The sequence below is a fragment of the Pseudomonas sp. p50(2008) genome (genome assembly GCF_015351605.1).
Lineage (GTDB): Bacteria > Pseudomonadota > Gammaproteobacteria > Pseudomonadales > Pseudomonadaceae > Aquipseudomonas.
In genome coordinates this window covers 1-57,671 of record NZ_JACMYF010000001.1, presented here as the reverse complement: position 1 = coordinate 57,671, position 57,671 = coordinate 1, and the positions used below count along the sequence as shown (strand labels likewise).

General features: G+C 61.1%; 50 protein-coding genes (1 of these 50 running past the window's edge). 41 read left to right on the top strand and 9 right to left on the bottom strand.

Features of this window, described 5'->3' with window-relative positions; translation table 11 throughout:
* The 5 genes from H7698_RS00250 to H7698_RS00230 form a co-directional block, all read left to right on the top strand.
* Positions 1 to 508 carry the final stretch of an acyl-CoA dehydrogenase family protein gene (locus H7698_RS00250; RefSeq protein ID WP_194690301.1) on the top strand. It extends 662 nt beyond the left edge of the window, so the window shows 508 of its 1,170 coding nt (coding positions 663-1,170); the start codon falls outside the window, past its left edge; it ends in the stop codon at positions 506 to 508.
* Positions 509 to 575: 67 nt separating this feature from the next.
* Positions 576 to 1,763 (top strand): acyl-CoA dehydrogenase family protein, encoded by a 1,188-nt coding sequence (locus tag H7698_RS00245; RefSeq protein ID WP_194690300.1) that lies wholly within the window; start codon positions 576 to 578, stop codon positions 1,761 to 1,763.
* A gap of 13 nt (positions 1,764 to 1,776) precedes the next feature.
* Positions 1,777 to 2,931, top strand: coding sequence for an acyl-CoA dehydrogenase family protein (locus H7698_RS00240; protein WP_194690299.1), 1,155 nt, complete (start codon positions 1,777 to 1,779; stop codon positions 2,929 to 2,931).
* Positions 2,932 to 2,934: 3 nt separating this feature from the next.
* Entirely contained in the window at positions 2,935 to 4,623 is a 1,689-nt protein-coding gene (locus H7698_RS00235; RefSeq protein ID WP_194690298.1) for a class I adenylate-forming enzyme family protein, read from the top strand.
* A gap of 88 nt (positions 4,624 to 4,711) precedes the next feature.
* Complete coding sequence (locus H7698_RS00230) at positions 4,712 to 6,094, top strand: DUF1329 domain-containing protein (protein ID WP_235992664.1); 1,383 nt, start codon at positions 4,712 to 4,714, stop codon at positions 6,092 to 6,094.
* 887 nt (positions 6,095 to 6,981) lie between these two features.
* Here the strand turns inward: H7698_RS00230 and H7698_RS00225 are convergent.
* From H7698_RS00225 to H7698_RS00215, 3 genes are all read right to left on the bottom strand, one after another.
* Positions 6,982 to 9,111, bottom strand: a complete 2,130-nt coding sequence (locus tag H7698_RS00225; protein WP_194690297.1) for an oxidoreductase — start codon at positions 9,109 to 9,111, stop codon at positions 6,982 to 6,984.
* A 68-nt stretch (positions 9,112 to 9,179) separates the two neighbouring features.
* A complete protein-coding gene (locus tag H7698_RS00220) occupies positions 9,180 to 10,010 on the bottom strand; it encodes an alpha/beta fold hydrolase (RefSeq protein WP_194690296.1) in 831 nt (276 codons plus the stop codon).
* Between the two features lie 17 nt (positions 10,011 to 10,027).
* On the bottom strand, positions 10,028 to 11,362 hold the full coding sequence (locus H7698_RS00215) for a spinster family MFS transporter (protein WP_194690295.1): 1,335 nt from the start codon (positions 11,360 to 11,362) through the stop codon (positions 10,028 to 10,030).
* A 230-nt stretch (positions 11,363 to 11,592) separates the two neighbouring features.
* Here H7698_RS00215 and H7698_RS00210 point away from each other — a divergent pair, with 230 nt between their 5' ends.
* The 31 genes from H7698_RS00210 to H7698_RS00060 all read left to right on the top strand — a co-directional run bounded on the left by H7698_RS00210 (position 11,593) and on the right by H7698_RS00060 (position 46,511).
* Entirely contained in the window at positions 11,593 to 12,327 is a 735-nt protein-coding gene (locus tag H7698_RS00210; RefSeq protein WP_194690294.1) for an SDR family NAD(P)-dependent oxidoreductase, read from the top strand.
* A gap of 14 nt (positions 12,328 to 12,341) precedes the next feature.
* Positions 12,342 to 13,115 (top strand): SDR family NAD(P)-dependent oxidoreductase, encoded by a 774-nt coding sequence (locus tag H7698_RS00205; protein ID WP_194690293.1) that lies wholly within the window; start codon positions 12,342 to 12,344, stop codon positions 13,113 to 13,115.
* Between the two features lie 5 nt (positions 13,116 to 13,120).
* Positions 13,121 to 13,750, top strand: coding sequence for a nuclear transport factor 2 family protein (locus tag H7698_RS00200; RefSeq protein WP_194690292.1), 630 nt, complete (start codon positions 13,121 to 13,123; stop codon positions 13,748 to 13,750).
* Positions 13,751 to 13,759: 9 nt separating this feature from the next.
* Positions 13,760 to 14,848 carry an alkene reductase gene (locus tag H7698_RS00195; RefSeq protein WP_194690291.1) on the top strand — a complete coding sequence of 363 codons (1,089 nt, stop codon included), beginning with the start codon at positions 13,760 to 13,762 and terminating at the stop codon, positions 14,846 to 14,848.
* A gap of 25 nt (positions 14,849 to 14,873) precedes the next feature.
* Positions 14,874 to 16,736, top strand: a complete 1,863-nt coding sequence (locus H7698_RS00190; protein ID WP_194690290.1) for a long-chain-acyl-CoA synthetase — start codon at positions 14,874 to 14,876, stop codon at positions 16,734 to 16,736.
* On the top strand, positions 16,729 to 17,817 hold the full coding sequence (locus tag H7698_RS00185; protein ID WP_194690289.1) for an MBL fold metallo-hydrolase: 1,089 nt from the start codon (positions 16,729 to 16,731) through the stop codon (positions 17,815 to 17,817). The genes H7698_RS00190 and H7698_RS00185 overlap by 8 nt, the downstream gene beginning before the upstream one ends.
* Positions 17,818 to 17,904: 87 nt before the next feature.
* On the top strand, positions 17,905 to 19,581 hold the full coding sequence (locus H7698_RS00180; protein WP_194690288.1) for a DUF1302 domain-containing protein: 1,677 nt from the start codon (positions 17,905 to 17,907) through the stop codon (positions 19,579 to 19,581).
* 138 nt (positions 19,582 to 19,719) lie between these two features.
* Positions 19,720 to 20,931 (top strand): thiolase family protein, encoded by a 1,212-nt coding sequence (locus H7698_RS00175; protein WP_194690287.1) that lies wholly within the window; start codon positions 19,720 to 19,722, stop codon positions 20,929 to 20,931.
* Between the two features lie 5 nt (positions 20,932 to 20,936).
* Positions 20,937 to 21,884, top strand: a complete 948-nt coding sequence (locus H7698_RS00170) for a bifunctional OB-fold nucleic acid binding domain-containing protein/MaoC family dehydratase (RefSeq protein ID WP_194690286.1) — start codon at positions 20,937 to 20,939, stop codon at positions 21,882 to 21,884.
* 626 nt (positions 21,885 to 22,510) lie between these two features.
* A complete protein-coding gene (locus H7698_RS00165) occupies positions 22,511 to 23,416 on the top strand; it encodes a VOC family protein (RefSeq protein ID WP_194690285.1) in 906 nt (301 codons plus the stop codon).
* On the top strand, positions 23,413 to 24,288 hold the full coding sequence (locus H7698_RS00160; protein ID WP_194690284.1) for a CoA transferase subunit A: 876 nt from the start codon (positions 23,413 to 23,415) through the stop codon (positions 24,286 to 24,288). The genes H7698_RS00165 and H7698_RS00160 overlap by 4 nt, the downstream gene beginning before the upstream one ends.
* An 11-nt stretch (positions 24,289 to 24,299) precedes the next feature.
* The gene (locus H7698_RS00155; RefSeq protein WP_194690283.1) at positions 24,300 to 25,097 is read left to right on the top strand and encodes a CoA-transferase subunit beta; all 798 of its coding nucleotides are present in this window, start codon (positions 24,300 to 24,302) and stop codon (positions 25,095 to 25,097) included.
* A 16-nt stretch (positions 25,098 to 25,113) separates the two neighbouring features.
* Entirely contained in the window at positions 25,114 to 26,025 is a 912-nt protein-coding gene (locus H7698_RS00150; protein WP_194690282.1) for an enoyl-CoA hydratase, read from the top strand.
* Positions 26,022 to 27,122: an NAD(P)H-dependent flavin oxidoreductase gene (locus H7698_RS00145; protein WP_194690281.1), complete on the top strand. Its 1,101-nt coding sequence runs from the start codon at positions 26,022 to 26,024 to the stop codon at positions 27,120 to 27,122. Before H7698_RS00150 ends, H7698_RS00145 begins: the two co-directional genes overlap by 4 nt.
* A 48-nt stretch (positions 27,123 to 27,170) precedes the next feature.
* Positions 27,171 to 27,923: an enoyl-CoA hydratase family protein gene (locus H7698_RS00140; protein WP_194690280.1), complete on the top strand. Its 753-nt coding sequence runs from the start codon at positions 27,171 to 27,173 to the stop codon at positions 27,921 to 27,923.
* A gap of 9 nt (positions 27,924 to 27,932) precedes the next feature.
* Positions 27,933 to 29,093 carry an acyl-CoA dehydrogenase family protein gene (locus H7698_RS00135; protein WP_194690279.1) on the top strand — a complete coding sequence of 387 codons (1,161 nt, stop codon included), beginning with the start codon at positions 27,933 to 27,935 and terminating at the stop codon, positions 29,091 to 29,093.
* A gap of 9 nt (positions 29,094 to 29,102) precedes the next feature.
* Positions 29,103 to 30,161, top strand: a complete 1,059-nt coding sequence (locus H7698_RS00130) for an acyl-CoA dehydrogenase family protein (RefSeq protein ID WP_194690278.1) — start codon at positions 29,103 to 29,105, stop codon at positions 30,159 to 30,161.
* A gap of 3 nt (positions 30,162 to 30,164) precedes the next feature.
* Positions 30,165 to 31,316, top strand: coding sequence for an acetyl-CoA C-acetyltransferase (locus tag H7698_RS00125; RefSeq protein ID WP_194690277.1), 1,152 nt, complete (start codon positions 30,165 to 30,167; stop codon positions 31,314 to 31,316).
* Between the two features lie 33 nt (positions 31,317 to 31,349).
* On the top strand, positions 31,350 to 32,228 hold the full coding sequence (locus tag H7698_RS00120; protein ID WP_194690276.1) for an SDR family oxidoreductase: 879 nt from the start codon (positions 31,350 to 31,352) through the stop codon (positions 32,226 to 32,228).
* A 316-nt stretch (positions 32,229 to 32,544) separates the two neighbouring features.
* Positions 32,545 to 33,330, top strand: coding sequence for an SDR family oxidoreductase (locus H7698_RS00115; RefSeq protein ID WP_194690275.1), 786 nt, complete (start codon positions 32,545 to 32,547; stop codon positions 33,328 to 33,330).
* Between the two features lie 9 nt (positions 33,331 to 33,339).
* A complete protein-coding gene (locus H7698_RS00110; RefSeq protein ID WP_194690274.1) occupies positions 33,340 to 33,810 on the top strand; it encodes a MaoC family dehydratase in 471 nt (156 codons plus the stop codon).
* Positions 33,811 to 33,818: 8 nt separating this feature from the next.
* Positions 33,819 to 35,027 carry an acetyl-CoA C-acyltransferase gene (locus tag H7698_RS00105; RefSeq protein ID WP_194690273.1) on the top strand — a complete coding sequence of 403 codons (1,209 nt, stop codon included), beginning with the start codon at positions 33,819 to 33,821 and terminating at the stop codon, positions 35,025 to 35,027.
* Between the two features lie 202 nt (positions 35,028 to 35,229).
* A complete protein-coding gene (locus H7698_RS00100) occupies positions 35,230 to 36,228 on the top strand; it encodes a WD40/YVTN/BNR-like repeat-containing protein (protein WP_194690272.1) in 999 nt (332 codons plus the stop codon).
* Positions 36,215 to 38,605: an efflux RND transporter permease subunit gene (locus H7698_RS00095; RefSeq protein WP_194690271.1), complete on the top strand. Its 2,391-nt coding sequence runs from the start codon at positions 36,215 to 36,217 to the stop codon at positions 38,603 to 38,605. Before H7698_RS00100 ends, H7698_RS00095 begins: the two co-directional genes overlap by 14 nt.
* 48 nt (positions 38,606 to 38,653) lie before the next feature.
* Positions 38,654 to 39,904 carry a helix-turn-helix transcriptional regulator gene (locus tag H7698_RS00090; protein ID WP_194690270.1) on the top strand — a complete coding sequence of 417 codons (1,251 nt, stop codon included), beginning with the start codon at positions 38,654 to 38,656 and terminating at the stop codon, positions 39,902 to 39,904.
* Positions 39,905 to 40,034: 130 nt separating this feature from the next.
* Positions 40,035 to 40,799 (top strand): SDR family oxidoreductase, encoded by a 765-nt coding sequence (locus H7698_RS00085; RefSeq protein ID WP_194690269.1) that lies wholly within the window; start codon positions 40,035 to 40,037, stop codon positions 40,797 to 40,799.
* 23 nt (positions 40,800 to 40,822) lie between these two features.
* Positions 40,823 to 41,656 carry an SDR family NAD(P)-dependent oxidoreductase gene (locus H7698_RS00080; RefSeq protein WP_194690268.1) on the top strand — a complete coding sequence of 278 codons (834 nt, stop codon included), beginning with the start codon at positions 40,823 to 40,825 and terminating at the stop codon, positions 41,654 to 41,656.
* A 123-nt stretch (positions 41,657 to 41,779) separates the two neighbouring features.
* Positions 41,780 to 42,817: a Rieske 2Fe-2S domain-containing protein gene (locus H7698_RS00075; protein WP_194690267.1), complete on the top strand. Its 1,038-nt coding sequence runs from the start codon at positions 41,780 to 41,782 to the stop codon at positions 42,815 to 42,817.
* Positions 42,818 to 42,854: 37 nt separating this feature from the next.
* Positions 42,855 to 44,030: an MFS transporter gene (locus H7698_RS00070; RefSeq protein WP_194690266.1), complete on the top strand. Its 1,176-nt coding sequence runs from the start codon at positions 42,855 to 42,857 to the stop codon at positions 44,028 to 44,030.
* Positions 44,031 to 44,149: 119 nt separating this feature from the next.
* Entirely contained in the window at positions 44,150 to 45,247 is a 1,098-nt protein-coding gene (locus H7698_RS00065) for a carboxynorspermidine decarboxylase (protein WP_162441094.1), read from the top strand.
* Between the two features lie 28 nt (positions 45,248 to 45,275).
* On the top strand, positions 45,276 to 46,511 hold the full coding sequence (locus tag H7698_RS00060; RefSeq protein WP_194690265.1) for a saccharopine dehydrogenase family protein: 1,236 nt from the start codon (positions 45,276 to 45,278) through the stop codon (positions 46,509 to 46,511).
* Positions 46,512 to 46,654: 143 nt separating this feature from the next.
* On the opposite strand, the gene H7698_RS00055 is transcribed toward H7698_RS00060, so the two are convergent.
* Complete coding sequence (locus H7698_RS00055) at positions 46,655 to 46,858, bottom strand: hypothetical protein (protein ID WP_162441096.1); 204 nt, start codon at positions 46,856 to 46,858, stop codon at positions 46,655 to 46,657.
* Between the two features lie 540 nt (positions 46,859 to 47,398).
* Here H7698_RS00055 and H7698_RS00050 point away from each other — a divergent pair.
* A complete protein-coding gene (locus H7698_RS00050; RefSeq protein WP_162441098.1) occupies positions 47,399 to 47,998 on the top strand; it encodes a trypsin-like peptidase domain-containing protein in 600 nt (199 codons plus the stop codon).
* Between the two features lie 66 nt (positions 47,999 to 48,064).
* Here H7698_RS00050 and H7698_RS00045 read toward each other — a convergent pair whose 3' ends face one another.
* Complete coding sequence (locus H7698_RS00045) at positions 48,065 to 48,334, bottom strand: hypothetical protein (protein WP_162441097.1); 270 nt, start codon at positions 48,332 to 48,334, stop codon at positions 48,065 to 48,067.
* Positions 48,335 to 48,502: 168 nt separating this feature from the next.
* On the opposite strand from H7698_RS00045, the gene H7698_RS00040 reads away from it, so the two are divergent.
* The gene (locus tag H7698_RS00040; RefSeq protein ID WP_038983759.1) at positions 48,503 to 48,718 is read left to right on the top strand and encodes a TOBE domain-containing protein; all 216 of its coding nucleotides are present in this window, start codon (positions 48,503 to 48,505) and stop codon (positions 48,716 to 48,718) included.
* Between the two features lie 1,403 nt (positions 48,719 to 50,121).
* Here H7698_RS00040 and H7698_RS00035 read toward each other — a convergent pair.
* The 3 genes from H7698_RS00035 to H7698_RS00025 form a co-directional block, all read right to left on the bottom strand.
* Positions 50,122 to 50,535: a VOC family protein gene (locus H7698_RS00035; protein ID WP_162441104.1), complete on the bottom strand. Its 414-nt coding sequence runs from the start codon at positions 50,533 to 50,535 to the stop codon at positions 50,122 to 50,124.
* Between the two features lie 92 nt (positions 50,536 to 50,627).
* A complete protein-coding gene (locus H7698_RS00030) occupies positions 50,628 to 51,287 on the bottom strand; it encodes a TetR/AcrR family transcriptional regulator (RefSeq protein ID WP_194690264.1) in 660 nt (219 codons plus the stop codon).
* Positions 51,274 to 52,125 (bottom strand): 3-hydroxybutyryl-CoA dehydrogenase, encoded by an 852-nt coding sequence (locus tag H7698_RS00025; protein ID WP_194690263.1) that lies wholly within the window; start codon positions 52,123 to 52,125, stop codon positions 51,274 to 51,276. Before H7698_RS00025 ends, H7698_RS00030 begins: the two co-directional genes overlap by 14 nt.
* A gap of 166 nt (positions 52,126 to 52,291) precedes the next feature.
* Here H7698_RS00025 and H7698_RS00020 point away from each other — a divergent pair, with 166 nt between their 5' ends.
* From H7698_RS00020 to H7698_RS00010, 3 genes are all read left to right on the top strand, one after another.
* Positions 52,292 to 53,329: an AraC family transcriptional regulator gene (locus H7698_RS00020; RefSeq protein WP_194690262.1), complete on the top strand. Its 1,038-nt coding sequence runs from the start codon at positions 52,292 to 52,294 to the stop codon at positions 53,327 to 53,329.
* 115 nt (positions 53,330 to 53,444) lie between these two features.
* Complete coding sequence (locus H7698_RS00015; protein WP_194690261.1) at positions 53,445 to 54,575, top strand: hypothetical protein; 1,131 nt, start codon at positions 53,445 to 53,447, stop codon at positions 54,573 to 54,575.
* A 47-nt stretch (positions 54,576 to 54,622) separates the two neighbouring features.
* Positions 54,623 to 56,437, top strand: a complete 1,815-nt coding sequence (locus H7698_RS00010; RefSeq protein WP_194690260.1) for an ABC transporter ATP-binding protein — start codon at positions 54,623 to 54,625, stop codon at positions 56,435 to 56,437.
* Positions 56,438 to 56,440: 3 nt separating this feature from the next.
* On the opposite strand, the gene H7698_RS00005 is transcribed toward H7698_RS00010, so the two are convergent.
* The gene (locus tag H7698_RS00005; RefSeq protein WP_194690259.1) at positions 56,441 to 57,397 is read right to left on the bottom strand and encodes an alpha/beta hydrolase; all 957 of its coding nucleotides are present in this window, start codon (positions 57,395 to 57,397) and stop codon (positions 56,441 to 56,443) included.
* Between the last annotated feature and the right edge of the window lie 274 nt (positions 57,398 to 57,671).

Genomic DNA, 57,671 nt, shown 5'->3' with positions numbered 1-57,671 from the left:
GGTGGGGGAGTTGCACGGCGGCTGGAAACTCATCACCGCACAACTCAATCACGAACGCCTGGGGCTGGGAGCGTGGTCCGACAAAGTCGTCAGCCTGTTCAGCCGGGTCTACCTGTGGGCACGTTGCGCCGATGAGCAGGGCCATCGCGCCACCGACCATAGCTGGGTCAGGCGCGACCTGGCCGAATGTTATGCAAGGCTTGAAGCCATGCGCCTGATCAACTTTCGCATCGCTGCCGATCTCGAACGCGACCGTGTCGACGTTGCGCTGGCCTCGACCACCAAGGTCTACGGTTCGGAGTCGGCGATCGAGATCCTGCGCAAGTTGTCGGCCATCGTCGGTGCCAGTGGCCTGACCCGTGCAGGTTCGGCGGCCGCCTATTTACTCGGGGAACTTGAATACGAAGTACGGGCGTCGGTTAACCTGACGTTCGGTGGCGGTACCAATGAAATCCAGCGCGAGCTGATCGCCCAGTTTGGCCTGGGAATGCCGCGCACCAGACGTTGAACCACAGACGTTGAGCCTAGCGGTACCCTTGAAACGAATAACAATAACGTCCCTTTCAGGTGAACGAATGAGTGCAATCGAACAATTCCGGCAAGCGACGCGCCAATGGCTGGAAGCCAATTGCCCACCGTCGCTGCGCACCGCCACTCCCGAGGGCGAACTGGTCTGGGGTGGAAGTCAGATCACCTTCCCCAGCGACGACGCCCGCGTCTGGTTCGAACGCATGCGCGACAAAGGCTGGTTCTGCCCGCAGTGGCCCAGCGAGTATGGCGGTGGCGGACTGAGTGCCGAATACAACGCAGTTCTGGAAAGCGAACTGCGTCGGCTCAAATGTCGGCCGGCGCAAATCAATCTGGGTATCTGGATGCTCGGCCCGGTGCTTCTGGAGTTCGGCAGCGAAGCGCAGAAACAGGCGTTGTTGCCGCCGATGTGCCGTGGCGAAGTGCGCTGGTGCCAGGGCTTTTCCGAGCCCAATGCCGGCTCTGACCTCGCCAGCCTGAAAACTTCGGCGGTCGCCGATGGCGATGACTTCGTGGTCAACGGCACCAAGATCTGGACCTCCTACGGCGATAAATCCGACTGGATGTACGCCCTCGTACGCACCGACCTCAAGGCGCCCAAGCACCAGGGCATCAGCCTGATTGTGCTGGACATGAAAAGTCCGGGCGTCAGCGTCTCGCCGATTGATCTGATCAGCGGCAAGTCGGCGTTCTGTCAGGTGTTCTTTGACAACGTCCGGGTTCCGCAGAGCCAGTTGATCGGGCCACTCAATGGTGGCTGGAACCTGGGCAAGAGCCTGTTGCAGCACGAGCGCAAGGCGATGTCCAAGTTCGGCGAATTCAGCCTGCCGACGCACTTTCATCTACTGCCCTTGATCGAGCGCTACTTGCCAGACAGCCCGTCACCCGCTGACCAGGCCCTGCGTGCCCGCGCCCAGGCCTGTGCAATGGATGAGCATGCCTACAACCTCACCGTGCAGCGCATGGGTGAGGAGGCCAGGGCGGGCCTGGACATCAGCGCGATCATGGCAATCATGAAGCTGGTACACACCGAGCAGGAGCGCGACAAGTTCGAGATCCTTCTCGATGCCCTCGGCTACCGCGCATTGGGCGTTGAAGGCGAGCCGTTCAGCAGCCAGGAACTGGCCATCACCCGAGGCTGGCTCAACAGCTATGCCTTGACCATCTCTGGCGGTTCGTCGGAGGTGCAGTTGAATGTCATCGCCAAGCGGGTCTTGAACCTGCCGAGTGTTTAAGGGGAGTTTGACCATGAGTCTGGTGTATAGCGAAGAGCAACGCCTGTTGGCGGACAGTGCCCGCGAGTTCCTTGCGGCGCGCAGCCCGGTGACGGCACAGCGACGCCTGCGAGACGAGGCGTGCGCGCCTGGTTACGATCTGCAGCTGTGGCAAGACGCCGTAGGTCTGGGCTGGAGCGGCATCCCGTTCCCCGAGGCGCTCGGCGGACTGGAATTTGGCTGCATGGGCCTGGGGCCGATTTTCGAGGCCATGGGGAGAAATCTTTCCGCCTCACCGCTGCTATCCAGCGTGGTGCTCGGTGGCTCGCTGATTCATCTGGCGGGGTCTGCCGCGCAGCAGGATCAATGGCTGAGCGCGTTGATAAGTGGTGAACGGCGTCTGGCCCTGGCTCTGGAAGAAAAACCGCGTCACGGGCCGGTGTACACGGCGTTGACGGCGACCGCCGAGGCCGGTGGTTATCGTCTGGACGGTGAGAAGTTTTTCGTCATCGATGGCCTGGGTGCCGATGCCTATCTGGTTGCTGCACGCACCAGCGGCCAGGCGGGCGAAGAGCAGGGCATCAGTGTGTTTCTGGTGCCGGCAGACGCGCCGGGTCTGGAGGTCAGTGCGCTGTCGTTGATCGACTCGCGCAATTGCGCGCAGCTGCGTTTGCGTGGGGTACAACTGGGCAGCGACGCCTTGCTCGGTGCAGTGGGAGCCGCGTGGCCAGCTCTGGACGAAGCGCTGGATCGCGGCCGTGCGTGCCTGGCTGCAGAGCTGCTGGGCGCTGCCGAGCAGTTGTTCGCCCTGACCCTGGATTACCTCAAGACCCGCGTCCAGTTTGATGCTCCCATCGGCTCGTTCCAGGCCTTGCAACATCGTGCGGCGCGTTTGCATGTGGAACTGCAACTGGCCCGTAGCACGGTGATGGCGGCATTGTCGGCCCTCGACGACGGCGCCTTGACCGCAGCCGAACGGGGTCGCCTGGTGAGCCTGGGTAAATGGAAAACGGGCGAAGTCGCGGCCCTCGTCAGCAATGAAGCGGTGCAGATGCACGGCGGTATCGGTGTCACTGACGAACTGGACGTAGGCCTTTATCTCAAGCGAATTCGCGTGGCCCAGACGTGCCTGGGCGACAGTGATTTCCACTGTGCGCGCTACGCCGCTTTCGAGTCTTTGGAGAAGTAAAAAATGAAGCTGGAACAGTGGCGCAACGCCTGGCAGCAGTTGATTGGCCCGGGATCGCCGTACGAGGTAGTGACTTCGCCTGACGATAGCCTGCGGTATTTTCGCCATGCACCGCGTAACTTGCTCGATGCCATCGACGCAGGCCGCGTGCACGGTGAGCGTGAGTTTCTGGTGTGGGAGCAGCAACGGCTCACGTTCGCCGGTTTTTTCGATCAGGTCGACCGGCTGGCCGCACAACTGTCCCATCGTTTTGACGTGAAGCAGGGCGATCGCGTGGCCATTGCCCTGCGTAACCAGCCGGCCTGGCTGGTGGCTTTTGTGGCGGTGCAAAAATGCGGTGCGGTGTGTGTGCCCCTGAACAGTTGGGGCCTGCGCGACGAGCTGTTCCATGGCCTGCAGGACAGTGGCGCGCAAGTGTTGGTGTGCGACGAGCCGCGCCTGCAATTGCTGGCGGGCGACTTGCTCAACGAAGGGCTGGTGAGCATTGTGGTCGGCGTGCCCCAAGGGCAAACGCTGCCCGCCAGCTGCCAGCGTTTCGAGGCATTGATCGAGGCCCCAATGCTGACGTTGCCGGCCATTACCATCGAGCCCGAAGACCCGGCGCTGATCCTCTATACCTCGGGCACTACCAGTCGGGCCAAAGGTGTGCTGTCGACCCATCGCGCCATCTGTCAGGCGCTGACAGCCCTGGAGTTCCAGTCAGCGTTCTGTGCCATGAGTTCGCCCGAGCGGATCCAGGCAGTGATCGACAGCGGCTTGTCGCCGACCAACCTGATGGCGGTACCGCTGTTCCATGTCAGTGGTCTGCACGCGCAGTTTTTACTCGCGTTGCGCAGCGGGCGACGCTTGTTGCTGATGTACAAGTGGGACGTCGACAAAGCCTTCGACCTGATTCGCGATGAGCGCTGCACCCAGTTCAACGGTGCGCCGGTGATGATGCAGCAATTGCTTGGCTCGCCACGCTTTGACAGCGCCGACAGCGACAGCCTCTACGGTCTGGGCCTGGGCGGTGCGCTGGCGCCCAGCCGGCTGTTGGCGCAAATCAGCAAGCGCAAACCCAAGGCCATCGGCGGCAGTGGTTACGGCCTGACAGAGAGCAATGGCATCGGCGCGGCGGTGGGCGGGGACCAGTTCGTGTACAAGCCGGATTCAGTAGGCTGGCCGCTGCCAATCGTCGATGTGTGCATCGGGCCCGATCCATACTCGCCGTTGCCCGCCGGGCACAGTGGCTTGATCTGGCTGCGCTCGTCGACACTGATGAGCGCCTATTGGCGGTTGCCCGAAGCCAGTGCCCAGACCCTGCAGGATGGCTGGCTGGACACCGGTGACATCGGCCTGCTGGACGAGGAGGGTTTTCTCTACATCACCGACCGGGCCAAGGACCTGATCAACCGGGCCGGTGAAAAAATATCCGCCAGTGAAGTGGAGTCGTGCATCTGCGAAATGCCCGGGGTCATTGAGGCCGCCGCCTTTGCGATGGCCGATGAGGAACTGGGCGAGCGCCTGGTCCTGGTGCTGCGCAGCGAATGTCATCCACCACCCAGCCACGAGCAGGTGTGTGCCTTTATCGGCCAGCGCCTGGCTGCCTACAAGGTACCGGGCGAGGTGCACACGCAACACGAGCCACTGCCGCGCAATGCCTCTGGCAAATTGATCAAGGCGCAACTTAAGGAATTGTTGGTCAGTGCCTGACTGATTAGTCTTTCCGGACGATGTTCTCCCCAGCAGATCAGGAACAATGGAGTACCCCAGTAGTCCTGGTCTGCGAAGGAGCCAATCGATGAAAATAACAACAAGAGGCGTGATGTTCGTAGCGGCGGTGGCCGTCAATGTCGGTCTGCAAGGCAACGCACTTGCGCAAGTGTCGCCCGAAGAGGCGGCCAAGCTTGGCAAGGAACTGACCTGTGTCGGTGCCGAGAAAGCCGGAAACGCCGAAGGCACCATCCCCCCTTACACCGGCAAATACCTGGGCGAAGTTCCAGGCTGGAAGCATGTGAGATTTTCCGGTGATCAACCGGTCGACCCGTATGCCAGCGAAAAGCCGATCCTGGTGATCACCGCGCAGAACATGAGCCAGTACGAAAGCCATTTGACCGAAGGTCAGAAGGCACTGCTCAAGCGCTATCCGACGACGTACAAGATGAACGTCTACCCAGGTCACCGTGATTTCCGTTACCCGGATTATGTGTGCGACCGGGCGATGAAAAACGCTTTGAGCGCCAAACTGGTCGACGACGGCATGGGCATCGAAGGAATTGGCCAGATACCGTTCCCGATCCCGAAAAACGGTATGGAACTGCTGTGGAACCACCAGTTGCCTGCGCGTGCCTACACCGAGGAAAAGGTCAGCGACCTGGCGTCCGTACTGCCTAACGGCAGCATCGGTTGGGGCCGCGCTTATGCGCGCAACCTCTCGCAAGCCAACTCACCGACGGTCGAGCCAAAAACCGCTGGCGCGGTGCAGGCCATGAGCTGGAACACCACGCTGAAACCGGCACGGGACAACGGTGTCGTGAGTATTTCCCAGGAACCCTACAACTTCCTCACCAACCCGCGTCAGGCCTGGAGCTACAGCCCGTCCACCCGGCGTGTGCGGCAGTTGCCGGGCTACGGTTACGATCAACCGATGATCGGCACCAACGGCACCATGACCGTCGACGAAGACCGTCTCTACAACGGCTCGCCCGAGCGCTTCAACTGGACGCTGGTGGGCAAGCGTGAAATCTACGTGCCGGCCAACGCGTTCAAACCGAATGCCGGCGACATCAAATACGCCGACATCCTCACCCCCAACCACCCAAACCCCGATTACATGCGCTATGAGCTGCGTCGTGTCTGGGTGCTCGAGGCCAAGTTGAAAGAGGGGTACCGCCATGTCTATGGCAAGCGTGTGCTGTTCATCGATGAAGACACCTGGAACTCGGTGGTTTCGGACAACTATGACAGCCGTGGCGCGTTGTGGAAGCACGCGATGATCAACTACTACTACCACCCGGACATGAGTGCCTGGCAGGCCGGTTCGCAGTTTTTCATGGACCTGAACTCAGGGCAGTACACCGGCTACGCCATGACCAACGAATCGAAGAAGGGACCGATTCTCAACGAAGCAAAATTCACCCCGGACATGTACACCGCCGATGCGGCACGTGCGATGGGACGCTGATTGCACTGATCGTTTGAGCCAAAAAAAACCCAGGTGAAAACCTGGGTTTTTTTTCATCTATACACACCATCCCTGGATACGAATTGAATGACACCACCCATTCCTTGTGGGAGCGACCCTGCTCCCACATTGTGAACTTTGCCGAGCCCAAAACATGTGTGCATCGCCGATCCCCTGTAGGAGCGAGCCTGCTCGCGATGGCGGTGGATCAGGCAATGATGATGTCGACTGACCAGACGCCATCGCGAGCAGGCTCACTCCTACATCGGGATTTCTGCCGAGCCCAAAACATGTGTGCATCGCCGATCCCCTGTAGGAGCGAGCCTGCTCGCGATGACGGTGGATCAAGCAATGATGATGTCGACTGACCAGACGCCATCGCGAGCAGGCTCACTCCTACATCGGGATTTTTGCCGAGCACAAAACATGTGTGCATCGCCGATCCCCTGTAGGAGCGAGCCTGCTCGCGATGGCGGTGGAACAGGCAATTAAGATGTCGCCTGACCAGACGCCATCGCGAACAGGCTCGCTCCTACATTGGGATTTCTGCCGAGCACAAAATAAGTGTGCATCGCCGATCCCCTGTAGGAGCGAGCCTGCTCGCGATAGCGGTGGATCAAGCAATGATGATGTCGACTGACCAGACGCCATCGCGAGCAGGCTCGCTCCTACATTGGGATTTCTGCCGAGCACAAAATATGTGTGCATCGCCGATCCCCTGTAGGAGCGAGCCTGCTCGCGATAGCGGTGGATCAGGCAATGATGATGTCGACTGACCAGACGCCATCGCGAGCAGGCTCACTCCCACAGTTGTTTTGTGTCGACTGCAATTTTCGAGAACGCCACGAACCCTGTTAGGCGCGTGAGCGTCCTCACGATCAGCAGCTTCAGGCCTCTCGTCCCGCGCGATGGCCGGCGGCGATGGCGCCTTCGATGTAGCCCAGGCTTTGGCAGTCACCAATGCTGACGACCTTGAGCCCGGCACTGCTCAGCGCATCGCCCAGGGTGGTATCTGGCGTTGCTCCGCTGGCCAGTACCACCGAGTCACCCGGTACTTCGGCGGCTTCGCCGTCGGCGGTTCGATAGCGCACGCGATTGCCCTCGATGGCGGTGACGGTTACGCCGGTCAACAGCTGACCGCCATGCACGCGGATGCCGTGCAGCACGCGCCAGCGACGCACGATCGCCAGTTCCCGGCCCAGGTGATCGGTGCTTTCAAGCACACACACCTGACGCCCGCGGGCGATCAGGAATTCCGCCAGTTCCAGCCCGACCAATCCACCTCCGACAATGGTCACGCGCTTGCCCAGCGGCATCCAGACGCGTGACAACTTCTGCATCGCCTCGGTACTGTCGGTGACGCCGATCAGGTTGCCGGCCTTCATCAAGGTGCGTTGCGTCAGCGACAGCTTGCGTTTGGCGATCTCCTCGGCGCGGTCACCGGTCATCAGGCGGCGCAGTTCATCACCGCTCCACACATGATTCTGATCGGCGCCGGGAATATCCGGAGCCGCGCGCTGGGCGCCGGTGGCCACAATCACCTGATCGACGCCCCGGTCGCGCAGCAAGGCCGCGTCCACGCTGGTTTCCAGCTGCACATCAATGGGCAACTGCCGGACCTGGTACAGCAGATTGTCCAGCAGGCGTCCATTCTCGGGGTAAGCCAGGGCGGCAAAAAACAGCGTGCCACCCAAACGGTCACTGCGCTCGAACAGCGTCACCCGGTGCCCGCGCAAAGCCGCCACACGTGCCGCTTCAAGGCCCGCCGGGCCGCCACCTATGACCGCTATATGTTGCGCAGTGCTCACCGGGCCGATGATGCGCTCGGCTTCATGCCCGGTTTGCGGATTGACCGCGCATTTGACCCGCTCATTGATAAAGATCTGGCTGACGCACACATAGCAATAAATGCACGGACGAACAGCCTGCACCTGACCGGATAGCAGCTTATTCGGCAACTGCGGATCGGCCAGCAATTTGCGGCCCATGGCGATGAAATCACAGTGTTGCGCGGCAATCGCCGACTCGCCGACCTCCGGTTCGATACGCCCGACGGCAATCACCGGGATGCTCACGCACTGCTTGATTGCAGCGGTCCATTCGAGAAAAGCGCCGGGCTTTTGTACCAGCGGTGCCTCGGTAAACGCCACGCCACTGGTGGTCGCGGCATAGGCCGAGACACTGACCGCATCGGCGCCAGCGATTTGCGCCAGTCGCGCGACTGCCTTGGCATCTTCGAGGGTGATGCCACCGGGGGTGAGCATCTCTTCGGCATCCAGACGCAGCCACACGCCAAAGCCTGCACCCACTCGCGCACGCACGGCGGCCAGCACTTCAACCAACAGGCGCGCACGGTTTTCCAGCGAGCCGCCATAGGCATCCTCGCGGCGGTTGTAATACGACGACAGAAACCCGGCGATGATGTAGTTGTGCGCGGCATGAATCTCCACGCCATCGAAGCCGGCGCGTTGCGCCCGTTCGGCGGCAGCAGCGAACCACTCGACCATCTGTGCGATGTCGTGCTGCTCCATCACCTGCATCTGTATTCCGCCCTTGCGCCCACGCACCGCGCTGACAAAAGAGGCCAGCTCTTCGGGGGTCAAGGCTTGCATCATGTCCGAGCTGCTGGCCGGGGGAATCGACGGCACCCACAGCGGCCGGCCCGCGGCCATGTCGCGTATGGCGTTCTTGCCGGCGTGCTGCAGTTGCATGGCGATTTTCGCGCCGTGCTTGTGCACCCGCTCGGCCAGGCGGCTGAGGCCAGGAATGAACTCATCGGAAGAGACTCCGACCTGGTACGGTTCGGCAGTACCGGCGGGAAAAGCGATGGCGCACACGCCCATGATCAACAGCCCGGCGCCGCCCTCGGCACGCGCTTCGTAGTAGGCCTGGATACGTTCGCCACAGTGACCATCGGCTTCGGCAAAGTTGGAGCCCATGGGCGCCATGATGATGCGGTTACGCAGTTGGATAGGACCAATGCGGCCAGGGGCGAGCAAGTGGGAAAATTTTGTCATTGTTATGTTTGCCCTTAGTGGAGGCCTGTTCGTGCAACAGCGGCGCGGCTGCCGCTGTCGCAGGGCGCTTAGGCCTGGAGCAGGAACTCGAGGCAGGAACGGTTGAACAGCTCGCGGTGTTCCACCTGCACCCAGTGTCCGCATCGATTGAGCACAATAAAGCGGGCGTCCGGTGCGTTGTCGAGCACTTTCATGACGCCGCCGACCGGGTTGAAGTTGTCGTTGGTGCCCCAGAAACCGAGAATCGGCACGCGCAACTCTTCGAGGCGTTCGGTCATGTTCGGCACCATCATGGTCGAGAACAGACAGTGCGGCTGGTGACGGGCGACGGCAACGCGCTCGGCCAGCAGGCTGTCGGGCAGCTGCGAGGCATCGAACAGTTGCAGGCTCATGATCTGGCGCATCTTGTCGATGTCGAGCGGGCCGGCATTGAACAATTCGACCATGCGCTGAATACCGATCTTGGCGAAGTAGGTGGCACGCTCTTCGACACCACCGGGGGCCATCAGGATCAGTTTTTCGATGAGTTGCGGTTCCGCCAGGCCCAGCCCGATCGCGATGGCGCCGCCCAGTGAGTTACCCAGCAAGGTGCATCGCTGCACGTCGAGGGCCTTGAGCAGCCCGGAGACGGCACTGACGAAGAAATCCAGGTCGTAATTGATGTTGTCGGGTTTGTCCGAACGGCCGAAGCCGGGCAGGTCGATCACCAGGTTGCGAAAGCCGGCGGCAATAAAGTCGGGGTAATTGCCCTTGAAGTTGCTGTAGCCACTGGCGCCTGGTCCACTGCCGTGCAACCACACCACGACAGGGCCGCTGCCTTCATCGAGGTAGTGCAGGCGCAGGCCACTGCCGAGGGTGACGAAATGGCCAATGGGCAACGGTAGGTCTTGTTCTGACATCTTCGAATCTCCATTCATCAGGCGGTTACTGCAGTTTCAGGGGCGGCAATCGGAGGTGCCGATCGCAAAATTTGAGCGCGGTAGCGGGGCAGGGCCATGCCCAGGAATACAGTCGAGAGCACCAGCATCGAGATCGAACTGGCCAGGGCATAGCGCAAGGCTTCGGCGCCCAGCACCGGTGCAAACAAATCGCTGAGGACACCGATCAACAGCGGGCCCACGCCAACGCCCAACAGGGTCATGGCCATGACGAATATCGAGGTGGCTTGCGCCAGGCGAGCAGCCGGAAACAGGTGAGTCACTGCGCCCAGGCATGGCGTTGCCCACCAGGTGCCGAAGAAGGCAAAGCCTGCATAGAACAGAAACGCGGTCGGCACCGGGGTGCTGCCCAAGTGGAACAGAATGCCGGTTGGCCAGAGGAAATACGCCAGCCCGAACGGGATGCTGACCAGGGTGGCGAGCAGCGGTACGCCAATCTGCCAGCCAGCGTCCCGGCGAGCCATGCGATCAGAAATGATCCCGCAGGCCAGGGTGCCGAACGTGGCGCCCGTGCCGCCCACGACGCCGACCAGAAAACCGGCGTCCTGCAGGCTCAAACCATGGGAGCGAATCAGGAAACTGGGGCTCCAGGTGCCGATCGCATAACCGGCAATGGCGCTGGAGGCACCGGTCAGCACCAGCCATAGAAATGAAGGAGTTTCCATCAGCTTGGCCATGGTTTTGGCCCAGCCGTCCTGGATCACTTCAACCTTGATTTGCGGCTGGCTCGGCACTTTGGGGGCGCGCACCGTGAAGCTCAGCAACAGGCCGAGCAAGATCCCCGGTACGCCGATGATCAGGAACGCCGAACGCCAGCCGTACTGCTGGGCGATCCAGCCGCCCAGGCCGAGGCCGAAAATGGCGCCAAAACTTGATCCCAGCATAAGGATGGACAGGGCGGTCGAGCGGTTTTTCGCCGGGTACAGCTGCGAAATCATCGCCACCGAAGGAGCCGTGCCGCCGGCTTCACCGATCGCTACACCGATACGCGCCAGCACCAGCAGCCAAAAGCTGGTGGCCAAGCCGCAGGCCATGGTCATGAAGCTCCAGACGATGCAGCAGACGGCGATGACTGGCTTGGGCCCGATACGGTCGGAGAGCCGCCCCAGGGGAAACCCGAACAGGGTGTAGAAGACCGCGAAGGTCACCCCCGACAGCAGACCGATGCCGGTGTCAGAGATGCCGAACTCTGCCTTGACCGGCTCGATCAGGATCGCCATCAACAGCCGATCGATGTAGTTGAAGATGTAAATCACGGCCAGCACGAACAATGCGTAATGGGTATGCCAGGTGACGCGGATGGAAGAGTTCACGACGGGTGCTCCCGGTTTTGTTCTAGTGAGCAGGATTCTGGCCCGGTTCAAGGGTCAGGCACATCGTCCGTTCAGACCACTCGCTGGCGGCGCGTTGAGCAACCGCAGCGGCGTAGTCTTATCGGACGATGTTGCGCTTTTGTACAGGGTTAATGATTCGTCCCGTGCTCGATCACCCGGCCAGACAGTACCGGTGATCGAGGTAGCCCAAGGCGTGCGGGAGAACAACGATGAAGTTAGCGAACAAAGTGGCCCTGATCACGGGTGCCGGGCAAGGCATGGGCCGGGCGATTGCCCAGTGCTTTGCCCAGGCCGGCGCACGAGTGGTGGCGGCCGACATCAACCTGCAGGCAGCACAGCAGACGATCGAAGGCCTCGGTGAACAGGCGCTGGCCCTGGCTTGCAACGTCGCCGACAGCGCCTCGGTGGCCGCGGCCATGGAAATGATCGAGGCGCGTTTTGGCGGTCTCGACATCCTGGTCAATAACGCGGGCGTCGGCTCGGTTGATGCCTTTGTCGACACCCCGGACGAGCATTGGCAGCGGGTCATTGGCGTCAACCTCACGGGCACCTTTCTGTGCAGCCGTGAAGGTGTGCGACTGATGCAAAAACACGGCAGCCGCGGCGCTGTCATCAATATCTCCAGCACCGCAGCCATGACCGGCGAAGGCCCAAGTCATTACTGCGCTGCCAAGGCCGGGGTGATGGGGCTGACCCGCAGCATGGCTCGCGAGTTGGCGGCCAGCGGCATCCGCGTCAACACCCTGGTACCGGGGCCGACCAACACGCCAATGATGGCCGGCATCCCCGATGACTGGATGCAAAGCATGCTCAAGGCCATCCCGCTGGGCCGTATGGGCGAAGCAGACGAGATCGCTCGCGTCGCGGTGTTTCTGGCCAGCGAAGACGCCAGCTTCATCACCGGTCAGAACCTTGCCGTCAACGGCGGCATGGCCTTCATATGAACCGGGAGCAGCGAATGAGCAAGCGAGTGCAAGGCAAGATCGCTTTTATCACCGGTGCCAGTTCCGGCATCGGAGCAGCCACGGCCTGGCGCTTTGCCGAAGAGGGCGCGACCGTGGTCCTCTGCGGGCGCACTGAGGCGCCTTTGGAAGCAATGGCGAGCGCTATCCGCGACGCCGGCGGCCAGGCGCACTGGTGTGTTGCCGATGTCAGCGACGAACACGCGTATGTCGGCGCGATTGAAGCGGCAGCCCGCCACCACGGACGTCTGGACATCCTCGTCAACAACGCCATGGCCTACACCTGGGGCGCCATCGACACCACCAGCACCGCCGACTGGCACGCCAACTTCAGTACCACCGTGGACGGCACGTTCTGGGGTACCCGCACGGCCATGGCGCTGATGAAAGCCCAGGGTGGCGGTGCCATCGTCAACATCAGTTCCATCTGCGGATTGTTCGGTACGCCCTGGATGGCCGGCTATTCGGCGGCCAAGGCGGCGGTGATCAACTTCAGTCGCGCCGCCGCCAGTGAAGGGGCCGCGAACAAGATTCGCTGCAATGTGGTGGTCCCCGGCGTCATCGAAACCCCGGCCACGGCGGGCATGCTGTCGGACGAAAAGGCGCGCGGCAATACCGAAAAGTTGATCCCGCTGCGGCGCATCGGCCAGGCGCGGGAAGTGGCCAGCGCGATTTTGTTCCTGGCCAGTGACGAGGCGTCCTACATCACCGGCGCGTGTGTGCCGGTGGATGGCGGGCGCAGTTCGGAACTTTATACGGTGCTGGAGTGATGAGCATGGAGCCGAACGCTTTACTGGCCCGTATCGACCGGCTTGAATCGATTGAAGAAATACGTCAGCTGGCGGCGAAATATTCGCTGTCCCTGGACATGCGCGACCTCGATGCCCACGTCAACCTGTTCGCCGAAGACATTCGCGTGGGTCGCGAAAAGACCGGCCGCGCGCACCTCAAGGCGTGGGTCGACGCCACGTTGCGCGATCAGTTCAGCGGCACGTCGCATCACCTGGGCCAACACATCATTGAGCTGCTCGACGCCGATAACGCCGTGGGTGTGGTGTATTCCAAGAACGAGCATGAGACGGGCCCGGAGTGGGTCACCATGCAGATGCTCTATTGGGATGACTACCAGCGCATCGATGGCCGCTGGTATTTCCGCCGCCGTCTGCCTTGCTACTGGTACGCCAGCGACCTCAACAAGCCGCCCATCGGCGAGCGAAAAATCCGGTGGCCGGGACGCGAACCCTACGCCGGCAGCTTCCATGACCTGTTCCCGTCCTGGGCCGAATTCTGGGCCAAACGCCCGGACAAGGATCAGTTGCCCGACGTCGCCCCTGCCGCGCCCCTGGAACACTTTCTAGCCACCCTGCGACGCGGTGCTGCGGCACCGAAGATCCGTGTGCGCTGAGGATATGCAATGAGCATTTTGTTTGAACCCTTGCGTCTGGGCGAGCTGGAGCTGGGCAACCGTATTGTCATGGCGCCGATGACCCGCAGCCGCGCCAGCGCGCAAGCCGTGCCGACGGCAGAAATGGTCGACTACTACCGCCAGCGCGCCAGTGCCGGGCTGATCATTGCCGAAGGCACGGCGCCGTCGGCTGATGGCCTGGGCTATTGCCGCACGCCGGCCATTTATGACAGCGAGCAGATCGAGGGATGGCGCCAGGTCACCCGTGCGGTCAACAACGCCGGTGGGCAGATGGTGCTGCAGTTGATGCACGTGGGCCGTGCCGCCAGTTGGCAAAACAAACCCACCGGCGCCCGAACCGTCGCGCCGTCGGCACTGCGCGCGCGGGTGCAGTTGTACAGCGATGGAGCGTTCTGTGACGGCGCCGGGCTGGTCGACACCGATGAACCGCAAGCGTTAAGCCTGGAAGGCATTGCCGAGGTCATCGAGCACTACCGGCGCGCTGCCTTGAATGCCCGCGAAGCCGGCTTCGAAGGAGTCGAGCTGCATTGCACCAGCGGCTACCTGCCCATGCAGTTCATGGCGTCCGGCAGCAACCGACGCAACGATGGCTATGGCGGCACGGTGGAGAACCGGGTGCGCTTTGCCGCCGAGGTGCTGGCGGCGATGGCCACGGCCATCGGGCCTGGACGCGTGGGACTGCGACTGTGCCCAGGCAACCCGTACAACGACATCAGCGACGCTGACCCGGCCGGTACCGCGCAAGCCCTGTGCCGGCAGATCGAGCCGCTCGGCCTGGCGTATCTGCACATCATGCGCTCGCCGCTGGCGGAGCTGGATGCCTTTGCCCTGGCCCGCAGTCACAGCCGCAGCGCACTGATTCTCAACGACGGATTCGACGGCCCTTCAGCCATCGCTGCACTGGAAAGCGGGCAGGGCGCGGCGGTGTCGTTTGCCCGGCATTTCATCGGCAACCCAGACCTGGTCGAGCGTCTGCGCGCGGGCCTGCCATTGGCCGGTTTCGACCGCAAAACACTTTATACCAAGGGATCGCGTGGCTATTCGGACTATCCGAATCGAACCCAGGCGACTGCATGAACAATCGGTTTTATCGGAGGTAGGGATGAACAATTTCAATAACGCCAGCCTGCTGTCCAGTGACGATCGCGGGGTCGTGCCGCGCGAGCAGACTCAGGCCATCCTTGATCGCCGGGCCGAAGCCAGCGCGCGGATCAAACCGGCGGACCGCTATACCCTGGCCGATCGCCTTGAAGAACAGGCCCGGCGCCACGGCGAGCGGCCTTTCATTATCTATGGCGAGCAGCGGCTGAGTTTTGCCGACATCAACGCCCAGGCCGACCGACTCGCCCACGTCTTTCATGCGCGCGGTTTGCGTCCAGGCGATGTCTGCGCGCTGGCCATGGAAAACCGCCCGGCGTTTTTCTGTTGCTGGTTCGGCCTGGTCAAACTGGGTGTGGTGGTGGGGTTTGTCAACACCCAGGTCAGCGGACAGCCGTTGGTGCATGCCCTGGAGGCGATTACCGCCAAGGCCGTGATCGTTGGTGAAGAAGTGCTGGGCAATTTTCTCTCCACTGAAGGCTTGCCGCCGTTGCCGTTGTGGCTGGTGGAGGATCCCGAGCAACCGTATACGAGCGCCACGCCTGCGCAGGTTGATACACGCTTGGGTGAAGCGCTGGCGGTGGCACCGGCCACGCCATTTCCACGAGACCTGCGCGCCGACCTCAGCGCCGAGACCCCGAGCCTGCTGATTTTTACCTCGGGCACCACGGGCCTGCCCAAAGCGGCGCGTTACAGCCACATGCGCTGGATGTCGACCGGCGACATCATGGAAATCACCCTGCAGACCACGCCGCAAGACGTGTTCTATTGCTGCCTGCCGCTGTACCACGGTGCCGCCGCCACGTCCGTGACCTCCACGGCGCTGAAAACCGGCGCGGCAATTGTGGTGCGACGTAAATTCAGTGTCCGCGAGTTCTGGAGCGACGTGCGCAAGCACCACATCAGCGTGTTCCAGTACATCGGGGAAATCTGTCGCTACCTGCTCAACCAGCCTGAAGTTCCCGGCGAGCGTGAGCACGGTCTGCGCTGCATGCTCGGCGCCGGCTTATCCCGTGAAACCTGGCAGAACTGGGTTCATCGCTTCGGGCCGATCCAGGTGTTCGAGGGCTGGGGCTCGACCGAGTCCAATACCAATGTGGTCAACGTCGACAACTACATCGGCGCCTGTGGGCGTATTCCGTTCTGGGAAAAGAGCAACCTGCGGCTGGTGCGCTACGACGTTGAAACCGACACCCATCCACGGGACGAAAACGGCTTCTACCAGTTGTGCGAGGAGGGAGAAGTCGGCGAAGCCCTGGGCTTCATCATCAGCCATCCCGAGATCGGCGGCGGACGCTTCGAGGGCTACACCTCGGCGGCGGCCACCGACAGCAAAATTCGCCGCAATGTGTTCGTCCAAGGGGATGCCTGGTGGAGCTCGGGTGACCTGCTGCGTTTCGACGAGGACGGCTACCTATATTTCATCGACCGCATCGGCGACACCTTCCGCTGGAAGAGCGAAAACGTCTCCACGCTGGAAGTGGTGGCGGCGCTGGGAGACTTCGCCGGGCTTGAACTGATCAACATCTATGGTGTGCAGGTGCCTGGGCAGGAGGGGCGCGCCGGTATGGCGGCGGTCTTGATGCAGCCGGGCCACACCTTCGATCCCGAAGCGTTTTACGCGCTGACGCAGGCGCGTTTGCCACGCTATGCCGCGCCGGTTTTTGTGCGCGTATCAGCGGCTGCCGATCTGACCAGCACTTTCAAGTTGCGCAAGGTGGACCTGCAGCGCCAGGGCTATTCGCCGACGGCATTCAGCGATCCCATGTTCGTCCGCGACGAAAGCAGTGGCAGCTACGTGCCGTACAGCCCGGAAGTTCTCGAGCGGGTTGGCCTGGCCGCCTTCGCGGGTGACGCCAGTGAGTAACCTCGACGCCCACGGGCACGAATGGCGCGCGGGCCTGCGCTTTCCCTGGCCCCAGCCGCCGGACAACGGCGCGGTTCAGCAGGTCGCCGAGGGACTGCTGTGGCTGCGCATGCCGCTGCCGTTCGGGCTCGACCATATCAACCTGTACCTGTTGCGCCATGGCGATGGCTGGGTGGCAGTCGATACCGGGCTGAACAATGACCGGACCCGCGAAGTCTGGGAAGCGCTGTTCGACACCGCGCTGGGTGGCTTGCCGCTGGTCGCGGTGATTTGCACGCACTTTCACTCGGATCACGTCGGGGTGCTCGGCTGGTTAAGCGAACGCTTCCAGTGCCCGGTGTTCATGAGTGCCAGCGAATACCAGGCCATGCATCAGTTGGGCAACCAGAGCGATGACGGCAGCCGTTGGGCTTTTCACGAACATTACCGGCGTGCCGGTTTCACCACCGAGCAGACCGAGGCGTTGTTTCCGCTGTTGGGTTCAGCCCATTTTCGCCCGCAGGTGCCGACCAGCTTTCGGCGCCTTAGCGAAGGCAGTCAGTTGACCATTGGCGGGCGTCGTTGGGAGGTGCGCATTGGTCGCGGCCATTCACCGGAACACGCCTGCCTGTACTGCGCCGAAGACAACCTGCTGATCTCCGGCGATCAGGTGCTGCCGCGCATCACGTCCAGTGTCTGCGTCCAGGTGACCGAGCCTGATGCCGATCCGTTGCGCGACTGGCTGGAGTCGGTCGAAAGCCTGCGCTCTGTGCCCGATAGCGTGCTAGTGCTGCCGGCGCATGAGCGTCCGTTTTTCAATCTGCATCTGCGCCTCGATCAACTCCGCGACCATCACCAGGTGCACTTGCAGCGAGTGCTCGACGCCTGCGCGGAACCGCGTACGGCCATGCAGTTGATGGCGGTGCTGTTTCCGACGGTGAAAGGACGCTTCGACGAGTTGATGGCGATTGGCGAAACCCTGGCTCACGTCAATTACCTCATCGCGCAAGGCCAGTTGGTGCGTGAAGAAACAGCGGGCGTGTTCCGTTACGGACGCACGCCTGAAGGGGTCATCGCTCGGTCTGTGCTAGGGCAGCTCTGAGCGGGCCACAGGGTAGTAACGAAAAAGTGAAGCAGTGACGTTCCAGCACTTTGCGCGGCCAACAGGTCGTTAATCGGGAGAGGCAGTGTGACTAATAAAAACAACAAAAATGGTGCGGGCCCAGGTGTATCGGGCTTCGAAGTATCGGGTCTGGTGGCGGCGATCGCACTGGTGTCCACGCCCGCATGGTCAGGTGAAACCATCGAGTTCGATAACGGGACGACGATCGACTGGACCGTGACCACCAGCTATGGGCTGGGGGTGCGTTTGTCCGACCCGGACAACGCGCTGTTGACGCGCAACGCCGATGACGGCGACCGCAACTTCGACAAGGGCAGCCTGGTCACCAACCGCGTGGGTGCCCTGGCCGAGATGATCGTGCGCAAGGACACCTACGGCGCGGTGCTGCGTGCCAGTACGTTCTACGATGATGTTTACCACCGCTCCAATGACAACGATTCACCGTCCACGGTCAACAAGACCGGAGACCACAATGAGTTCACCAGCGACACCAAATACTACAGCGGTGGCCGCAGCAAATTCCTTGACGCCTACGTGTTCAACGGCTGGCGCTTCGACAATGATTCGATGCTCGACGTCAAGGCCGGGCGCCACATCGAGTCGTGGGGTGAAAGCCTGTTCTACCCAGGTGTCAGTGGCGTGCAGAACCCGTCCGATGCGGTCAAGGCAGCGCAGCCAGGGGTGGAGGTCAAGGAAGTGCTGTTGCCGGTCGGGCAGGTTTCTGCTTCCTACCGGTTGAACCCGCAGCTGACCTTTGGCGCGTATGTGCAATACGAATGGATGGGGACTGAACTGCCGCCAGTCGGCAGCTACCTGTCGACCAGTGATGTGGTCGGGCCGGGACGTGAATTCATCCTCAACGCCAACGGCACGCGGATCAACTACAAAGGCACTGATGAACCCCGCGACAGCGGCCAGTGGGGGGTTCAAGTACGTTTCCGTCCGGTGCCGGCCCTTGAGTTGTCGCTGTTCCACGTCAAGTATCATGACAAGAATCCGGCCACCGCCCTGGTCGGTTATCAGGCCGTCCCCGCAGGTCCTGGCGCGTTTTTCGGGACGCCGGATGGCTATCGCATTACCTACTTTGAAGACATCAAGCTGACCGGGATCAGCGCATCGACCAAGATCGGCGAAACCCAGATTGGCGGCGAATGGTCCTATCGCGACGGTGCGCCGGTGATGGTCAATACCGGCCTGGGGGCGACGCCGACCCGTGGCAAGGGCCAGCAGATGCAACTGTCGGCCATCCGCATTCTCGGTGACCGGCCATGGGCGAGCCAGACGTCGCTGACCGCCGAAATCGTGCATGTCCGCGTCGACAGCGTGGATGAAGCCTCGGCGGCGCCGAACCTGCAAGCGCTGGGCAACAGCCTGATTCCGTCCATGCGTCCGTTGGTGCAACCGTCCGATGACTACACCTACAAGAACGCCTCGGGCTGGCGCAGCAAGACGTCCAGCGCCTACACCGTGGGCGCCTCCTTCAGCTACCCGGGCGTGTTCAGAGGCTGGGACCTGGAAGTACCGGTCAACTTCTCCAACGTGTTCAGCGGTGCCACGCCGATGGCCGGGACCATCTCCGGGTTGCAGGGCGATCGCCGGCTGAGCCTGGGCACTACCTTCAAGTACCTGGGCAACCTGGAAGTCGCCCTGCGGGTCACCAGTTACCTGGGGGACGCGGACCCGGTCAAGCGCATGCTGGCCGACCGTGACTACGGCACGTTCTCGGTGAAATACAGCTTCTGATGACTGTGCTGGCGCCAGGGTTGAGTCAACCCTGGCGTCGCAGGCGCCTAGTCAAAATGGACGATCACTTGCCGCCGCAGTTGTGGCATGGTCGCAAGACAAAAAACCTGAAGCACACAGCCTTCGAATGGGGGATACATGGGTCTCAAAGGTCATGCGGCGATTGTTGGCGCCGCTCAATACAAACCGGAAAAGTACGCCACTGCACCGAGAATGTTCCACCTCGAACAGGTGGCCGACCTGGCGGCGCAGGCGCTGCGGGATGCGGGCTTGCGTGCCGAAGACCTCGACGGTCTGGTAATCAACGGCCCGCATTTCCATGAAGCTTCGGTGTTCGTGCCGGCCATGGCCGCCGAGTACCTGGGCTTGAACCTGAATTTTGCCGAAGTGGTCGACCTGGGTGGTTGCACCTCGGTGGGCATGGTCTGGCGCGCGGCTGCGGCGATCGAGCTGGGCTTGTGCCAGGCCGTGCTGTGCGTGCTACCGGCGCGTCTGGCGCCGATGGGACCTGATGAAGATCCTGGCGCGATGGCCCGTGCCATGCGCTACGGCGGCCACAGCACCGCGTTCGGCGCCCCGGAGGCAGAGTTTGATTTGCCTTACGGGCACATGGGCCAGAACACCGGCTACGCGATGATCGCCCAGCGCTATGCCGCGCAGTACGGTTACGACCCGGTGGCCATGGCCAAGATTGCGGTGGATCAGCGCACCAACGCCTTGGCCAACCCGCAAGCCATGTTCTACGGTCAGCCCCTGACCATCGAACAGGTGCTGGCGAGCAAGCGCGTGGCCGATCCGTTGCACATTCTCGAAATCGTCATGCCCGTGGCCGGCGGTGCGGCCATGATCATTGCCTCCAAAGAAGTCGCGGCCCGTGCTCGCAAACGGCCGGCATTCATCACTGGCTTCGGCGAGCACCTGGCGTTCAAGTCGCCCTCGTACGCAAAAGACATGCTCAACACACCGATTGGTCCAGCCTCGCGTCGTGCCTTCGACATGGCCGGCCTCAAACCTGCGGATGTCGATGCGGCGCAAATCTACGACTGCTACACCATCACCGCGTTGTTGACCCTGGAAGATGCCGGCTTTTGTGCCAAGGGCGAAGGCATGGGTTTTGTTCGCGAACATGACCTGACCTGGCGCGGCGATTTCCCGATGAACACCCACGGCGGCCAGCTCAGCTTCGGCCAGGCCGGCGCTGCCGGTGGGATGTCACAGGTGATCGAAGCCGTGACTCAGATCAGTGGTGAAGCGGGTGAGCGCCAACTCAAGCGATGCGACGCCGTCTACGTCTCCGGGACCGGTGGCGTGATGAGTGAGCAGGCCGCGTTGATTCTTCAGGGAGCATGACCAGCATGTCGAACAACAAACCAATGCCGGTGCCGACCGAAATATCTGCCCCGTTCTGGGAAGGACTCAAAGCGCAGCGGCTGTTGATCCAGCAGTGCAACGCTTGCGACCACTGGGTGTTCTACCCGCGCCGGCACTGCCCGATTTGCCTGGCCCACGACCTGGCCTGGCGCGAGGTCAGCGGCGGCGCGAGCCTGTACAGCTTTACCATCGCCCGCGTCGCCACGCTGCCGGACTTCGCCGATGAAATGCCGCAGAAGCTGGCCGTCATCGAGCTGGATGAAGGGGTGCGCATCAACACCACGCTGGTGGGTCTTGAAGAGGATCAGATTCGCATCGGCATGCGTCTTAAACCGGTGTTTGCCGAGGTCGACGCAAAGGGGACGTGCTTGCTGCGCTTTACCGGCCTGGAACAGGACAGCGACGCGTTGCAGCGCTGGACCGGGGCGCCTCAAACACAAGCGTTGGAGCCAAATGAGGTTGCACCTGCGCGCCTGATTGCCATGGATGATGAGGCGGCGCTGCAGAGCCTGGTCAGCGAAACGTTCAGCGACTGGAGCAACGAAATTGTTATCGACCAGGCCTTGATCGATGCCTTTGCGTTGTTGTCGGGCGATGACTACTGGATTCACACCGACCTTGAGCGTGCGCGCAAAGACAGCCCGTTCGGCGGCACTATCGCCCACGGTGCATTGGTGCAGGTCCTGCAGTCGCGGCTCAAACTTAAGCTGGGTTATGAGATCACCGGCTACGGCACCATGGTCAACTATGGCTCGGATCGCTTGCGCTTCCCTGCGCCGGTACCCGCCGGGTCGCGGATACATGCACGCGCCAAGGTCAAGCAGGTAGTGCAGGTGAAGCGTGGTACGCAGCTTACGCTGGAAGTGAACACGCATGTGGTGGGCAGTGATCGTCCTTCGGTCATTAATGACCTGGTGATCCTGTACATGTGATTTTGCCATCTCGAAAGGTGGTGAAGGAGCTGCGTGTGCAGGAGCTGTGTGAGCTGTCGAGTGAAACGAGGCTGCGATCTTTTGATCTTGTCTTGTGTGCATATCCATTCTTTCGGTAACGGCTTCCATAGGTTCCGCTCTTACAGCGGGTCACTTGGAAAAGCGCCAAGTAACCAAGCGCTTCCTGCCCCACCACTTGGCACCTCGCCTGGGCTCGGTGTACCCGAACGCAGGTATTGCCCCGCGGCTAAACCGGCATCCTTGCCGGTTTACCCGCTGCGCAATACCTGCCATAGCCCCAAATTCCAAAGCCAACACACGATCACTGTGGGAGCTGGCTTGCCAGCGATGGCGGTGTGTCAGTCACCGTACCTTTGGATGTGCCGGCCTCATCGCGAGCAGGCTCACTCCCACAGTGAACCGCAGTGACTACAAAATCTGTGTTCGACCAAAAATCCCCTGTGGGAGTGGGGTTGCTCACGATTGGGCCGGCATATTCAACAAGGATCTCACCCGATATCCCTTTCCCCGATAGATCAGATGCTTAGTCTCAACGGACGATGATGCAGTTGCCCCTCCTCAGCACAATGAAGACCAATAAAGGTCCAGTCATTGAGGAGCAGGGCATGATGGATATTCGGGGGCTGAGTTACTTCGTCGCTCAAATCGAAAATCTCAGTCAGTGGCAACGTTATGCCGAAGACGTGTTGGGCATGATGGTGCTGCCCGCGCCCGGTGGCGGATTGCACGTGAAGATGGATGAACGACCGTTTCGCATGCTGATCGTCGAAGGGGCGGGGGCGGGTTACCTGGCGTCTGGCTGGGAGCTGGCCAGCGAACGGGCTTTCAACGCCGCGTTGAAAACGCTGGATCAGAACGCGGTGCGCTGGGAGCCGGGCACGGCTGTCGAGATCGAGCAGCGTGGCGTGCAGGCTCTGGTCAGTGTTCTTGATCCGTCCGGCAATCGTCACGAGCTGAGCTGGGGCCATCGTTCTGACTGCCTGCCCTTTGTCTCGCCACAAGGCGTGCCGCGTTTTATCACCGGTGACATGGGCCTGGGGCACACCGTGCTGCCAGCGCCGAACTTCGACGCCACCCTGGCATTCGCCAAGGAGGTGCTGGGGTTCGAACTGTCGGACATCTTCAATTTCCGCCCCGATCCGTCGGCCCCGCCGATTCGTATCCATTTCCTGCATTGCCGCAACAGTCGCCATCACTCGCTGGCGCTGGCGGAGTTCGCGGTGCCTTCGGGTTGCGTGCACGTGATGGTGGAAGTGGACTCGATGACCGAAGTGGGGCGCGCCCATGACCGGCACCTGGTCCATCAGGTGCCGCTCTCGGCCACCCTCGGCCAGCACCTCAATGACCTGATGACCTCGTTTTACATGAAGACCCCGTCCGGTTTCGACCTCGAGTACGGCTACGGCGGCCTGCAAGTGGACTGGGCTGAGCACTCGGCCTTCGAATTCACCCGCGTGAGCCTGTGGGGGCATGACTTTTCCGTCGGCCAGCAACAAGGAGATGAGCAATGAACAAGCAAATGACGGCCGCTGATGCGGTAGCGCAACTGCGCGATGGCATGACCATCGGCTTCGGTGGTTGGGGCCCGCGGCGCAAACCGATGGCGGTGGTCCGCGAGATTCTGCGATCCGATGTGAAGGACCTGACAGTGGTCGCTTACGGTGGACCGGAAGTCGGCATGCTCTGCGCGGCCGGCAAGGTCAAGAAGCTGGTGTTCGGCTTTGCCACCCTCGACGCCATTCCGCTGGAACCCTACTACCGCAAAGCGCGCGAAGCCGGTGGGCTGGAGTTGATGGAGGTCGATGAGGGCATGTTCCAGTGGGGGCTGCGTGCAGCGGCCATGCGCTTGCCGTTTTTGCCGACCCGCTGCGGCCTGGCAACCGATGTCACGCGGCTGAACCCCGAACTTAAAACCATTCAATCGCCCTATGCCGACGGCGAGGTGTTGCTGGCAATGCCGGCGCTGAACCTGGACGTGGCCTTTGTTCACGTCAACGTAGCCGACCGCTTGGGCAACACCTTGGTCACCGGCCCGGACCCGTACTTCGATCATCTGTTCGCACGCGCTGCCCAGCAGTGTTTCGTGTCTTGCGAACAGCTGCACGAGCGCCTGGAACTGAGCGCCGAGCAGGCCCGTTGCAACACCTTCGAACGCTACCTGGTCAGCGGGGTGATTCACGCACCGTTTGGCGCCCATCCGACTGCCTGCCAGCCCGAATATGGCTGGGACCTGAGTCATCTCAAACGCTATGCCGCCAGTGCCGGTGAAGAGGGCGGCTGGCAAGCCTATGTCGAGGAGTATGTGGCGGCGGGCGAGCGGGCCTATCTGGATAAAAACGGCGGTGCCGAACGCATGGGCTCCCTGGCCCTGCCGGTGTTCTGAGGAGTATGAAAATGTCGACTACCTGTGAATTTACCCTCGCCGAATTGATGATCGTCGCGGCCAGCGAAGCCTGGCGCGACAACGGCGAATTGATCGCTTCGGGGTTGGGCGTGATCCCGCGTCTGGGCGCGAGTCTGGCCAAGCTCAGCCACAGTCCGCAATTGCTGATGACCGACAGCGAGGCCTACCTGGTCGAAGAGCCGATCCCGTTGGGGCCTCGGGGCGATTTCGTGCCCAAGTACTCCGGTTCGCTGAACTTCGAGCGGGTGTTCGAGTGCGTCTGGGGCGGCCGTCGCCACGCTATGATCGGCCCGACCCAGATCGACCGCTGGGGCCAGAGCAACCTGTCTTGCGTGGGCGATTACCACAAGCCCAAAGCCGCCATGCTCGGTGTGCGCGGCTTGCCCGGCAACAGCATCAACCACATCAACTCGTTCTTTGTGCCCAACCATAACGCCCGCGTGTTTGTCAGCGGTGAAGTTGACATGGTCTCCGGCGTTGGCTTCAAGGCCGACCGCTGGCCAGGAGGGGTGCGGCGCGACCTGATGGATATCCGCTTGATCATCACCAACTTGTGCGTGATGGATTTCGACGGCCCGGACCGTGCTGTCCAGGTGCGCAGCCTGCACCCTGGCGTGACCTTTGAAGAGGTGCAGGAAAGCACCGGCTTCCCGTTGCTCAAGTCGCCGTCGCTCAAGGAAACCGTGCACCCGACGCCCGAGCAACTGGCACTGATCCATCGACTCGATCCCCATGATTACCGCAGTGCGGCGATCAAGGGCAATCCAGCCGGCATTCGCGTGGCCTAAGGCGAGGGACATGAGCATGAACAGCCCTGACAGTGAATTCGTCCAGCGTGAAGACCACTCGGTCTACGAAACGCAGGAGCCGGTGTTGTACGCCGTGGCGGACTGTATCGCCACGCTGACCATGAACCGGCCAGGCTTCAACAATGCGCAGAACTCGCAGATGACCTATGCACTGGACGCTGCGTTTCGCCAGGCGGTCAACGATGACGCGGTCAAAGTCATTGTGCTGCGCGGGGCAGGCAAGCACTTTTCCGCCGGCCACGACATCGGCACGCCGGGGCGGGACATCAACAAACCGTTCGAGCGCGCGCACCTGTGGTGGGACCACACCAACAAGCCCGGTGGCGAGCAACTCTATGCCCGCGAGCAGGAGGTTTACCTGGGCATGTGTCGGCGTTGGCGTGAACTGCCCAAGCCTACCATTGCCATGGTCCAGGGTGCCTGTGTCGCCGGAGGGTTGATGCTGGCCTGGGTCTGCGACCTGATCGTGGCGAGCGACGATGCGTTTTTCCAGGACCCGGTGGTGCGCATGGGCATTCCGGGGGTGGAGTATTTTGCTCATCCCTATGAGCTCAATCCGCGTATCGCCAAGGAGTTCCTGTTCACTGGCGATCGCATGAGCGCCGAGCGCGCTTACCAGATGGGCATGGTCAATCGGGTCATGTCTCGCAAGGCGCTTGAAGAGGGCACTTATGCGCTGGCGGCCAACATTGCGCGACAACCGCGCATGGGTCTGGCCCTGACCAAGCAGGCGATCAACCACGTTGAAGACCTGCAGGGCAAGCGCACCGCCATGGACGCCGCCTTCGCCTGGCACCACTTCGCCCACGCGCACAACGAGTTGCTGTCGGGTGACAAGCTCGGCGGTTTCGATGCCAAGGCCATGGCTCAGGCCAATAAGGCCGCCGCCAGTGGAGAGCAGGCATGAGCCGCTGGATGTCCACGCCGCTGACTGAAGCCCTGGGGTGCCGCTACCCGATTGTGCAGACCGCCATGGGCTGGGTCGCTGACGCCAACCTGGTGATCGCGACGACCCGGGCGGGTGGTTTCGGTTTTCTCGCCGGGGCGACGATTGCCGCCGATGCGCTGGAGCGCGAAATCAACAAGGTGATTGCCGCCACCGGTGGCAGCAATTTTGGCCTGAACTTCCACATGTTCCAGGAAAACGCCGCGCAGTGCGTTGACCTTGCGATCCGCTATCGCTTGCGCGCGGTCAGCTATGGCCGTGGCCCGGACAAACAGACCATTGCCCGTTTCAAGGCAGCCGGCGTGTTGTGCATCCCGACGGTTGGGGCGCTCAAGCATGCCCTCAAGGCCGTGGAGTTGGGCGCTGACATGATCACCATCCAGGGCGGTGAGGGCGGTGGTCATACCGGTGGTGTGCCCAGTTCGATCCTCCTGCCCCAGGTGCTCGATGCGGTGTCGGTTCCGGTGATTGCTGCCGGGGGTTATTCCACCGGTCGTGGTCTCGCTGGAGCACTGGCGGCCGGCGCCGTGGGCATCGCCATGGGCACGCGGTTTCTGATGACCCGTGACTCACCGACGCCTTCGGCGACCCTGGTGCATTACCTCAAGGTCAGCGACCCGCAGTTGGTGCGGGTGACCACGGCGGTCGATGGCATGCGCCACCGCATGATCGAGAACCCGTTCATCAACCACCTGGAGCAGGCTGGGCCCATCGGACGCCTGCGCATTGCCTTGCGCAGTGCCTGGAAGTGGAAACAGCAGACCGGCATGAGTCTGGGCCATCTGTTCGGCGTGCTGCGCCAGGCCTTCAAGGAAGACCCCGGCGCGTTGTCGCAAACCGTCATGGCCGCCAACCAGCCGGTGCTGCTGCAGCGCTCGATGATCGATGGCGTGCCGGACGAGGGCATCTTGCCCAGCGGTCAGGTGGCCGCCGCCATTGGTGAACTGAAAAGTTGCCAGCAAGTGATCGAAGAAATAGCCGAGCAGGCCGAGCGCTGCCTGGATGCCCTGGTGGCTCGCCATTGCGAGCACACGCCTGCACGGGCGCAGGAAAACTGAAGCCCACCTTGAATTGAACAGGCCCGCTGAGCACTGGAGAAGACACGCATGAGTCAAGCATTTACGACACAGATCGACGCGGGCATTGCCGAGTTGGTCATCGCCAAACCGCCGGTGAACGCCCTGGCCAGCCAGGAGTGGATGGACCTGGCCGAACAGATCGAAGCGCTGGGCGCCAATCCGGATGTCCGGGTGATTGTGATTCGAGCCGAGGGGCGTGGTTTCTGCGCCGGTGTCGACATCAAGGAACTGGACGCCCACCCCGATAAAATCGTGGCAGTCAACGCCGGTAACTACGCGGCGTTCAAGGCCGTGCACCGCACCCCGGTGCCGGTGATCGTCGCCGTGCATGGCTTTGTCCTCGGCGGTGGAATCGGCATTACCGGCGCCGCCGATATTGTCGTGGCCTCCGAGTGCGCCACCTTCGCCTTGCCTGAAGTGGATCGCGGGGCCATGGGCGGCGGTGCGCATCTGCAGCGTTTGTTCCCGGTGCAAAAGGTCCGTTATCTGTTCTTCACCGGCGACAAGATCGGCGCCGCCGAAGCTGCGCAGTACGGCTTTATCGAACGTGTGGTGCCCAAGGAACAACTGCGCGAAACCGCCCTTGAAATCGCCGCCAAAATTGCGGCCAAGAGTCCGGCGATGATCCGCCTGGCCAAGGAAGCCCTCAACGGTATCGAAGACGGCAACCTGGAAGACAAGTACCGATGGGAGCAGGGCTTCACCCTGCAGGCCTACACCAGTCCGGATTCTGCTGAAACCCGCCGCGCCTTCGTCGAAAAACGCGACGCGAAGTTCTGAGAGGCTGCCATGGAACTAGCTTATACCCCGAAGCAAAAGGCCTTCCGTCAGGAGGTCCGCGAGTGGCTGGCGGCCAATCAGCCGACGACGCCCCTGGCCAACTACGACACCCGTGAAGGGTTCGAGCAGCATCGCGCCTGGGAGGCGAAGTTGTTCGAACAACGCCTGTCGATGGTCATGTGGCCCAAGGAATATGGCGGCCGTGGTTGCGACCTGATCGAGTGGCTGATTTTCGAAGAGGAGTACTACGGTGCCGATGCGCCGATGCGCATCAACCAGAACGGCCAGTTGCTGCTCGGACCGACCCTGATGGAATTCGGCACCACGGCACAGAAGCAGCGCTTTTTGCCGCGCATGGCGTCCAGTGTCGACATGTGGGCCCAGGGCTGGTCAGAACCGAATGCCGGCTCCGACATGGCCGCGATCACCAGCAAGGCTATTCGCGATGGCGATCACTATGTGCTCAACGGCCAGAAAACCTGGTCCAGCCGCGCCTTGTTTGCCGACTGGCTGTTCGGCCTGTTTCGCAGCGACCCGACCTCGACCCGGCACAACGGTTTGTCGTTCTTAATGGTGCCGCTCGATACACCTGGAGTGACCATTCGACCGATCCGGGCACTCAACGGCAAGAATACCTTCGCTGAAGTGTTCTTCGACGATGTGCGCGTACCGGTCGAGAACTGCATCGGCGCCGAAGGCCAGGGTTGGCATGTGGCAAGGGCCACCGCCGGTTTTGAGCGGGGTTTGCTGTTGCGCTCGCCCGCACGTTTCCAGGCCACGGCGCGCAAGTTGGTGGAGCTTTACAAGGCCCACCGCGAGAGCGCCGATCGCGACCCGAGCATTCGCGAGGCGGTCGTCGATGCCTGGCTCGGCGCCGAAGGTTATGCGCTGTCGTCCTATCACACCGTCGGACGCATGAGTCGTGGTGCGCAGATCGGCGCCGAGTCGAGCATCAACAAGATCATCTGGTCGGAACTCGACCTGAAGATGCATGACACCGCCATGCGCATCCTCGGCGCGCACGGCGAGTTGTTGAACAGCGCGCCGCAAGCGCCGGGTGGCGCCTGGCTTGACGGTTTCCTGTTCGCGCAAGCCGGGCCGATCTACGCCGGCACCAACGAAATCCAGCGCAACATCATCGCCGAGCGAATGCTCGGTCTGCCGAAATAGGAGCCGGCCATGGACTTTACCTTTACCGATGATCAGCTCACGTTTCGTGAGGCCATCAGTCGTTTCCTGATGACCGAGGCTGCCCCCGAGATGCTGCGCGAAATCTGGGAAACCGACGTCGGGCGCTCGGCGGAATTGCGCGGCAAGATCGCCGAGCAAGGTTTGACAGCGTTGTCGGTGCCCGAGCAGTTCGGCGGCCTGGGCATGGACGATGTGGCTTGGTCGTTGATGACCCAGGAACTGGGTTACTACGCCATCCCCGATTCGCTGGCCGATACCGCCTATGTGGTGACCGGCCTGCTCAATGGCCTTCCGGCTGACAACCCGGTGAAGGCCCGTCTGCTGCCGCGCATCGCCGATGGCAGCGTGCGCGTGGCCATCGGGCATCCGATCAACCCGCTGGTGGCCGACGCGGCCCTGGCCGAGTGGCTGATCCTGGCCCACGGCGATGAAGTGCATGCGGTGCCGCGGGCGCAAGTCGATGTGCAGGCCAATGCCAGTATCGATGCGTCCCGCCGCCTCGCCCGAGTGACCTGGCAGCCTGGCCGCGACACCCTGTTGATCGACGGCGAGCAGGGGCGTGCGGTGTGGGCCGACACCTTGAATCGAGGCGCCTTGTCGGTGGCCGGTCAACTGTTGGGACTGGCTCAACGCATCCTCGATCTGTCGGTGGACTACGTGGCTCAGCGTAAACAATTCGGCAAGCCGATCGGCAGTTTCCAGGCGGTCAAGCACCACCTTGCGGATGTCGCCAGCAAGATCGAGTTCGCCAAGCCCGTGCTCTATCGCGCTGCCCACGCACTGGCCAGGGGCGAGCGCAATGTCGACGTCTATGTCTCGCAAGCCCGGCTGGCCTGCTGCGACGCCAGTTGGCTGGCGGCGCGGCATGGCATTCAGGTACATGGCGCCATGGGTTACACCTGGGAAGTCGATCTGCAGATGTTCATGAAACGTGCCTGGTCCCTGGACCCGTCCTGGGGCGACCGCGCCACCCACAAATCCCGCGTCGCTGCCTATGTGTTCAGTGACGAAGCCCGGCTTGGGCCGGGCGCCACTTTCGAGGACTGAGCCATGCCCCAAGCTTATATAGTCGATGCCCTGCGCAGTCCCACGGGCAAGCGCAAGGGCGGTCTGGCCCATGTGCATGCCATCGATCTGGGCGCCCATGTGTTGAAAGCGCTGGTCGAACGCAATGGCATTCCCGCCGAAGACTATGACGACGTCATTTTCGGGTGTGTCGACGCCATCGGATCGCAAGCAGGCGACATTGCCCGCACCAGTTGGCTGGCCGCCGGCCTGCCGTTGAATGTGCCGGGCACCACCGTTGACCGTCAGTGCGGCTCGTCCCAGCAGGCGCTGCACTTTGCAGCCCAGGCGGTGATGAGTGGCATGCAGGATGTGGTGGCGGTCGGCGGCGTGCAGACCATGACCCGGATACCGATTTCATCGGCGATGCTCGCGGGTCAGCCCCTGGGTTTCAGCGACCCGTTTTCCGGCAGCAAAGGCTGGCAGGCGCGTTTTGGCAATCAGCCGGTGAATCAGTTCTACGCCGCACAGCGCATCGCCGATCACTGGAAAATCAGCCGCGCGGACATGGAAGTGTTCGCGCTGGAAAGCCATCGACGTGCTCTCGCGGCCGCTGAAGCCGGTTACTTCGCCAGCGAGATTGTGGCCTGCGAAGGCCTGGATTTTGATGAGACGCCGCGCATCAGCAGCCTGGAAAAAATGGCCAGCCTGGAGCCGGTGAGCGCAGAATTTCCGTCGATCACCGCGGCCGTATCGAGCCAGACCTGTGACGCCTCGGCGGCGTTGCTGGTGGTCTCGGAAGCGGCGCTCAAACGCTACAACCTGACACCCCGGGCACGCATTCATCATTTGTCGGTGCTCGGTGATGATCCGATCTGGCACCTCACGGCACCGATTGCGGCGACCCGTGCGGCGCTGAAAAAGGCCGGCATGCGCATGGCTGACATCGACCTGGTGGAAATCAACGAAGCCTTCGCCTCAGTGGTTATGGCCTGGGCCAAGGAGCTCGATTACGACCCGGCCAATACCAACGTCAATGGCGGCGCCATCGCCCTTGGCCACCCGCTGGGAGCCACCGGTGCGCGATTGATGACCACCTTGCTGCACTCGCTGGAGCGCACGGGCGGGCGTTATGGGCTGCAAACCATGTGCGAAGGCGGCGGCCAGGCCAACGTCAGCATTATCGAACGGCTCTGAAGCCGCCCACACTCAAGAACAGGACAACACCCTATGGGAATCTGCGCAGGTCGTACTGTGATAATCACCGGTGCCGGTGGCGGGTTGGGCCGCGCTTATGCACTGGCGTTCGCTGCCGAAGGCGCCAACGTGGTGGTCAATGATATTCGGCGTGAGGCGGCCGAGGCCGTGGTCGATGAGATCTGTTCGAGCGGTGGCCAGGCGATCGCCAACGATGGCGATATCACCACCCTGAGCAGCGCTCAAGGCATCGTCGATGCTGCGCTCGCGGCGTTCGGTGAAGTTCATGTACTGGTCAACAACGCCGGGGTCCTGCGTGACCGGATGTTCATCAGCCTCTCGGAGGAGGACTGGGACATGGTGATGCGCGTCCACCTCAAGGGGCATTTCTGCCTGGCCAATATTCTCGGTCGGCGCTGGCGTGATTTGGCCAAGGCCGGGACACCGGTGGCGGCGCGCATTATCAATACCAGCTCCGGAGCCGGTCTGCAGGGCTCGATCGGGCAATCCAACTACGCGGCGGCCAAAGGGGGCATCGCTTCCTTGACCCTGGTGCAGGCGGCGGAGCTGGCACGCTATGGCGTCACGGCCAACGCGTTGGCTCCGGCGGCGCGCACGGCGATGACCGAAAGCGCCATGCCGGACATGGTCAAGAAACCTGAAGACGACAGCTTCGATGGCTGGGCAGCGGAGAACGTTGCGCCTTTGGTGGTGTGGCTGGGCAGCGAAGCGTCCGGGCATGTCAGCGGCCACTTGTTCGAAAGCCAGGGCGGACGGATTTCCCTTGGCGACGGTTGGCGCACGGGTGTCACCCGCGACAAGGGTGCGCGCTGGCTAGTAGCGGAAGTGGGCGAGGCGGTCGACGGGATACTCGCCGAAGCGCCCAAGGCGCAGAAGGTCTGGGGTACTTGAGGCTGGCTTAACTAAAATCCAGAACTGAGGCAAGTCCCTGTGGCGAGGGGATTTAGCGAAACGTCGCACCGCCCCGTTGAGCTGCGAAGCAGCCCCAAAAGCTGCAACCGAGGTGTACCAGGAACACCTCGTCCGCTGGTTTTACGACTGCTGCGCAGCCGAACGGGGATAAATCCCCCCGCCACAGGTTTATTGTCACTGTCTCTTTCAGTGTCACTGCCACTGCCTTTACTGACCCCGTCCGTTTTGACGATGTGCCCGATCCCTGCGGGCTTTATACCTGTCGACAACCTGTTTTCTGTCAGAGGTATACGTCGTGAAACAAGCCCCTCCTTATGTTCCTGGCCACCAGTTACTGGCTGGCAAATCCGTTCTCATCACTGCCGCCGCAGGCGCCGGCATCGGTTTCGCCGCGGCCAGGCGCTGTGCCGAAGAGGGCTGTCGCGCCCTGATGATTTCCGATGTTCATCCCCGTCGCCTCGAGCAGGCGGTTGAGCAGCTCAAGGCCGAGACCGGTCTGCAGGCGGTGTACGGCCAATTGTGCAATGTCACCGTCGAAGCCGAAGTGCAGGCGCTGGTCGCTGCCGCGGAGCAGGCCCTTGGCGGCGTCGATGTGCTGATCAACAACGCCGGCCTCGGTGGCTCGAAGCGGGTGACCGAAATGAGCGACGAAGAGTGGCTGCGGGTCATCGATGTGACGCTCACCGGCACCTTCCGCATGACCCGCGCCATGTTGCCGCACATGGAGCGTCGAGGGAGCGGTGCCATCGTCAACAACGCTTCGGTGCTAGGTTGGCGTGCGCAGAAAGAGCAGGCGCACTACGCCGCCGCCAAGGCCGGCGTTATGGCATTGACCCGTTGCAGTGCACTGGAAGCCGCCGAGCACGGCGTGCGCATCAACGCGGTATCGCCCTCGATTGCCTTGCACGAATTTCTCAAGAAAGCCTCCAGTGAAGAGCTGCTGGCAAAGCTTGCCGACCGTGAAGCCTTCGGCCGCGCCGCAGAGGTCTGGGAAGTCGCCAACGTCATGATCTTCCTGGCCAGCGACTACGCCTCCTACATGGTCGGCGAAGTCCTGTCGGTCAGTTCACAACAGGCTTGAGGACCACCCATGACCACACGATTCAGCAGTGCCGAGCAAATGCTCAAGGCCCAGGGCCTGGACCTGGGCGTCACCGACTGGCTGCAACTGACCCAGGAGCGGATCAATTTGTTCGCCGAAGCGACCGGCGACCAGCAGTGGATACACGTTGATCCCGAGCGCGCTGCCAGCGGCCCGTTCGGGGCATGCATCGCCCACGGCTATCTGACCCTGGCGCTGGCCAACCTGTTCATGCCGCAACTGATGACCATCGACAACATGGCCATGGGGGTGAACTACGGCACCGACCGCGTGCGCTTTCCCGCGGCGGTGAAAGTCGGTTCTCGGGTACGAGGCCGAGGCCAGGTCATCAGCGCCGAATTGATCGGCAGCGCTGTGCAGCTGGTGGTGCGCATCAGCGTTGAAATCGAAGGCGCCGACCGCCCTGGCTGCGTGGTCGATACCATCAGTCGTTACACCTTCAATCCCCTTACCGAGTGAGCCTGTTCATGGACAAGAATGACGTTGTGATCGTTGCGACCGCGCGGACCGCGCTGACCAAATCCTTTCGAGGGTCGTTCAACGACACCGAAGCTCCGGTGCTCGGCGGCCATGTAGTGCGGGCCGTGGTGGAGCGCGCCGGTATCGAACCGGGGTCGGTGGACGATGTGATCATGGGGGCAGCGGTGCAGCAGGGCACCCAGGGCTACAACATCGGCAGGCTCTGTGCTTACACCGGCGGCCTGCCGGACAGTGTGCCGGGCATGGCCCTGGACCGGATGTGTGCGTCCGGTCTGATCAGCATCGGCATGGCCGCGAAAAACATTCTGGCCGGCGAAATGAACATCGCCATCGCCGGCGGCGTCGAGTCGCTGTCGCTGACACAGAACAAACACAAGAACACCTACCGCAATCAGTCGGAGGCGGTGCTTGCCTGCATGCCGAGTGCCTACATCCCGATGATCGAAACCGCCGAGATTGTCGCGCGACGCTACGGCATCAGCCGTGCTGCACAGGACGACTATTCGCTGCAAAGTCAGCAACGCACGGCAGCCGCCCAGCGTGATGGGTTGTTCGACGCGGAGATCGTGCCGTTGCAAGCGCGTAAACAACTTTTCGACAAGGAAGGTCAGCCAAATGGCCATGAACAGGTGCTCGCCGATCGTGACGAGTGCAACCGCCCCTCGACCCGGCTTGAAGACCTGGCTGCCCTGAAACCGGTGTGGAAGAACGGTCAGTGGGTCGAGCAAGGTGAATTCATTACGGCCGGCAACGCCTCGCAGTTTTCCGACGGCGCCTCGGCCAGCTTGCTGATGAATCGTGGGCAGGCGGCCGAGCTGGGCCTGCAGCCGCTGGGCATCTATCGCGGCATCGCGGTGGCCGGCTGCGCGCCGGAAGAGATGGGGATCGGGCCAGTGGTCGCGGTACCCAAACTGCTCAAGCGCTTTGGCCTGAAAGTGGCCGACATCGGCTTGTGGGAAATCAACGAGGCGTTTGCCTGCCAGGTGTTGCATTGCCGCGACGCCCTGGGCATTCCCCCAGAGCGCCTGAACGTGAATGGCGGGGCCATTTCAATCGGTCACCCGTTCGGCATGTCCGGTGCACGCATGGTCGGTCACGCCCTGCTTGAAGGGCGCCGTCGCGGCGTGCGCTACGTGGTCGTGGCCATGTGCATTGGCGGTGGCATGGGCGCGGCGGGCCTGTTCGAACTCCCTTAATCACCGATTTCGTCGTTCGGCACCCGGGTAGGCCATTTGGACGATGCCCCGGGGGCCGGGCAGACGGACTATCTACACACCTCAGTCAAGAGCGGTTGCAAGCGCTGCGCCTCGGTGGTTCAGCGATTCGATCCGACAAGAATAAGAAGGTGGGCCGTATGTCTATTGTCGAGCGCCTGGATGTTGCTGCAAGGAGTCGTCCATGCGCCAGTTGATCGCTTATGGGGTGTGCATTGCAGTCGCCGCCATCGTCGCGCTGGCGTTTACCCCGCGCGGGGTCATGAACGCTGCCGATACCGCGTTGAACACCGATCGCATGCAAATCAACGGCCTGCTCAACCTGGGCAAGCGCCAGGTGGCGGTGGGCGAGCGCGGGACCATCCTGATCAGCGATGACCGCGGGCAAACCTGGCAACAGGCGAACGTAGAGCCACAACGCCAGATCTCCCTGACCGCCCTCACGGCATTGAATACCGAACAGTTGATTGCCGTTGGCCAGGACGGTTTGATCCTGCGTTCCAGTGACGGCGCCAGCAGCTGGCAGGAAGTTCACTACGAACCCGATGCCGGTGAGCCCTTGTTGGGTGTGTGGGCAGCCAGTGCTGAACAGGTCTTTGTATTCGGCAGCTACGGCAAGTTTTACCAGTCCGACGACGCCGGTCAGCGCTGGCGCGATGTGGCGCTGGAGGTTGATCGCTCGCACCTCAATGCAATGGCTGGCGGCAGTGATGGCCGGCGCATGCTGGTCGGCGAGCAGGGCCTGGTCATGCGCAGCGCCGACAACGGCCAGCACTGGCAACAGTTGCCGACGTTCTACAACGGCTCCTTGTTTGGCGTGATCCGCCTGACGGCCCAGCGTTGGGTGACCTATGGCATGCGTGGCCATGTTTTCGTCACGGATAACTTCGGTGAGCAGTGGCAGGCCATCGACGTGGGCAACACGCAACCCCTCTACGGTCATGTGCTGCTACCGGACAACTCCGGGGTGCTGATTGTCGGCGCTGGTAGTTCGATGGTGCGTCTGGATGGCCAGGGACGTTTGCTCGGCACCAGCCGGCAACCCGGCCTTGGGACATTGACGTCAGCCATTGTGGTTGGCGGCGATCAGGTGCTCGTGGCGGGTGAACGGGGTGTGTATCAAGGGAGCGGCAACAGCGTTGCCGCCCTGGGCAAAGGAGAGCAGCGTCATGAAACACGGTAAATCCTGGGTTGATCGAATGGTCGAGCGCTGTGCCGACCTGTTGCTGGCGCAACGCAAACTGCTGCTCTCGGTGTTCGTCCTGGTGACCTTGGGCCTCGGCTACAGCGCCACGCACACTCAGCTGGACCCTGGCTTCAACAAGCAGATTCCGGTGCGGCATGAGTACATGCTCAACTTCCTGGGTTTCAGTCAGTACTTCACCGGCGCCAACCGTTTTCTGGTCAGCGTGAAATGGAAGGGCGAGGGTGATATCTACAACCCGCAATTCCTCGACACGCTGCGCAAGGTCACGGACGACGTGTTCTTCATCAACGGGGTCAGCCGCGCCAGCGTCACCTCGTTGTTCACCGCCAACGTGCGCTACATCGAAATCACTGAAGAAGGCTTTTTCGGCGACGTCGTGGTGCCGCCACGCTTTACCGGAACGGCCGAGGACCTGGCCCAGGTACGCAGCAACGCGGCCCGCTCCGGACAGGTCGGACGGCTGGTGGCCAACGACTTGAAATCGGCCATGGTGCGTGCCGACCTTCAGGACGTCGATCCGCAGACGGGCAAGGCCGTGAGTTACGTTGATGTCTCCAAACGCCTTGAAGACATCCGCGCCAAATACAGCAGCGATCAAGTCGAAATCAACATCGTCGGCTTCGCCAAACTGGTGGGCGATGTGGTTGAAGGTTTGATGACTGTGATCGGCTTTTTCGTCGTCGCCTTCCTCATTACAGGGCTGTTGCTGTGGCTTTATTCACGATCGTTACGCCTGACCGTGGTGGCGTTGCTGGTAGCGTTGCTGCCGGTGGTCTGGCTGTTGGGTCTGCTGCCGCTGATGGGCCTGGGTATTGATCCGATGTCGATTCTGGTGCCGTTCCTGATCTTCTCCATCGGTGTCTCCCACGCGGTGCAGATGACCAATGCCTGGAAACAGGAAGTACTCGCCGGCAAGGATTCGGTTCAGGCCGCGCGCCTGGCGTTCTGCAACATCTTCATTCCCGGTTCCCTGGCGCTGCTGATGAACGCCCTGGGTTTTGCCGTGATCATGCTGATCGACATCCCGATTGTTCATGAACTGGGCGTGACGGCGTGCATTGGTGTGATGTTGATGATCATCACCAACAAGATGATGCTGCCGATCATCATTTCCCATTTGCGCCTGGAGCGCAGCGTGCTGGCCAAAGGACGCGTCCAGCAGCAGGGCAAGCACCCGCTGTGGTGGCGGCTGTCGGCACTGGCAGAACCGCGTCCGGCGCTGGCGGTGCTGGTAGTCAGCCTGATGCTGCTCAGCGTTGCGGTGCTCAAGGCGCGACAACTGGAGGTCGGTGACATTGGTGCTGGTGCGCCGGAGTTGCGTGCAGAGTCGCGCTACAACCAGGACAACGCGAAGATCGTTGGCAGCTATTCAATCGGCCTCGATGTGCTGGCGGTGTTCGTTCAGGCCCAGGGCCTGGAAGAGGCCTGTCTGTCCCCGTCGGTGATGCGTGCGGTCGAAGCCTTTGATTTCAAGATGCGCAGCGTAACGGGTGTGCAGTCGGTGCAGAGCGTGGCCGGCTTCGGCAAGACGGTGATTGCCGGCAATAACGAAGGCAACCCACGCTGGGCGGCCATTCCGGGATCGTCCCGGGGACTGAGCCAGGGCGCCCGAGCCTACATGCCCGATGACGGCCTGGTGACCGACGGCTGCCAGCAAATGCAGATTCTGGTGTTCCTCTCCGATCATGACGGCGCCACGGTGTCGCATGTGGTCAAGGAGGCCAAGCGGATCATTGACGAGGTCCAGGTTCCGGAAATCAAGTTCCTGCTGGGCGGCGGCAACGTCGGGGTGATGGCGGCCTCCAACGACGCGGTCAAGCGCGCCGAGGTCCTGATGCTGGTGGCGTTGTTTGGTTCAGTGCTGCTGTTCTGCTGGCTGACGTTTGGCTCATTGCGCGCGGTGCTGTGCATCCTGGTGCCGCTGGCGATTGTTGCAGTGTTGTGCAATGCGTTGATGGCCATGCTCGGCATCGGCCTGAAGGTGGCGACATTGCCGGTGATGGCGCTCGGCGTCGGGGTCGGGGTGGACTATGGCATTTACCTGTATGAGCGCATCCAGCACGAAATGGTCGACGGCGCCGACCTGCGCACCGCGTTCTATCGAGCGATGTGCCAGCGCGGAACGGCAGCGGTTTTCACTGCCCTGACCATGTCGATCGGGGTCTGCACCTGGGCCTTCGCACCCCTGAAGTTTCAGGCCGACATGGGGGTGTTGCTATCGTTTATGTTTCTGGTCAATGTACTCGGGGCGATTTTCCTGCTACCGGCTTTGGCTGCCTGGTTCAACCAGGGCAAACCACTGGTGACGGCCGGAACAGGCCGCACATCGCATGCGCAAGTGATCAAATCATAACAATAAAAACGGGCATGGCCTGGGCTGTGTCCCGCGAGGAGACGGGCGATGGAAAATTCCAGTTTGAGTGTTCAGGCCTTGGCAGACATGGGCCTGGAACTGGCTGACTACGACAGGCTCATCGGCGAGTTCTACGACGGTGCGCTGGATCACAAGTTGATGGCCAAGACCCTGCGCCATGTCCGCAGCGTTTATCAGGCCAACTATGTCACCTTGATCCTGCGGGTGCCTGAACAGCCGGACCTGGGCCTGATGATCGTCGTCGGCGACATCGAAGGCGACGGTGAGGTGAGTTACTGGGCCTACCCGCAAGCGGTCACGCCGTTCAACAATCCACCGATGGACCGGGTGTTCACCGTAGACGACCTGATGACCGAGTCCGAGTGGGCCAATTCGGTCTACTTCAAGACATATGGCACCCTCCACGACACTTACCACATCATGGGTGCCGATATTTCTACGCCTGATGGCGGCAAACTGCGCTTTCGCATTACCCGGCCGAAAGCTGCGCCAAAATTCACGTCTTCCGAGCGCACGCTGTGCGAAATGTTGTTGCCGCATTTGCGCCGTGCAATGCACGTGCACAACCTGCTCGACCGCAGCGAATCGATCAGTGAGTTGTACTCCCAGGCCATCAGCCGCTTGTCAGTGGCGACCATCGTCCTCGATCAGAATGGCAGCGTGCTGCGCCTGAATTCCGTGGCCAGCGAACTGCTGAGCCACGCCGATGGCCTCAAGCTGGTCGGCGGCCGTCTTGAGGCCACTTACCCCACCGATAACCGTGAATTGCAGCGCCTGGTGCGCAACGCCTTTGCCCGCGACGTTAACAGTGAGGCGGTCAGCACGGCGGCGGAAGCGATGTCGGTGTCCAGGCCTTCGGGACAGATCAACCTGGGCGTCGTCGTCGAAGCCATTCCGACCCAGGACTGGGCCGAGGGCAAGAGCAAACCGGTGGTGGTGGTGTATATCCGCGACGCGGTCGGTCGCTCCATGGCCAGCGAAACGGTGACCAAGCAACTGTTCAACCTGACGCGGGCCGAAACCGCCCTGGCGATGGAGCTGGCGAACGGTCTGTCGCTCGAAGAAGCCGCCGAAGTGTTGAATGTGCGCCGTAACACTGCCCGGGCGCATTTGCGCTCGATCTTCTCGAAGACCGGCGTGCGCCGCCAGACGGAGTTGGTGCGCATCATCCTCAACAGCGTGGTTGCGCTGGGAAAGCCAAAGTTGGCCATGCTGGCCACCGATAAGCTGGAAACGCCAGTATTGAAGCTGGCGCAACCGGAGCGCAACCGCGCCTGAGTGTGGTTTCTGTCCCCCAACGCCCTGGTCTTGCTTGCAAGGCCGGGGCGTTTTAGTCCGTGCGGACGATGTTGTCGGGTTCAGGCGGCACCAATACTAGCCAGCACCTTTATTGAACGAGGAAGACGTTATGCCAGTTACAGCGGTCAGCGGTTCTGCATCCGGTATTGGCGCGGCAGTCTGCCAGGCGCTACGCGCCGCAGGGCACCGCATCATCGGTATCGATCGGGCGAACGCCGAGGTTATTGCCGACCTGTCCAGCGCAGACGGACGCCAGGCAGCCATTCGTGCGGTGCTTGAGCAAAGCGCAGGGGTGCTCGACGGACTGGTCTGCTGCGCCGGAGTGGGCTCCAGCGCGATGTCCGACACCATTGTGTCGGTCAACTACTTTGGCGTCACCGAGCTGCTCGACGGTCTGGCCGATGCCTTGGCCAAGGGCGACAAACCGGCTGCCGTGGTGATCGGTTCGATTGCCGCCACCCATGCCAAGCCGGATCAGCAGCCGATGGTTGCAGCCATGCTTGCCGGCAACCAAGCCCTCGCGCTGGAACACGCCAACGCCTTGGCGCTGTCCCACGTGGCCTATGCCAGCTCCAAATACGCAGTGACCTGTAACGCCCGCAGCAAAGCGGTTAGCTGGGCCAAACAGGGCATTCGCCTGAATGTGGTGGCGCCGGGAGCGGTGGAAACGCCATTGCATCAAGCGTCCCTGGACGACCCGCGTTTCGCCAAGGCCGTTCGCGAATTCGTCGCACCGTTGGGGCGCCCCGGTCATCCTGAGGAAATCGCTCAGGTGGTGGCATTCCTGCAATCCGCGCAGGCCAGTTTCGTCCATGGCAGCGTGATGTTTGTCGATGGCGGGATGGATGCCATGGTTCGCCCCGCACATTTCTAACCTTCGCTCCAGTGAGAACAACCATGACCCAGGTGGCTTTTGTGACCGGCGCCAGCCGTGGCATCGGCCGGGAGACGGCGCTGGCCTTCGCCCGTGCCGGTTTCGATGTGGCAATCAGTGCACGCACGCTGGAGGAGGGCGAGCACACCGCCCATCGACTGTGCGATGCCCAGGGTGCGCCTTTGTCGGGCAGCCTCAACAGCACCGCCGCCGCCATCCGCGCACTGGGGCGCGAAGTGTTGGTGGTGCCCATGGACCTGCTCGACAGTGCCTCGGTCGTGGCGGCGGGTCAGGCCGTACTGGCAGCGTTCGGGCGCATCGATGTGCTGGTCAATAACGCCATCTACCAGGGCAACGATTTGAACGCCGCGTTCATGACGCTGCAGCCGCAGACCATGGAGCGGGTGTTCAAAGGCTATGTGCTGGCGCCGTTGTTGCTGACCCAGACTGTGCTGGCGTCCATGCTCGAACAGGGCGAGGGCGTGGTGATCAACGTCACCTCCGGCGCCGGCGAAGGCGACCCACCGGTTGCTGCCGCTGACGGTGGCTGGGGGTATGCCTATGGGGCGGGCAAGGCGGCGGTGTCGAGGGTGTCCGGGGTGCTTGCCGCCGAGCTGGGCGGCCAGGGGATTCGCGCCTTTACGCTCAATCCCGGAGTGGTCACCACCGACGCATTGAAAGCCACGATTGGCGAAAACGGCTTGTTGGCCATGCGCATCGGTACCGCGCCGCCTCATGTGCCGGCCGAGGTCATGGTGTGGTTAGCCACTGCCGAGCAAGCAGTGGACTTTCAGCGTCGTACGATTGCCGCCCAACCTTTCGCCCTGGAACACGGCATCGTCGCTGACTGGCGCTGACCCCTTGGCGCAGAAGCACTCGTGTAGTGCTCATCTAGTCCATGCGGAGGATGAGCACCGGCGTCTGCTCGGTGAAGATTACCGGGCAAGTTACCGGGGATTTCCACACGAGGAACAATAACAATGACCAAGCTCGCAGCAATCAATGTCGAAACTGCTCTGGCCCCTCGCTTTGGTCGAGGCTGGCACTGCCTGGGTGAAGCGGCCGACTACCGTGATGGCCAACTGCACACCCTGGATATTTTCGGCACACGCTTGCTCGCGTTTGCCACGTCCAGCGGTCAGATCAGCGTCATTGATGCGCATTGCCCGCACATGGGCGCCGACCTGTCGCGAGGCACACTGGAAAACGATCGGGTGGTCTGCCCCTTTCACCACTGGCAATACGACGCGAGCGGCAAGTGCGTCGAGATTCCGTACTGCAAGCGCATCCCGCCGAAAGCCAAGACCCGCAGCTGGCTGACCTGTGAAGAGAACAAGCTGCTGTTCGTCTGGAACAACCCGGAAGGCAAGGCCCCGGCAGACGACGTTGTGATCCCGCATCTGCCGGAGCAGGACAGCGACGAATGGCTGCACGACTGGCACATGGACAAGCTGATTATCGAGACCAACCCACGGGAACTGGTCGATAACCTGGCGGACGCCCAGCACTTCGGGCCGGTTCATGGCACGCCGACCAAATACTTCGCCAACGTCTTCGAAGGTCATATTGCCCAGCAGATTTTCCATGGTGACTCGGAGCGGCTGGGCGGCGACCTGGTGGCCGAATCGGCGTACTACGGCCCCGCGACCCATTTCACCCGCATGCGCGCCGTGTTCGAGGGCATGGAAATCCACTCGATCCTGCTCAACTGCCACGTACCGATCAGCGCCAACCGTTTCGAGCTGCGCTTTGGTTGCATGGTGAAAAAGATCGACGGCTGGAGCGAGGAGCAGAGCAGGGCGCTGGCGCAGGATTATGTGCTGCGCAATCGCGAGTCGTTCTATCAGGACGTGGACATCTGGGCGCACAAGATTCGGGTCAACAACCCGGTCCTGGCGGAAGGTGACGGCCCGGTCTACCAGCTGCGCGAGTGGTACGAGCAGTTCTTCATGGACGAAGCCAGCGTGCCTGCCTCCATGGCCGAGCGTCGCGAAATCATCACCGTCGGCCAGCGCTGATAACCCCCTTGATAACGCCGCCGGGCAGGAACGCACAATGAACATGAGTGGCCGTAAAACACTGGCGATCATCCTGGCTGCCAGCTTCGCCTCGACGATTGGCGGTTTGCCGTTCAATACCTTGCCGATCCTGCTCGGCGCAATGGTCGACAGCCTGGGGTTCAGTGTTCAACAGGTCGGGTTGCTGGGGGCGGTGTGTTTTGCCGGCTACCTGCTCGGCACGCTGGTGGCCGTGGTGCTGATCGACCGCTTGAACTGGCGCTGGCTGACGCTGGGGTGTGCGGCGGGGGCTGCGGCGGCGTACGGTATGTCGTCCTGGCTTCCTGCCACGGCGCAGTTGCCGTTGTGGGCCGTGATTGGCTTTTTTGCCGCGCTGATGACCTGCCTGGGCATGCGCATCATGGGCGAAATGGCCAACAAGGAACGCGCCTTGGGTATTCGTCTGGGCATCGAACTGGGGGTGGTCGCCGCGGTGCTGTTCGCCCTGCCATCACTGGTGATTGCCTATTTCCATTACGCCGGTGCGGCCTTGTCGCTGGCCGCGATCATTATGTTGCTGAGCGTCAGCGCACTGGTGCTGCCCAAGCGTCAGGATTTCATGGGTGAAAAAGCGCAGGTGAGTGGAGGATCGGTGCTCTCTCGCTTTCAGTTGCCGCCTGCAGCGTATGCCGCATTAGGGTTTTTCTTCCTGTTCGGTACCGGGCAGATCGGTCTCTGGGCGTTTCTCGAGCGCCTGGGCCATGGCCTGGCGCTGCAACCGACAGAGCTGGGCATCGTATTCGCAGTGTTGAAGTTACTCGGCGGTGCTGCAGCGCTTGCCCTGGCGGTGGTGGGAGATCGCCTGGGTGTACGCGTGCCGCATGTCGTCGTGCTGGCAGTACTGGGTACAGGCCTGTTGTTGCTGGGCAACGCCGAGGGCTTCCTGACGTATGCGGCCGGCGCCTGGATCTGGGAAGTGGGATTCACCTGGGGTTGCGTCTACCAGACAGCGGCCATTGCCCGTCTGGACAGCAGCGGTCGCTCGATCATGCTGATACCCGGGGCGTTTGCTCTGAGCTCCATGGCGGGACCGGCCCTGGCCGGACAACTGGTCGGCCAGGGGTTCAACACGTTGTTGTGGGTGGCGGCCGGCTGCGCCGTGATCCCGGTACTGGCCTTCACCGGCCTGCTGGCGCGACGTTTGAAAGGGCACCTTGCACTGACGCCCCTTTAATAACCGAACCGACAGTCAAAGCTAAATGCCAGCAAGCTGTTATTTCTGCTCTTTCGATATGTTGTCTGTGCGGGCACAATGCGCATCCTTTTTTGGCTAACCTTGCCGGATGCCTCGAAATGATCAAAACGCCGTACTACCTCATCGACAAGCAGAAGCTTCTGGTCAACATGCAGAAGATCGCCTACGTGCGCGAACAGTCCGGGGCCAAGGCCCTGCTGGCACTCAAGTGCTTCGCCACCTGGTCGGTGTTCGACCTGATGCAGCAATACATGGACGGCACCACGTCGTCGTCGCTCTACGAGCTCAAGCTCGGTCGCCAGAAGTTCGAAGGTGAAGCGCACGCCTACAGCGTGGCCTGGGCAGACGATGAGATCGAGGAGATGCTCGATAACTGCGACAAGATCATCTTCAACTCCATCAGCCAGCTGCAACGCTTTGCCGAGCGCTCCGAAGGCAAGACCCGCGGCCTGCGCGTCAACCCGCAAGTGAGCAGCTCCGATTACCTGCTGGCCGACCCGGCGCGTCCGTTCAGCCGTCTGGGCGAATGGGACCCGGTGAAGATCGAAGGCGTCATCGACCAGATCTCCGGTTTCATGTTCCACAACAACTGCGAAAACGGCGACTTCAGCCTGTTCGACCAAATGCTCTGCACCATCGAAGAACGTTTCGGCGAGCTGCTGCACAAGGTCAGCTGGGTCAGTCTGGGCGGCGGCATTCACTTCACGGGTGAAGGCTACGCCCTGGACGCGTTCTGTGCGCGGCTCAAGGCGTTCTCGCAAAAGTACGGTGTGCAGGTCTACCTGGAACCGGGCGAAGCGGCGATCACCAACAGCGCCTCGCTGGAAGTCACCGTGCTCGACACCCTTTACAACGGCAAGCACCTGGCGGTGGTGGACAGCTCCATCGAAGCGCATCTGCTTGACCTGCTGATCTATCGCCTCAACGCCAAGCTGGCGCCGAGCGAGGGTGATCACACCTACATGGTATGCGGCAAGTCGTGCCTGGCCGGGGACATCTTCGGCGAATACCAATTTGATCGTCCGCTGACCATCGGCGATCGACTGTCGTTCATCGACACGGCAGGCTACACCATGGTCAAGAAAAACTGGTTCAACGGCCTGAAAATGCCGTCCATCGTAGTGAAACAACTCGACGGTACAGTCGAAGTGGTTCGTGAATTTGGTTACGAAGACTACCTGTCCAGCCTTTCGTAAAGCGGACAGATAAGGAGTGATAAAGCAATTGAAAAAGAACGTTCTTATCATTGGTGCAGGAGGTGTCGCCAAGGTGGTGGCCCACAAGTGCGCGCAGCACAACGACGAACTCGGTCGTATCGCTATCGCGTCGCGCAACATCTCCAAATGCCAGGCCATCATCGACAGCATCAAGGCCAAGGGTAGCCTCAAAGTTCCCGCCGACATCAAGGCCTTCTCGCTGAACGCTCTGGATGTCGAAGCGACCAAGGCACTGATCCGCGAGACCCAATCGCAGATCGTGATCAACGTCGGCTCCGCGTTCCTCAACATGTCGGTGCTGCGTGCCTGCATCGATACCGGCGTGGCCTACCTGGACACCGCCATCCACGAAGAACCGGGCAAAGTCTGTGAAACACCGCCCTGGTACGGCAACTACGAGTGGAATCACCTCGAAGAATGCAAAGAGAAGAACATCACCGCGATCCTCGGTGTGGGCTTCGATCCGGGTGTGGTCAACGCTTATGCCGCACTGGCACAGCAAACGTATTTCGACCGCATTGATTCGATCGATATTCTCGACGTCAATGCCGGTTCACATGGCAAATATTTCGCCACCAATTTTGACCCGGAAATCAATTTCCGTGAGTTCACCGGACAAGTGTGGAGCTGGCAGAACAGCCAGTGGACCAGCAACACGATGTTCGAAGTCAAACGCACCGACGATCTGCCTGTCGTCGGAGAGCAGAACCTGTACCTGACAGGTCACGATGAAGTGCACTCCCTGTCGAAAAACCTCGACGTGCCGAACGTGCGTTTCTGGATGAGCTTCGGCGAGCACTACATCAACGTGTTCACTGTGCTGAAAAACCTTGGCCTGCTCTCCGAGCAACCGGTCAAGACCGCTGAAGGCCTGGAAGTGGTGCCGCTCAAACTGGTCAAGGCCGTACTGCCTGATCCGGGTTCGCTGGCGCCTGGCTACACCGGCAAGACCTGCATTGGCGACCTGGTAAAGGGCACCAAGGACGGCAAGCCGCGCGAGGTGTTCATCTACAACGTGGCCGATCACGAGGAAGCCTACGCAGAAACCGACAGCCAGGGCATTTCCTACACCGCTGGCGTGCCACCTGTCGCCGCAGCGCTGCTGGTCGCCCGTGGCGAGTGGGATGTGCAGCGCATGGTCAACGTTGAAGAGTTGCCGGCTGAGCCGTTCCTCAAGGCCCTGGATGTCATGGGCCTGCCGACGCGCATCAAGGACGAAAATGGAGATCGTCCCTGGAACTGAAACGCCTGAGGCTCCCGACATACCGGTGAGCCTCGTTCAGTGCTCCGTTCGTCGATAAAAAAACGCCGCTCAATTGAGCGGCGTTTTTATTTGTCTGGTCTCGTGCTGATTAACCTGAGGCTCTCGAATTTGGTGGTGCAAAGTCAGAGCGCGTAGCCCAGAACTTGCCCTGACTGGGATTCCTGCGACGCAACCATCAGATGCAATGGCATGCATTCGACTTCCATGCACACGATTTCAAACCCGCCCACTACCTGCACCTCTCGCTCCCCCAAAGTGGCTGCTTCATCGGCCAATGCCTTAGCCATTCTCGCGTGGTTCGCTGCGATTTCATTGAGAGTTGACACGTTCCGTCTCCCGGTGACTGACCTAGCCTAGCGCTGGCGTCCTTGATTGTTGATTTGAATGCCGTCGCGTCAGAATTCCGTTGTTCTGGGCCAGCTATCTGCGTCCTTTGCAATCCTTGAGCCAGTCATGGTCAGAAAAGTGGCGCAGCCTCCAACGACCCGATGATCGGCATGTTCAAGCCGATAACCGAAGCTTAGGTCAACTTTGCAAACTCATCTTTAAAAACGTTTCACCCCCGTCATAGAAGAAAGCTTTTTGTACGCCTTAATATGACTTTATATCGGCGTCAATTTTTATTGCTAGTTCATGTAACCAAAAGCGATTGTCTTTAGCACAATTCATTTACTCCAACTTTCAGAACCTCAGCCATAAATAACAAAGTGCCATCACGCTCTTAGGCAAGGACTACGACAACCCTAAAAAAACAATTATTTTGACGACAAAAAACAGTCATATCCTCCCTATTAAGTCGGTGATTAATCATGATCAAGATCATGGCCTGCTTTCTAATAGGAGCTGTACTCGCAGGATGCAACGGCATGGTAAAACCCGATTTTTCGGGGGCTGCCAACGATTCCTACTTCACGATTTTCTCAGGCTTTCCTCTTCCGTATATGTACATGGCGTCGGCCGTGCAATGGAATGAGGATTACGCCGTCACAACCCGGCATACGCCGCTGATTCCCAACGTGCAATACAGCTGCAGTACCGGCTGTGACCTCGTCTTCATTCGCCACAAAGCCAACGGCCGCTACCCTTCGTGGCGCGCACCGCGGGTGGGCGAGGACATTACGGCCGTTGGGTCGAGCCCGTACATGGCCACCGCTACCGGCAAGGGCAAGGTGTACCAGGCGCCTTTTCTCAATACCGATGAACACAGTGGCGACCTCTATGCCATCCACGATGCTCCGCTGGTCAAGGGGATGTCCGGTGGCCCCGTAATTGCCAACGATGGCAGCGTCGTCGGTATTAATATGGGGTTCTATTCCACGACGTTAAACGATGTCAGCGCGCATCCCGGTGTAAAAGGCGCGCAGCGGATCAGTGTTTTTATTCCCTATTCGATTATTCAACGTGAATGGCAATTGTTACAGGCTAAACTTGATAGTCCGCAGGGGACGAAGTTTGCCGCCAAGTAATCATGCAGGACTGTTGACCTGTGTGGCGAGGGCGTGAATGCCTTCGCCACCGTTACAGTGCCGCCTTCATAAGTCTTTCTTAAACTCTTTATCGAGATGTTTGTCGTCCTTGTGACGTTCTTTATCGAGGTGCGTGTCCTCTTTGTCGATGACGTCTTCGTCATGCTTCACACCGTTATCGATCTCGTCGGCATCGTGATCGACACCTTTGTCAATTTCCCGATGGTCGTGACGGACACCTTTTTCGAGGAGGTCTTCGGCGTGGGCAACCCCCACAGGGGTGAGGAGGCCTGCGACGAGCAGTGGCGCAATGAGCAGCGCTTTAAGCGTCTTCATGTCGTTCTCCGTTGCGGGTGCCAGTGATTGAGCGGTTGGATAAATCTAATATTCCTTAAAGGCATAAATAGATAATTATATATTCCTTTTAATGTTGGTTCGGTCGGTGCACTTTGGGGGCCTGCACATCCGTGCGAATAACCACGACATCAGCCAGGAAGCTTAAATATGACCATCAAAGCGATCAACGTCCGCAACCAGTTCAAGGGCGTCATCAAGGAAATCGTCGAAGGCGAAGTGGTTTCCGAAATCGACGTGCAAACCGCCTCCGGCATCGTCACCTCTGTGATCACCACGCGCTCGGTGCGTGACCTGGAGTTGAAGGTCGGCAGCGAAGTGATTGCCTTCGTCAAATCCACCGAGGTGTCGATTGCCAAGTTGTGATCAGCCTCGCTTTATCGGTATCTGATGATGGTGCCTTTGAGCTTGTGACCCTCGATGGTTTCGAAATCCGTTGCTGCGGGGTTGATTGTTGACGTTAGCAGGCGGCCGGGGAGTTTCCAGAAAAGGGCTGTGAGGGGGGATCGGTTTTGTGTGGGTCTACAGATCCGTTTCTGCGGTCACGCCATACCCCTTGTAAGAGCAAAGCTTGCTCGCGATGGCGGCTTGATAGCCGATCATTACTCGCGGATGTACCCGGATCAAATTGTAGGAGTGAGCCTGCTCGCGATGGCGGTCTGATCGGCAACGGATTTTTTGCTGGTGTACATATCCATTCCTGCGGTCACGGCTGCTATTGGTTTCGCTCTTACAGCGAGTCACTTTGAAAAGCGCAAAGTAACCAAACGCTCTTGCCCCTTTCGTCCGGTGCCTCGCCTGGGCTCGGCATACCCTCGCTCCGGTCCTGCTCCGTGGGCCCGCCGCGATCGGCCATCCATGGCCGTGCGCGGCTAACCCGGCATCCATGCCGGGTTGCCCACTGCGCAGAACCTGCGCTCGGCCTTCCGAGGGGGCAAGAAGATCAAAATCAAAAGCAGATCAAAAGCAAACGCGAGGCGGTCTGACAGCCGACCTGACTTTCGAAGCGCACACGGTCACCTGTGGGAGCTGAGCTTGCTCGCGATGGCGGCCCTCATAGCCGATCGATATCTTCCTGATGCACCCGAGTCAAACTGTGGGAGTGAGCCTGCTCGCGATGGCTGCCTGATCGGCGGTGAGATTCTTGCTGGTGTATATATCCGTTCCTGCGGGTACGGCTGCTATGGGTTTTAAGATCGCAACCTCGTTTCACTCTACAGCTCCTGCATAGCGAAGTTTTCCCAATGACATTGCGTCATCGTTAACGTCCATCGCGAGCAAGCTCTGCTCCCACAGGGAAACGCGCAGACTTCAAGCGTCAGGTCGGCTGTCAGGCCGCCTCGCTTTGCTTTTGATTTTGATCTCAGGCGCCCCGTTAAACCACGCTGGCCGAACGCAGGTATTGCGCAGCGGGTAAACCGGCAAGGATGCCGGTTTAGCCGCGCTGGGCCAGGGATGGCCCATCGCGGCGGCCCGCGGAGCAATGCCGGAGTGAGGGCACACCGAGCCTAGGCGAGGTGCCAAGTGGTGGGGCAAGAGCGTTTGGGTTACTTTTGCGCTTTTTAAAAGTGACTCGCCGTAAGGGCGAAACCCATAGAAGCCGTGACCGCAGGAATGGATATATACACCGGCAAGAATCACACCGCCAATCAGACCGCCATCGCCGGCAAGCCAGCTCCCACAGTTTGATCCAGCTGCATCAGGAAAATACTCATCGGCTATCAGACCGCCATCGCGAGCAAGCCTTGCTCCTACAGTGAACGCCTCTATCACTCATCCTTCTCGCAATTCACCATCCACGCCACACCAAACCGATCGTTCAACATGCCAAACCGCGCCGCCCAGAACGTCTTTTCAAGAGGCATCTGCACGCTGCCATCCTCTTTCAGCGCATTAAAGACCCGCTCCGCCTCGGCAATGCTGTCGACATTCAGCGAGATCGAACACCCGGCCATGTCATCGGTGGGCCGATCCGGTGTCGTATCAGAGCCCATGATCGCCTGATCACCCACCAGCAGCCGGGTGTGCATGATCAGGTTATGCAGATCCGCCGGAACATGTTCGCGGGCGGGGCTTTCACCGAAGGTCATCATCATTTCGATCTGACCTTGCAGCGCCTGGGCGTAAAAAGTGAAGGCGGCTTTGCAGTCGCCGTTGAAGATCAGATAGGGATTGATTTTCATGTTTCAGCTCCCGGTCATTGAAGGGGTCACACCGGTTTTGACGACAGGTTCGTCAGCCAATTGCGATGGACATCGACCCGGGTAGCAAAGCCCTAAATCGCAGCGAGTGCTGAGGTTTTTTTAGATGTTTTTTCTATGGAAGAGGCCAGGCTTATTGCTTCGTTCGAACGTCGCGGTGCCAGCAAGCGTTCGATGGCGCCACTGACCAGGTTCTCGAGCATTTCATCGCGCTCGAATTCCTCCAATGGAGAGTGCGTCAACCAGGTCGGCGCGCTGTTGAGTATCGACGCAATGGCATGACCGGCGGCCACCAGACCCTCGGCGCTGAAGCGTGATCGAACACCGAGCATCTTCAGCAATTTACGCTCGTACTGTTCGCGCAATTGCCGAACCCGCGCTTGCTGTTCGTCATTCAGGCAGCCGCTGTCGCGCTCTGCCAGACGGAAGTGCCAGGGCATTTCCTGATGCAGATTCAGGTGGGCGCGAATGAGGCCATGGAGCCGATCACGTTTGGCCGGCGCCTTCTGTTCGATGCGTCCCAGGGTCGCCAGCAGCTCTTCGTAAAACTCCTCGATCAGGTCGAGGAGCAAGTGCTGCTTGCTGGGGAAATGGTGATACAGCGAGCCTGGCGCGAGCCCCAGGCAAGTCGCGAGCTCGCGCATGCCGACCTGACCGAAACCCTTGCAGGCAAACAGCTCCAGCACCTTGTCCCGGTATTCGGCGAAGCGCGAGCAACGCTCAGGCATAGGCATGGAAGCCACGCCCCGTTTTGCGTCCCAGGTAGCCGGCGGCGACCATTTCCTTGAGCAGTGGAGCAGGGCGGTATTTGCTGTCGTTGAATCCGTCGTAAAACGCTTCGAGAATGGCCAGCACGGTGTCCAGGCCAATCAGGTCTGCCAGTGCCAACGGACCAATGGGCTGGTTGCAGCCCAGGCGCATGCCGGCGTCGATGTCGTCGACGCTGGCCAGGCCTTCCTGGAACACCAGAATCGCTTCGTTGATCATGGGCACCAGAATCCGGTTCACCACGAAGCCCGGACGGTTGCCGGCGGTGATCGCGGTTTTGCCAAGCGTGGTGGCCATGTCCAGCGCCAGGGCGTGGGTCGCGTCGCTGGTTTGCAGGCCCCGAATCACTTCGATCAGCCCCATCACCGGCACCGGGTTGAAGAAGTGCAGGCCGATGAAACGCTCAGGATGGTTGACGTTGGCGGCCAGTTGAGTGATGGACAGCGAGGATGTGTTGGAGGCGATCACGCATTCGGTACTGACCTGTGCGGCAATCTGTTGCAGCACGCGCAGTTTCAGGTCGAGGTTTTCGGTGGCCGCTTCGATGACCAGTTGCACGTCCTGCAAGCGGCTGTAATCGGTGCTGGTGCCGATGCGCTCGAGGATGGCGAGTTTTTGCGCTTCAGTCAGGGTGTCCTTGGCGATCTGGCGATCAAGGTTCTTGCCGACCGTTGCGAGCGCTTTTTGCAGGGCGCTCTCGGAGATGTCGAGCAAGGTGACGTTGAAACCGGCCTGGGCGCAGACCTGGGCGATGCCGTTACCCATGGTGCCTGCGCCGATCACGCCAATGTTTTGCAGATTCATGTTCCAGTCCTTGCGATCAAACCGTGCGATACCTTGGCCGCCGTGGCAGCCGAAAGCGTACTATTGGCCGCGAGTCTAGAGCTGGCAGGGCCGTTGTCCTATGCCAAAACTGTTCAACGGCACTGGCGTTTTTTGCCATGCGGACACTGGGGAGTGAAACGTTCACATGCGGGAAAAGGACTCGGTCGCCGTCTACTTTGTGCAGGCCATGATTCATGCGCTGGGCGCGCATCCACAGCGTCTGGAAGCGGTGCTGCAGGAGGCTGGCATCGACCCGGCACTGATCAGGCAGCCCACGGCACGCGTGCCGGCGAGTGCCTTTGCGGCGCTGTGGCTGATTCAGATCCGCGAGCTCGATGATGAGTTCTTCGGGCTCGACTCCCATGGCATGCCACCGGGCGCCTTCGCGCTGATCTGCCGGGCGCTGATTCAGGAGCCCGACCTGCATAAAGCCATGCGCCAATGCCTGGCCAACTTCTCCCTGTTCCTGCGGGACTTTCGCGGCACGCTGGCGGTGCGTGGCAAACGCGCGGTCATCAGCCTGGAATCACAGGCCAGAAGCGACGACGTCAGCCGTTTTGGCGAAGAGACGTTTCTGGTGCTGATGATCAGCCTGCTGTGCTGGCTGGGCGGGCGCCGCATCCCCATCGATCGCGCCGATTTTCGTCATGAACGCCTGCCCTTGAGCGACGACCGTCTGCTCTGGGGGCCGAACCTGACCTTCGGCGCCGAACGCACCGAGATCGAATTCGCCAGTCATTACCTGCGCCTGCCGGTGGTCCAGGACCTGGCGTCGCTGAAAGTATTCCTGCGCACGGCACCGCAATGGCTGGTGATCCGATTCCGCAATCAGCATGGCCTGGCGTCACAGGTGCATCAGCGCTTGCGCAACAGTCGCTACAGCGAGTGGCCGACCCTGCAAGCCTTCGCCCTGGAACAGCACCTGAGCCCCAGCACCTTCCGGCGAAAACTCGAGCGAGAAGGCTGTTCGTATCAGGAGATCAAGGACGAAGTGCGGCGCGGCGTGGCGTTTGAGCAGCTGCGCCAGAGCAACGCGAGCATCGGCGATATTGCCGAGCGCCTGGGGTTTCAGGAACCGAGCGCGTTTCATCGGGCGTTCAAGAAATGGACGGGGGAGAGTCCGGGGAAGTATCGGGCGCGGTTTCAGGATGGAATTAGCGAAACGTCTGACAGACGCGACTGATTGAGCGCGACCCCGGTGATTTCATCCGTTTCGGGCTGTACAGTCTCGGGCCTTAGTCTCTGTTCAACGCCGTTGTGACAAGGACGCTGACCCCAAGGAACTGGAGTTCGTCGACGTGACCGATATTGAAAACATTCCCCCGTTAACCGCATCCCCGATACCGAATCGCTTCAGCCAGATCAGCCAATGGCTGTTGTGGCTCAATGAACGCGCCTGGCCATTGACCGTGGGCATTCTGCTGACGGCGGGCGTTTACCTGTATCAATACGTTCAGGAAGAAAAGATCCCGCTGAGCATCACGTCCTCCGCCGTCATCACGGCACTGCCGGTCATGGCCGCGATACTGGTGTTCATCATTTCGATTCTGGGGGCGTTCTTCCTGTTGCCGATCTTCGTCCTGTTCCATCGTTTGAATGATTCCGGCAGGCGCTTGAGCGACGAATTCACCTTGGGCCAAGCCTCCCCGGAGCAGCAGACGCGGCATCGGCGCATGTTAGGGCGCTGGGCGGCGAGCCTGTTTATCCTCGGGTTCTTTTGTGCCTCGTTGAGTGCTATCGGCTCCCAAGTCTCGGGCACCTGGTACTGGGGGCTCGCGGCGGCAACGGGCACGCTGCTGACCATGGTCGCTTATTACTGGCTGTTGACGCGGGGTGTCGAGGGCCCGATGTCGATGGATTTCCGGTTTGCCTGCCTCATGTCCGCCTTTGTGCAGATGGGCGTGATTCTCAACATTACGATCATCGCAATCGACATCGCTGGCCGCTACGTCAGCAATTTGTGGTGGCTGGTGCCGCTGATGCTGGCGGAGTTGCTGGTGATCTGGATCATCCAGCTGCTGGGTGCGTTGTTCGTGAAGAAAATGCACGGCCATGAGAACCCGGTTGCGCTGGTGGCGTGTGCAGTCATGGTGCTGGTGATCTTCCTGGGTTTGTACCCGCCTTCGGGCGCGAAACTGGGCGGCTTCGCCTTTCAGGTGTCCGCATCCGGCGCCCGTAACTGCACGATCCTGAATTTCGGCCCCGAGAGCAAAGGACTCGAGTCGATCACGGATCCCGACAGACCCGGTTTCACTCGTCCACTGCGCGTTATCGCTGAAGCAGACGGTACTTATTACGTGAGGTTGTGGAAGACCGACTCCAAAGCCGTGCAGTTTGTACCTCGAGCCAGTCTGGTGGGCGTTGACGTCTGTCCAGTCGCTAAACCCAAGGTCGCCGCCGCTGCAACACCCGCCCCGAACGCTGGCTGAAGTACCATGGCGTCTTGACGCCATCACCACGCCGGGTCCAGTGCCGTATGCCAGTTGCTCTTAACCGCTTCACCACCTTGCTGGATCAGGCTCGACGCGCCTTGCTGCTGGTCTGGGGCACCTCGCGTGCACTGTTTCTCGGCCTGGTGCTGGCCACGCTGGTGGCCGGTGTTCTGCCGGCGCTGGCGGCGTGGTTGGGCCAGCGCATCGTCGATGCCGTGGTGTTCGCCATGCAACTGCATGCCCAGCAGGGCAGTGCGCCATTGTGGCCGGTGGTGCGTTACGTGTTGTTCGAGGCCGGTGTGTTGGCGTTGCTGTCCGGAACTCAGCGGGCATTGTCCGTTCAGCAATCGCTGTTGCGGGTGCAGTTGGGGCAGAAGGTCAACACGATGATTCTGGAGAAGGCCCAGACCCTGTCGCTCGTGCAATTCGAGAATTCCGAGTTCTACGACAAACTGGTCCGGGTGCGGCGCGAGGCGTCGACCCGACCGTTGGCATTGGTGATGAAGTCCCTGGGGTTGATCCAGAACCTGATCGTACTGATCAGCTTCGGCGTGTTGCTGGTGCATTTTTCGCCATGGGCGCTGGTGTTGCTGGTGGTCGGAGCGTTGCCGGTGTTCTTCGCCGAAGCGCATTTTTCCGGCGATGCCTTTCGCTTGTTTACCCGCCGTGCGCCGGAAAGCCGGCAGCAGAATTACATCGAGACGCTGCTCTCCCACGAGGCCTACATCAAAGAGGTCAAGCTGTTCGGCATTGCGCCCCTGTTGTTGCAGCGCTACCGCGATACCTTCACGCGTCTGTATGCCGAAGACCGCCGGCTGACCTTGCGCCGGGATGGTTGGGGTTTTGTCCTCGGATTACTCGGCACGGGGGCGTTTTACCTGGCCTACGCCTGGGTCGTGGTCGACACCGTCCATGGCAACATCACCCTCGGTCAGATGACCATGTACCTGGTGCTGTTCAAGCAGGGGCAAACGGCGGTGAGCAGCAGCCTGAGCGCTATTAGTGGGCTGTACGAGGACGGTCTGTATCTGTCGAGCCTGTATGAATACCTGGCCGAGCCGGTGATCGTCGACACCGGGCACTTGACCGTGGGCGCAGTGCCGGGCGATGGCTTGCGTTTCGAGAACGTCGGTTTCCGTTATCCGGGGGCGAGTCGCGCGGCCCTTGAAGGCATCGATTTGCACTTGGTGCCTGGCCACAGCGTCGCGCTGGTCGGGGAAAACGGTTCAGGCAAGACCACGCTGATCAAGTTGCTGACTCGCCTGTATCGCCCCGATCAAGGCCGTATTCTGCTGGACGGCAGCGACCTGAATACGTGGCAGGAAGAAGCGTTGCGGCGGCGCATCGGCGTGATTTTCCAGGACTACATTCGTTATCAATTCACCGTCGGTGAAAATATCGGGGTTGGCGATACGCAGGCGTTCAGCGATGAAACCCGTTGGCACGAAGCTGCCACTGAAGGCATGGCGGCGCCCTTTATCAAGGGGCTGGACCGAGGCTATGCCACGCAGCTGGGACGGTGGTTTGCCGGGGGGCAGGAACTGTCGGGCGGGCAGTGGCAGAAAGTCGCCTTGTCCCGTGCCTACATGCGCCGCGACGCCGACATCCTGATTCTCGACGAACCGACTTCGGCCCTGGATCCGGCGGCGGAAGCGGCGGTGTTCGAGCATTTCAGCCAGCACACCGAGGGGCGCATGACGTTGCTGATTTCCCACCGTTTTTCCAGCGTGCGCAATGCCGACCACATCCTGGTGCTGGACCAGGGCACGATTTTGGAGCGCGGTGATCACGACAGTTTGGTCGCCACCGGAGGGCGCTATGCGCAGCTGTTTCACTTGCAGGCGCAGGGCTATCGATAACCCTCAGGAATCGTGACCGCCGTGAGCGGTCGTTGGCCCGGCGACCTGCGGCGGCCTGGCTTTCATCAAGCCGTCGAGGGCTTGCCGGTACTGCGCACCACCCAGGCTCATGCTGTTGTTGTGCGTACCACCGGGCACCAGTAGCAGGCGCTTGGGCTCGTTGGCGGCGTTGAAGAGTTGCTGACTGAAGCGCGATGGCATGAACTGATCGGCCAGGCCATGGACCACCAGCAAGGGCATGTCGATGTCGACGATCTTGTCGATGGAGTCGAACTTCTGTGACAGCAGCCAGCGCACCGGCAGCCATTTCACCGGCAGATTATTGTCGGCCACCTGCGCCACTGCATCACCCAGCGAAGTGAAGGTGGACTCGATCACCAGGCCGCGGACGGGGACCGGGCCGTGGTCTTTTTTTGCCTGGGCTGCCAGGTCTGCAGCGAGGTCTATGGCCACTGCGCCTCCGAGGGAATGGCCATAGATCAGGCGCTTGTTGGCATCCGGCTGCATGGCCGTGAAACGCTCCCAGGCCGCTCGTGCATCCTCGTAGACACTGGCTTCAGACGGCAAATCCCCCTTGCTTTGACCGAAGCCGCGGTAGTCGATGGCCAGCACCGAATAACCCATGGCACGCAGTTGCTCAATGCGAAACGCCTGGCCGGTCAGGTTCCAGCGTACGCCGTGCAGATACAGGATCGACGGCGCATCGCGACGCGCGGCCGGCCACCACCAGGCGTGCAGGCTCTGACCTGCCTTGAAGCTGGCGGGTTTGATGTCGAACTCCTGAACGTCTTGCGGCAAACCGCGATACCAGCGGGCGGTGCCAGGCTCGATGCGAAACAGCAATTCGCGCTCTTTGTGCTCAAGCACCCCGCAACTCGCCGGCAGGCCGACAATCAGCATGGCCATGCACGACAGCGACAGCCAGCGTCGGCGCAGAAGAGCGAGGAGGGAAGAGGTCATGTGTATCAGTCACCGGCAAGCCATCTGAAGTTCGGTTTTTAACAGAAGCGCGGCGCAGACGGGGAAATTATCGACAGACCGTGGCACCCACCCTGTAGCAGCTGCCGAGGTACGAGGCAGCGTTGCGTGTCCGCAGGACCGCCCTCGGGGGGCCGCTGCGCAGCCCGACGCAGCCTCGTGCCTCGGCAGCTGCTACAAAGAGCGCGATCACGTCGTTTGTAAAAAGTGGGCTCATGACGGCGATTGAAGGTATCTCCCGATTCTGAATCCTGTT

Excerpts from the sequence above, each read along its gene's own strand:
- H7698_RS00245 (WP_194690300.1), top strand. The coding sequence starts at position 576 with ATGAGTGCAATCGAACAATTCCGGCAAGCGACGCGCCAATGGCTGGAA.
- H7698_RS00240 (WP_194690299.1), top strand. The coding sequence starts at position 1,777 with ATGAGTCTGGTGTATAGCGAAGAGCAACGCCTGTTGGCGGACAGTGCC.
- H7698_RS00235 (WP_194690298.1), top strand. The coding sequence starts at position 2,935 with ATGAAGCTGGAACAGTGGCGCAACGCCTGGCAGCAGTTGATTGGCCCG.
- H7698_RS00230 (WP_235992664.1), top strand. The coding sequence starts at position 4,712 with ATGAAAATAACAACAAGAGGCGTGATGTTCGTAGCGGCGGTGGCCGTC.
- H7698_RS00225 (WP_194690297.1), bottom strand. The coding sequence starts at position 9,111 with ATGACAAAATTTTCCCACTTGCTCGCCCCTGGCCGCATTGGTCCTATC.
- H7698_RS00220 (WP_194690296.1), bottom strand. The coding sequence starts at position 10,010 with ATGTCAGAACAAGACCTACCGTTGCCCATTGGCCATTTCGTCACCCTC.
- H7698_RS00210 (WP_194690294.1), top strand. The coding sequence starts at position 11,593 with ATGAAGTTAGCGAACAAAGTGGCCCTGATCACGGGTGCCGGGCAAGGC.
- H7698_RS00205 (WP_194690293.1), top strand. The coding sequence starts at position 12,342 with ATGAGCAAGCGAGTGCAAGGCAAGATCGCTTTTATCACCGGTGCCAGT.
- H7698_RS00200 (WP_194690292.1), top strand. The coding sequence starts at position 13,121 with ATGGAGCCGAACGCTTTACTGGCCCGTATCGACCGGCTTGAATCGATT.
- H7698_RS00195 (WP_194690291.1), top strand. The coding sequence starts at position 13,760 with ATGAGCATTTTGTTTGAACCCTTGCGTCTGGGCGAGCTGGAGCTGGGC.
- H7698_RS00190 (WP_194690290.1), top strand. The coding sequence starts at position 14,874 with ATGAACAATTTCAATAACGCCAGCCTGCTGTCCAGTGACGATCGCGGG.
- H7698_RS00175 (WP_194690287.1), top strand. The coding sequence starts at position 19,720 with ATGGGTCTCAAAGGTCATGCGGCGATTGTTGGCGCCGCTCAATACAAA.
- H7698_RS00170 (WP_194690286.1), top strand. The coding sequence starts at position 20,937 with ATGTCGAACAACAAACCAATGCCGGTGCCGACCGAAATATCTGCCCCG.
- H7698_RS00165 (WP_194690285.1), top strand. The coding sequence starts at position 22,511 with ATGATGGATATTCGGGGGCTGAGTTACTTCGTCGCTCAAATCGAAAAT.
- H7698_RS00160 (WP_194690284.1), top strand. The coding sequence starts at position 23,413 with ATGAACAAGCAAATGACGGCCGCTGATGCGGTAGCGCAACTGCGCGAT.
- H7698_RS00155 (WP_194690283.1), top strand. The coding sequence starts at position 24,300 with ATGTCGACTACCTGTGAATTTACCCTCGCCGAATTGATGATCGTCGCG.
- H7698_RS00150 (WP_194690282.1), top strand. The coding sequence starts at position 25,114 with ATGAACAGCCCTGACAGTGAATTCGTCCAGCGTGAAGACCACTCGGTC.
- H7698_RS00145 (WP_194690281.1), top strand. The coding sequence starts at position 26,022 with ATGAGCCGCTGGATGTCCACGCCGCTGACTGAAGCCCTGGGGTGCCGC.
- H7698_RS00140 (WP_194690280.1), top strand. The coding sequence starts at position 27,171 with ATGAGTCAAGCATTTACGACACAGATCGACGCGGGCATTGCCGAGTTG.
- H7698_RS00135 (WP_194690279.1), top strand. The coding sequence starts at position 27,933 with ATGGAACTAGCTTATACCCCGAAGCAAAAGGCCTTCCGTCAGGAGGTC.
- H7698_RS00130 (WP_194690278.1), top strand. The coding sequence starts at position 29,103 with ATGGACTTTACCTTTACCGATGATCAGCTCACGTTTCGTGAGGCCATC.
- H7698_RS00125 (WP_194690277.1), top strand. The coding sequence starts at position 30,165 with ATGCCCCAAGCTTATATAGTCGATGCCCTGCGCAGTCCCACGGGCAAG.
- H7698_RS00120 (WP_194690276.1), top strand. The coding sequence starts at position 31,350 with ATGGGAATCTGCGCAGGTCGTACTGTGATAATCACCGGTGCCGGTGGC.
- H7698_RS00110 (WP_194690274.1), top strand. The coding sequence starts at position 33,340 with ATGACCACACGATTCAGCAGTGCCGAGCAAATGCTCAAGGCCCAGGGC.
- H7698_RS00105 (WP_194690273.1), top strand. The coding sequence starts at position 33,819 with ATGGACAAGAATGACGTTGTGATCGTTGCGACCGCGCGGACCGCGCTG.
- H7698_RS00100 (WP_194690272.1), top strand. The coding sequence starts at position 35,230 with ATGCGCCAGTTGATCGCTTATGGGGTGTGCATTGCAGTCGCCGCCATC.
- H7698_RS00095 (WP_194690271.1), top strand. The coding sequence starts at position 36,215 with ATGAAACACGGTAAATCCTGGGTTGATCGAATGGTCGAGCGCTGTGCC.
- H7698_RS00090 (WP_194690270.1), top strand. The coding sequence starts at position 38,654 with ATGGAAAATTCCAGTTTGAGTGTTCAGGCCTTGGCAGACATGGGCCTG.
- H7698_RS00085 (WP_194690269.1), top strand. The coding sequence starts at position 40,035 with ATGCCAGTTACAGCGGTCAGCGGTTCTGCATCCGGTATTGGCGCGGCA.
- H7698_RS00080 (WP_194690268.1), top strand. The coding sequence starts at position 40,823 with ATGACCCAGGTGGCTTTTGTGACCGGCGCCAGCCGTGGCATCGGCCGG.
- H7698_RS00075 (WP_194690267.1), top strand. The coding sequence starts at position 41,780 with ATGACCAAGCTCGCAGCAATCAATGTCGAAACTGCTCTGGCCCCTCGC.
- H7698_RS00070 (WP_194690266.1), top strand. The coding sequence starts at position 42,855 with ATGAACATGAGTGGCCGTAAAACACTGGCGATCATCCTGGCTGCCAGC.
- H7698_RS00065 (WP_162441094.1), top strand. The coding sequence starts at position 44,150 with ATGATCAAAACGCCGTACTACCTCATCGACAAGCAGAAGCTTCTGGTC.
- H7698_RS00050 (WP_162441098.1), top strand. The coding sequence starts at position 47,399 with ATGGTAAAACCCGATTTTTCGGGGGCTGCCAACGATTCCTACTTCACG.
- H7698_RS00045 (WP_162441097.1), bottom strand. The coding sequence starts at position 48,334 with ATGAAGACGCTTAAAGCGCTGCTCATTGCGCCACTGCTCGTCGCAGGC.
- H7698_RS00040 (WP_038983759.1), top strand. The coding sequence starts at position 48,503 with ATGACCATCAAAGCGATCAACGTCCGCAACCAGTTCAAGGGCGTCATC.
- H7698_RS00035 (WP_162441104.1), bottom strand. The coding sequence starts at position 50,535 with ATGAAAATCAATCCCTATCTGATCTTCAACGGCGACTGCAAAGCCGCC.
- H7698_RS00030 (WP_194690264.1), bottom strand. The coding sequence starts at position 51,287 with ATGCCTATGCCTGAGCGTTGCTCGCGCTTCGCCGAATACCGGGACAAG.
- H7698_RS00025 (WP_194690263.1), bottom strand. The coding sequence starts at position 52,125 with ATGAATCTGCAAAACATTGGCGTGATCGGCGCAGGCACCATGGGTAAC.
- H7698_RS00020 (WP_194690262.1), top strand. The coding sequence starts at position 52,292 with ATGCGGGAAAAGGACTCGGTCGCCGTCTACTTTGTGCAGGCCATGATT.
- H7698_RS00010 (WP_194690260.1), top strand. The coding sequence starts at position 54,623 with ATGCCAGTTGCTCTTAACCGCTTCACCACCTTGCTGGATCAGGCTCGA.
- H7698_RS00005 (WP_194690259.1), bottom strand. The coding sequence starts at position 57,397 with ATGACCTCTTCCCTCCTCGCTCTTCTGCGCCGACGCTGGCTGTCGCTG.